This window comes from Streptomyces sp. NPDC052773, assembly GCF_044547145.1.
Lineage (GTDB): Bacteria > Actinomycetota > Actinomycetes > Streptomycetales > Streptomycetaceae > Streptomyces.
In genome coordinates, this window is record NZ_JBITZX010000017.1 from 1 (window position 1) to 55,649 (window position 55,649).

Annotated in this window: 50 protein-coding genes and 2 pseudogenes (1 of these 52 running past the window's edge); 20 read left to right on the plus strand and 32 right to left on the minus strand. The window is 73.0% G+C overall.

What is annotated here, in order from left to right:
- The first annotated feature begins 521 nt into the window (after positions 1-521).
- On the plus strand, positions 522-1,553 hold the full coding sequence (trpS, locus tag ACIG0D_RS29540; RefSeq protein ID WP_399806815.1) for a tryptophan--tRNA ligase: 1,032 nt from the start codon (positions 522-524) through the stop codon (positions 1,551-1,553).
- Here trpS and ACIG0D_RS29545 read toward each other — a convergent pair.
- Positions 1,487-2,482 carry a GlxA family transcriptional regulator gene (locus ACIG0D_RS29545; protein ID WP_399806818.1) on the minus strand — a complete coding sequence of 332 codons (996 nt, stop codon included), beginning with the start codon at positions 2,480-2,482 and terminating at the stop codon, positions 1,487-1,489. The two genes, trpS and ACIG0D_RS29545, sit on opposite strands and share 67 nt — an antisense overlap.
- Before the next feature lie 75 nt (positions 2,483-2,557).
- On the opposite strand from ACIG0D_RS29545, the gene ACIG0D_RS29550 reads away from it, so the two are divergent.
- Complete coding sequence (locus tag ACIG0D_RS29550) at positions 2,558-3,142, plus strand: cysteine hydrolase family protein (RefSeq protein ID WP_399806821.1); 585 nt, start codon at positions 2,558-2,560, stop codon at positions 3,140-3,142.
- A gap of 22 nt (positions 3,143-3,164) precedes the next feature.
- Here ACIG0D_RS29550 and proC read toward each other — a convergent pair whose 3' ends face one another.
- From proC to ACIG0D_RS29580, 6 genes are all read right to left on the minus strand, one after another.
- A complete protein-coding gene (proC, locus tag ACIG0D_RS29555) occupies positions 3,165-3,977 on the minus strand; it encodes a pyrroline-5-carboxylate reductase (protein ID WP_365766486.1) in 813 nt (270 codons plus the stop codon).
- A gap of 94 nt (positions 3,978-4,071) precedes the next feature.
- A complete protein-coding gene (locus ACIG0D_RS29560) occupies positions 4,072-4,842 on the minus strand; it encodes an ABC transporter permease (RefSeq protein ID WP_399806825.1) in 771 nt (256 codons plus the stop codon).
- The gene (locus ACIG0D_RS29565) at positions 4,839-5,684 is read right to left on the minus strand and encodes an ABC transporter ATP-binding protein (protein WP_399806827.1); all 846 of its coding nucleotides are present in this window, start codon (positions 5,682-5,684) and stop codon (positions 4,839-4,841) included. The genes ACIG0D_RS29560 and ACIG0D_RS29565 overlap by 4 nt, the downstream gene beginning before the upstream one ends.
- 62 nt (positions 5,685-5,746) lie before the next feature.
- Positions 5,747-6,550, minus strand: coding sequence for a class I SAM-dependent methyltransferase (locus ACIG0D_RS29570; protein WP_399806829.1), 804 nt, complete (start codon positions 6,548-6,550; stop codon positions 5,747-5,749).
- A gap of 256 nt (positions 6,551-6,806) precedes the next feature.
- On the minus strand, positions 6,807-7,322 hold the full coding sequence (locus tag ACIG0D_RS29575; RefSeq protein WP_399806831.1) for an EamA/RhaT family transporter: 516 nt from the start codon (positions 7,320-7,322) through the stop codon (positions 6,807-6,809).
- Positions 7,323-7,580: 258 nt separating this feature from the next.
- Positions 7,581-7,916 (minus strand): SH3 domain-containing protein, encoded by a 336-nt coding sequence (locus ACIG0D_RS29580; protein ID WP_399806834.1) that lies wholly within the window; start codon positions 7,914-7,916, stop codon positions 7,581-7,583.
- Positions 7,917-8,103: 187 nt separating this feature from the next.
- On the opposite strand from ACIG0D_RS29580, the gene ACIG0D_RS29585 reads away from it, so the two are divergent.
- A complete protein-coding gene (locus ACIG0D_RS29585) occupies positions 8,104-10,422 on the plus strand; it encodes a serine/threonine-protein kinase (protein WP_399806837.1) in 2,319 nt (772 codons plus the stop codon).
- 262 nt (positions 10,423-10,684) lie between these two features.
- Here the strand turns inward: ACIG0D_RS29585 and ilvD are convergent, their stop codons facing one another.
- The 4 genes from ilvD to ACIG0D_RS29605 all read right to left on the minus strand — a co-directional run bounded on the left by ilvD (position 10,685) and on the right by ACIG0D_RS29605 (position 15,331).
- Complete coding sequence (gene ilvD, locus ACIG0D_RS29590) at positions 10,685-12,538, minus strand: dihydroxy-acid dehydratase (RefSeq protein WP_399806840.1); 1,854 nt, start codon at positions 12,536-12,538, stop codon at positions 10,685-10,687.
- Positions 12,539-12,702: 164 nt separating this feature from the next.
- Entirely contained in the window at positions 12,703-13,317 is a 615-nt protein-coding gene (locus ACIG0D_RS29595; protein ID WP_365766494.1) for a TetR family transcriptional regulator, read from the minus strand.
- The gene (locus ACIG0D_RS29600) at positions 13,314-14,138 is read right to left on the minus strand and encodes a sugar phosphate isomerase/epimerase family protein (RefSeq protein WP_399806842.1); all 825 of its coding nucleotides are present in this window, start codon (positions 14,136-14,138) and stop codon (positions 13,314-13,316) included. The genes ACIG0D_RS29595 and ACIG0D_RS29600 overlap by 4 nt, the downstream gene beginning before the upstream one ends.
- 260 nt (positions 14,139-14,398) lie before the next feature.
- Complete coding sequence (locus ACIG0D_RS29605) at positions 14,399-15,331, minus strand: Ppx/GppA family phosphatase (RefSeq protein WP_399806845.1); 933 nt, start codon at positions 15,329-15,331, stop codon at positions 14,399-14,401.
- Between the two features lie 104 nt (positions 15,332-15,435).
- Here ACIG0D_RS29605 and ACIG0D_RS29610 point away from each other — a divergent pair, with 104 nt between their 5' ends.
- The gene (locus ACIG0D_RS29610; RefSeq protein ID WP_399806848.1) at positions 15,436-16,314 is read left to right on the plus strand and encodes a hypothetical protein; all 879 of its coding nucleotides are present in this window, start codon (positions 15,436-15,438) and stop codon (positions 16,312-16,314) included.
- Between the two features lie 15 nt (positions 16,315-16,329).
- On the opposite strand, the gene ACIG0D_RS29615 is transcribed toward ACIG0D_RS29610, so the two are convergent.
- A complete protein-coding gene (locus ACIG0D_RS29615) occupies positions 16,330-18,051 on the minus strand; it encodes a hypothetical protein (protein ID WP_399806850.1) in 1,722 nt (573 codons plus the stop codon).
- A 337-nt stretch (positions 18,052-18,388) separates the two neighbouring features.
- Here ACIG0D_RS29615 and radA point away from each other — a divergent pair, with 337 nt between their 5' ends.
- The gene (gene radA, locus ACIG0D_RS29620; RefSeq protein WP_365768271.1) at positions 18,389-19,798 is read left to right on the plus strand and encodes a DNA repair protein RadA; all 1,410 of its coding nucleotides are present in this window, start codon (positions 18,389-18,391) and stop codon (positions 19,796-19,798) included.
- 81 nt (positions 19,799-19,879) lie between these two features.
- Positions 19,880-21,004 (plus strand): DNA integrity scanning diadenylate cyclase DisA, encoded by a 1,125-nt coding sequence (gene disA, locus ACIG0D_RS29625; RefSeq protein WP_166001139.1) that lies wholly within the window; start codon positions 19,880-19,882, stop codon positions 21,002-21,004.
- 83 nt (positions 21,005-21,087) lie between these two features.
- On the opposite strand, the gene ACIG0D_RS29630 is transcribed toward disA, so the two are convergent.
- Positions 21,088-21,939 carry a hypothetical protein gene (locus ACIG0D_RS29630; RefSeq protein ID WP_399806854.1) on the minus strand — a complete coding sequence of 284 codons (852 nt, stop codon included), beginning with the start codon at positions 21,937-21,939 and terminating at the stop codon, positions 21,088-21,090.
- A gap of 405 nt (positions 21,940-22,344) precedes the next feature.
- Here ACIG0D_RS29630 and ACIG0D_RS29635 point away from each other — a divergent pair, with 405 nt between their 5' ends.
- The 5 genes from ACIG0D_RS29635 (at position 22,345) to cseC (ending at position 27,108) form a co-directional block, all read left to right on the plus strand.
- Positions 22,345-23,328, plus strand: coding sequence for an A/G-specific adenine glycosylase (locus ACIG0D_RS29635; RefSeq protein ID WP_399806857.1), 984 nt, complete (start codon positions 22,345-22,347; stop codon positions 23,326-23,328).
- A 251-nt stretch (positions 23,329-23,579) separates the two neighbouring features.
- Complete coding sequence (locus ACIG0D_RS29640) at positions 23,580-24,119, plus strand: SigE family RNA polymerase sigma factor (RefSeq protein WP_043502979.1); 540 nt, start codon at positions 23,580-23,582, stop codon at positions 24,117-24,119.
- On the plus strand, positions 24,107-24,778 hold the full coding sequence (locus ACIG0D_RS29645; protein ID WP_399806861.1) for a hypothetical protein: 672 nt from the start codon (positions 24,107-24,109) through the stop codon (positions 24,776-24,778). The genes ACIG0D_RS29640 and ACIG0D_RS29645 overlap by 13 nt, the downstream gene beginning before the upstream one ends.
- Before the next feature lie 101 nt (positions 24,779-24,879).
- Complete coding sequence (gene cseB, locus ACIG0D_RS29650) at positions 24,880-25,584, plus strand: two-component system response regulator CseB (protein WP_399806864.1); 705 nt, start codon at positions 24,880-24,882, stop codon at positions 25,582-25,584.
- Between the two features lie 18 nt (positions 25,585-25,602).
- Positions 25,603-27,108, plus strand: coding sequence for a two-component system sensor histidine kinase CseC (gene cseC / locus ACIG0D_RS29655; RefSeq protein WP_399806867.1), 1,506 nt, complete (start codon positions 25,603-25,605; stop codon positions 27,106-27,108).
- 112 nt (positions 27,109-27,220) lie between these two features.
- On the opposite strand, the gene ACIG0D_RS29660 is transcribed toward cseC, so the two are convergent.
- The 3 genes from ACIG0D_RS29660 to ACIG0D_RS29670 all read right to left on the minus strand — a co-directional run bounded on the left by ACIG0D_RS29660 (position 27,221) and on the right by ACIG0D_RS29670 (position 28,832).
- Positions 27,221-27,655, minus strand: a complete 435-nt coding sequence (locus tag ACIG0D_RS29660) for a VOC family protein (protein WP_365762589.1) — start codon at positions 27,653-27,655, stop codon at positions 27,221-27,223.
- Between the two features lie 62 nt (positions 27,656-27,717).
- The gene (locus ACIG0D_RS29665; RefSeq protein ID WP_365762591.1) at positions 27,718-28,149 is read right to left on the minus strand and encodes a helix-turn-helix transcriptional regulator; all 432 of its coding nucleotides are present in this window, start codon (positions 28,147-28,149) and stop codon (positions 27,718-27,720) included.
- 89 nt (positions 28,150-28,238) lie between these two features.
- Positions 28,239-28,832: a M23 family metallopeptidase gene (locus ACIG0D_RS29670; protein WP_399806871.1), complete on the minus strand. Its 594-nt coding sequence runs from the start codon at positions 28,830-28,832 to the stop codon at positions 28,239-28,241.
- Between the two features lie 451 nt (positions 28,833-29,283).
- Between ACIG0D_RS29670 and ACIG0D_RS29675 the strand changes: the two genes are divergently transcribed.
- On the plus strand, positions 29,284-32,373 hold the full coding sequence (locus ACIG0D_RS29675; RefSeq protein ID WP_399806873.1) for an NACHT domain-containing protein: 3,090 nt from the start codon (positions 29,284-29,286) through the stop codon (positions 32,371-32,373).
- A 111-nt stretch (positions 32,374-32,484) separates the two neighbouring features.
- Entirely contained in the window at positions 32,485-33,120 is a 636-nt protein-coding gene (locus tag ACIG0D_RS29680; RefSeq protein ID WP_399806876.1) for an HAD family acid phosphatase, read from the plus strand.
- 95 nt (positions 33,121-33,215) lie between these two features.
- Here ACIG0D_RS29680 and ACIG0D_RS29685 read toward each other — a convergent pair whose 3' ends face one another.
- Positions 33,216-35,738, minus strand: a complete 2,523-nt coding sequence (locus tag ACIG0D_RS29685; protein WP_399806879.1) for an ATP-dependent Clp protease ATP-binding subunit — start codon at positions 35,736-35,738, stop codon at positions 33,216-33,218.
- 454 nt (positions 35,739-36,192) lie between these two features.
- Here ACIG0D_RS29685 and ACIG0D_RS29690 point away from each other — a divergent pair.
- Together ACIG0D_RS29690 and ACIG0D_RS29695 are read left to right on the plus strand one after the other, a co-directional pair.
- Positions 36,193-36,711: pseudogene (locus ACIG0D_RS29690) on the plus strand (SCO3374 family protein); the annotation flags it as partial.
- Between the two features lie 495 nt (positions 36,712-37,206).
- Positions 37,207-37,398, plus strand: a pseudogene (locus tag ACIG0D_RS29695) (hypothetical protein); the annotation flags it as partial.
- Here ACIG0D_RS29695 and ACIG0D_RS29700 read toward each other — a convergent pair.
- The 10 genes from ACIG0D_RS29700 to ACIG0D_RS29745 form a co-directional block, all read right to left on the minus strand.
- Positions 37,377-37,709 carry an Lsr2 family protein gene (locus ACIG0D_RS29700; RefSeq protein ID WP_365762602.1) on the minus strand — a complete coding sequence of 111 codons (333 nt, stop codon included), beginning with the start codon at positions 37,707-37,709 and terminating at the stop codon, positions 37,377-37,379. The pseudogene ACIG0D_RS29695 and the gene ACIG0D_RS29700 sit on opposite strands and share 22 nt — an antisense overlap.
- Before the next feature lie 222 nt (positions 37,710-37,931).
- Positions 37,932-38,504, minus strand: a complete 573-nt coding sequence (locus ACIG0D_RS29705) for an amino-acid N-acetyltransferase (RefSeq protein WP_399806883.1) — start codon at positions 38,502-38,504, stop codon at positions 37,932-37,934.
- A gap of 9 nt (positions 38,505-38,513) precedes the next feature.
- A complete protein-coding gene (locus ACIG0D_RS29710; RefSeq protein ID WP_399807144.1) occupies positions 38,514-38,957 on the minus strand; it encodes a BlaI/MecI/CopY family transcriptional regulator in 444 nt (147 codons plus the stop codon).
- Between the two features lie 189 nt (positions 38,958-39,146).
- The gene (locus ACIG0D_RS29715; RefSeq protein WP_399806885.1) at positions 39,147-39,338 is read right to left on the minus strand and encodes a hypothetical protein; all 192 of its coding nucleotides are present in this window, start codon (positions 39,336-39,338) and stop codon (positions 39,147-39,149) included.
- Between the two features lie 73 nt (positions 39,339-39,411).
- A complete protein-coding gene (locus ACIG0D_RS29720) occupies positions 39,412-40,083 on the minus strand; it encodes a hypothetical protein (protein WP_399807147.1) in 672 nt (223 codons plus the stop codon).
- Positions 40,084-40,493: 410 nt separating this feature from the next.
- Positions 40,494-41,291: a type III pantothenate kinase gene (locus ACIG0D_RS29725; protein WP_086736398.1), complete on the minus strand. Its 798-nt coding sequence runs from the start codon at positions 41,289-41,291 to the stop codon at positions 40,494-40,496.
- 9 nt (positions 41,292-41,300) lie between these two features.
- Complete coding sequence (gene nadC, locus ACIG0D_RS29730; RefSeq protein ID WP_399806888.1) at positions 41,301-42,290, minus strand: carboxylating nicotinate-nucleotide diphosphorylase; 990 nt, start codon at positions 42,288-42,290, stop codon at positions 41,301-41,303.
- Entirely contained in the window at positions 42,287-44,017 is a 1,731-nt protein-coding gene (locus tag ACIG0D_RS29735; RefSeq protein ID WP_399806891.1) for an L-aspartate oxidase, read from the minus strand. The genes nadC and ACIG0D_RS29735 overlap by 4 nt, the downstream gene beginning before the upstream one ends.
- Complete coding sequence (gene panC / locus ACIG0D_RS29740) at positions 44,014-44,934, minus strand: pantoate--beta-alanine ligase (RefSeq protein ID WP_399807149.1); 921 nt, start codon at positions 44,932-44,934, stop codon at positions 44,014-44,016. Before panC ends, ACIG0D_RS29735 begins: the two co-directional genes overlap by 4 nt.
- Positions 44,935-45,020: 86 nt before the next feature.
- Positions 45,021-45,953 (minus strand): Rossmann-like and DUF2520 domain-containing protein, encoded by a 933-nt coding sequence (locus tag ACIG0D_RS29745; RefSeq protein ID WP_399806893.1) that lies wholly within the window; start codon positions 45,951-45,953, stop codon positions 45,021-45,023.
- Between the two features lie 181 nt (positions 45,954-46,134).
- Between ACIG0D_RS29745 and ACIG0D_RS29750 the strand changes: the two genes are divergently transcribed.
- The gene (locus tag ACIG0D_RS29750) at positions 46,135-47,349 is read left to right on the plus strand and encodes a threonine aldolase family protein (RefSeq protein WP_399806896.1); all 1,215 of its coding nucleotides are present in this window, start codon (positions 46,135-46,137) and stop codon (positions 47,347-47,349) included.
- Between the two features lie 41 nt (positions 47,350-47,390).
- On the opposite strand, the gene ACIG0D_RS29755 is transcribed toward ACIG0D_RS29750, so the two are convergent.
- Positions 47,391-47,600 carry a hypothetical protein gene (locus ACIG0D_RS29755; protein ID WP_399806899.1) on the minus strand — a complete coding sequence of 70 codons (210 nt, stop codon included), beginning with the start codon at positions 47,598-47,600 and terminating at the stop codon, positions 47,391-47,393.
- A gap of 172 nt (positions 47,601-47,772) precedes the next feature.
- On the opposite strand from ACIG0D_RS29755, the gene ACIG0D_RS29760 reads away from it, so the two are divergent.
- On the plus strand, positions 47,773-48,876 hold the full coding sequence (locus ACIG0D_RS29760) for a DUF5937 family protein (protein WP_399806900.1): 1,104 nt from the start codon (positions 47,773-47,775) through the stop codon (positions 48,874-48,876).
- A 145-nt stretch (positions 48,877-49,021) separates the two neighbouring features.
- Here the strand turns inward: ACIG0D_RS29760 and ACIG0D_RS29765 are convergent, their stop codons facing one another.
- From ACIG0D_RS29765 to ACIG0D_RS29775, 3 genes are all read right to left on the minus strand, one after another.
- Complete coding sequence (locus tag ACIG0D_RS29765; RefSeq protein WP_399806902.1) at positions 49,022-49,654, minus strand: AAA family ATPase; 633 nt, start codon at positions 49,652-49,654, stop codon at positions 49,022-49,024.
- An 83-nt stretch (positions 49,655-49,737) separates the two neighbouring features.
- Entirely contained in the window at positions 49,738-50,409 is a 672-nt protein-coding gene (locus tag ACIG0D_RS29770) for a response regulator (RefSeq protein ID WP_399807152.1), read from the minus strand.
- Between the two features lie 74 nt (positions 50,410-50,483).
- A complete protein-coding gene (locus ACIG0D_RS29775; protein ID WP_399806905.1) occupies positions 50,484-51,686 on the minus strand; it encodes a sensor histidine kinase in 1,203 nt (400 codons plus the stop codon).
- Positions 51,687-51,804: 118 nt separating this feature from the next.
- Between ACIG0D_RS29775 and ACIG0D_RS29780 the strand changes: the two genes are divergently transcribed.
- Positions 51,805-52,836 carry an SAM-dependent methyltransferase gene (locus tag ACIG0D_RS29780; RefSeq protein ID WP_399806908.1) on the plus strand — a complete coding sequence of 344 codons (1,032 nt, stop codon included), beginning with the start codon at positions 51,805-51,807 and terminating at the stop codon, positions 52,834-52,836.
- A 127-nt stretch (positions 52,837-52,963) separates the two neighbouring features.
- Here ACIG0D_RS29780 and ACIG0D_RS29785 read toward each other — a convergent pair whose 3' ends face one another.
- A complete protein-coding gene (locus tag ACIG0D_RS29785) occupies positions 52,964-54,115 on the minus strand; it encodes an NADH-quinone oxidoreductase subunit D (RefSeq protein WP_365762629.1) in 1,152 nt (383 codons plus the stop codon).
- Between the two features lie 31 nt (positions 54,116-54,146).
- Between ACIG0D_RS29785 and ACIG0D_RS29790 the strand changes: the two genes are divergently transcribed.
- Positions 54,147-54,650, plus strand: coding sequence for a PH domain-containing protein (locus tag ACIG0D_RS29790; RefSeq protein WP_399806911.1), 504 nt, complete (start codon positions 54,147-54,149; stop codon positions 54,648-54,650).
- 212 nt (positions 54,651-54,862) lie between these two features.
- On the plus strand, positions 54,863-55,649 hold the 5' portion of the coding sequence (locus tag ACIG0D_RS29795; protein ID WP_399807154.1) for a PH domain-containing protein. 509 nt of this gene lie beyond the right edge of the window; the window shows 787 of its 1,296 coding nt (coding positions 1-787); it begins with the start codon at positions 54,863-54,865; its stop codon lies beyond the right edge, outside the window.

Sequence of the window (55,649 nt, forward strand, 5' to 3'; positions counted from 1 at the left end):
TTCCCTTTCCGGCGGTTCCGACTCTATCAGATCCTTTCGGGCCTGACTCCCAGTCAGAGGGGGATTGCCTTCCCGGCTGTTGGGCCGTTCCGACGAGTGAGACTTTAGCGGATTCCTCGCTCCCGAGCTAATCGGGGGCTGCGTCCTTTCGAACGTGGATTCCTCATTCCGTAAATACGCATACCAATGGCACGACGACAGATCGACTGCACGTCGAGAGTGGTTTGGTACTTGCGGAATGGCTGTCCGGGGACCGACCGGAGTCGGCGCTCACGTCGGACAACTCGGAGTACCTTACGGATGGGTGTGGGGCGTGTCAACTCCGGGACGGGAGGCACCCCTGCGGCGTATCGTGGGCGTTGTGACTACGCGTACGTGTACCCAGCAGTGGTGGGCCGCCTGACGGCGGCCGTCCTCACGTATGCACTCAACGGCCGCCGCCTACGGCGGCCGTAGTCGTATCTCCCTCCGGGAGGGGCGGTCGTCGGTGACGGCGGCGGCCTTGACCAGGAGGTGGAGAGATGAAGCGGGTCTTCAGCGGGGTCAAGCCGACCGGGCATCTGACGCTGGGGAACTACCTGGGGGCCATGCGGCGGTGGGCCGCGGTGGACCAGTACCAGGCGGACGCGTTGTTCTGCGTCGTCGATCTGCACGCGCTGACCGTGGAGCACGATCCGGCGCGGGTGCGGCGGCTCAGCCGGCAGGCGGCCTCGCTGTTGCTCGCGTCGGGGCTGGATCCCGAGCGGTGCACCGTCTTCGTGCAGAGCCATGTGGACGAGCACGCGCGGCTGTCGTATCTGCTCGAGTGCGTGGCCACCGACGGGGAGATGCGGCGGATGATCCAGTACAAGGAGAAGGCCGTGCGGGAGCGGGGGCGCGGCGGGAGTGTGCGGCTGTCGCTGCTGACGTATCCGGTGCTGATGGCGGCGGACATCCTGGCGTACGGGACCGACGAGGTGCCGGTGGGGGACGATCAGACGCAGCATGTGGAGCTGGCGCGGGATCTGGCCGTGCGGTTCAACCAGCGGTACGGGCACACGTTCACGGTGCCGCGGGCCACGGCTCCGGGGGTGGCGGCGCGGGTGATGAACCTCCAGGAGCCGGCGTCGAAGATGGGGAAGAGCGACGACGTCGGGCCGGGGATCGTGTATCTGCTCGACGAGCCGGACGTGGTGCGCAAGAAGGTCATGCGGGCGGTGACGGACAGCGGGCAGGACGTCGTGTACGACCGGGAGGCTCGGCCGGGTGTCGCGAATCTGCTGGAGATTCTCGCCGCCTGTACGGGTGGGGACCCGGAGGCGCTGAGTGGTGGATACGGGTCGTACGGCGCGTTGAAGAGGGACACCGCGGAGGCGGTGGTCGAGCTGCTGAGGCCGGTGCAGGCGAGGCACAAGGAGTTGTGTGCGGATCCCGGTTATGTGGAGGGGGTGCTGCGGGAGGGTGCCGAGCGAGCCCGGGGGATGGCCCGGCCGACCGTGGACGCCGCTTATCGCGCGATCGGGTTGCTGCCTGCGCCGGCTGACGCGGGGGCGGTGCTGAACGCGGCGCGGTAGGCGCGGGGGCTGGTGGCGAGGCGCGATGCGAAGTGCTGGCGCATCGTGACCTCGCTGCCGAAGCCGGCGCGGCGGGCGACCTCGGGCATGGGGAGGTCGGTGCGTTCGAGGAGCTTCTGGGCCGCGGCGATGCGCTGGTCGAGGAGCCAGCGCAGGGGTGTGGTGCCGGTCTCGGCGGTGAAGCGGCGGGCGAAGGTGCGCGGTGACATGCCCGCGTGGGCGGCGAGGCCGGCGACCGTGAGCGGTTCGTGCAGATGGCGCAGGGCGTGTTCGCGTACGGCGGCGAGGGTGTCGGCGTCGCGGTCCGTGCGGGGGGTGGGCTGTTCGATGAACTGGGCCTGGGTGCCGGTGCGGAAGGGGGCCGTGACCATGGAGCGGGCGATGGTGGCGGCGGCCTCGGCGCCGTGGGCGCGGCGGACGAGGTGGAGGCAGAGGTCGATGCCGGCGGCGGTGCCGGCCGCGGTCCAGATGTCGTCGTCCTCGATGAACAGGGCGTCGGGGACGACCGTGACGCGTGGGTGCCGGGTGCGGAGGAGGTCGACGAGGGCCCAGTGGGTGATGGCGCGGCGGCCGTCGAGGAGACCGGCCTGGGCGAGCGTGAAGGCGCCGCCGCAGAGGGCGGCGAGGGTGGTGCCGCGGGCGTGGGCGCGGCGCAGGGCGTCGAGGACGGGGGTGGGTGCGGGGGTGAGGTGGTCGTCGAGGCCGGGGATCAGGATCAGGTCGGCTCGGGAGAGCCAGGTGAGGGTGCGGTCGGGGAGGAGGGAGAGGCCGCCGCGCATCGGGACGGGGGTGGTGGTGTCGGTGGCGACGCGGCGCAGGTCGAAGGCGGGGACGCCGCGGTCGGTGCGGTCGGTGCCCCAGACCTCGGTGATGACGGAGACGTCGAAGGCGCGGATGCCGGGGAAGGCGACCAGGGCCACGCGGTACATGGGTGGCAGTAAACCATCGATCGATGACTTTCGTGCCTCTGGGGCGGGCGGCGGGCGGGCGTCATGCTGCTGGGCATGGAGATCGTGAGGAACGCAGCGCTGCTGGTCGTGGATGTGCAGAAGGGCTTCGAGGAGTCCGGGTTCTGGGGGCCGCGGAACAATCCGGGGGCCGACGAGAACATCGGCGCGCTCATCGACGTATGGCAGGGGACGGGGCGGCCGGTGGTGTTCGTACGGCATGACTCGGTGCATCGGGAGTCGCCGTTGCGGCCGGGGCGGGAGGGCAACGACTTCAAGGAGTACGTGGCGCGGCGGCGTGGGAAGGGGGCCGGGGGTGAGCTGCTGGTGACGAAGACCGTGAACTCGGCTTTCTACGGCACGCCGGATCTGGATGCCTGGCTGAGGGCGGAGGGGGTCGGGCAGCTGGTGGTGGCCGGGATCCAGACGAACATGTGTGTGGAGACGACCGCGCGGATGGCCGGGAATCTGGGCTACGACGTGGTGGTGGCGTACGACGCGACGTACACGTTCGATCTGGCCGGGCCGTTCGGCTGGCGCATGCGTGCGGAGGACGTGGCGCGGGCGTCGGCGGTGTCGCTGCACGGGGGCGGGTTCGCGCGGGTGGTGCTCACGAAGGAGGTCGTGGACGCGGCGAGGTGACCCGCCCCTGGGCGGGCGGCCGTCAGCTGTTGTTGCCGGAGGCGAGTTCGCGGCTGCGGTCGCGGGCGGCTTCGAGGGCGGCGATGAGGGCGGCCCGTACGCCGTGGTTCTCCAGCTCGCGGATGGCGTTGATGGTGGTGCCGGCGGGGGAGGTGACGTTCTCGCGCAGCTTGACGGGGTGTTCGCCGCTGTCGCGGAGCATGGTGGCGGCGCCGATCGCGGACTGGACGATCAGGTCGTGGGCCTTGTCGCGGGGCAGGCCGAGGAGGATGCCGGCGTCGGTCATGGCTTCGACGAGGTAGAAGAAGTAGGCCGGGCCCGAGCCGGAGAGGGCGGTGCAGGCGTCCTGCTGGGACTCGGGGACGCGGAGGGTCTTGCCGACGGCGCCGAAGATCTCCTCGGTGTGGGCGAGGTGGTCGGCGGTGGCGTGGGTGCCGGCGGAGATGACGGACATGGCCTCGTCGACGAGGGCGGGGGTGTTCGTCATGACGCGGACGACCGGGGTGCCGGGGGCGAGGCGTTCCTCGAAGTACGCGGTGGGGATGCCGGCGGCGCCGCTGATGACCAGGCGGTCGGCGGGGACGTGGGGGGCGAGTTCGTCGAGGAGGGTGCCCATGTCCTGCGGCTTGACCGTGAGGATCAGGGTGTCGGCGGTCTTGGCGGCTTCCGCGTTGGTGACCGGGGTGACTCCGTAGCGGGTGCGGAGTTCTTCGGCTCGCTCGGGGCGGCGGGCGGTGACCAGGAGGTCGGCGGGGGTCCAGCCGGCGCGGATCATTCCGCTGAGCAGGGCTTCGCCGATCTTGCCGGTGCCGAGGACTGCGACTTTCTGGGTCATGGCTGGGGTGCCCTCCGGGGTGTGCGTCGTCCGGGGCCATCCTCGCACCCGGGGGTGCGCGGCGGGCCGGGTGTCCGGTGGGCGGACGGCCGGGTCAGGGGGTGCGGCGGCGCAGCGTCGCGGCGCCGAGGGCGAGGACGAGGAGGGCGGAGCCGGCGACGATCAGCGTGTCGCGGACGAAGTCGGCGGTCATGTCGGTGTGCCGGACGACCTCGTTCATGCCGTCGACGGCGTAGGACATGGGCAGCACGTCGGAGATGGCTTCGAGGACCGGGTGCATGGCGTCCCTCGGGGTGAACAGGCCGCAGAGGAGGAGCTGCGGGAAGATCACGGCGGGCATGAACTGGACGGCCTGGAACTCGGAGGCCGCGAAGGCGGAGACGAACAGGCCGAGGGCGGTGCCGAGCAGGGCGTCGAGGAGGGCGACCAGCAGGAGCAGCCAGGGCGAGCCGGTGACGTCGAGGCCGAGGGCCCACAGGGCGAGGGCGGTGGCGAGGGCGGACTGGATGATCGCCAGGGTGCCGAAGGCGAGGGCGTAGCCCGCGATGAGGTCGCCTTTGCCGAGGGGCATGGCGAGGAGGCGTTCGAGGGTGCCCGAGGTGCGTTCGCGCAGGGTGGCGATGGAGGTCACCAGGAACATGGTGACCAGGGGGAAGATCCCGAGGAGCGAGGCGCCGATGTTGTCGAAGGTGCGCGGGCTGCCGTCGAAGACGTAGCGCAGCAGGAGCAGCATCAGGCAGGGGATCAGGAGCAGCAGCGCGATCGTGCGCGGGTCGTGGGCGAGCTGGCGCAGGACGCGGGCGGCGGTGGCGGTGGTGCGGCTGGTGGGGGCGGGCCGTGGCCCCGGGGCGGTGGTGGTGCTCATCGGGTGGTCTCCTTCGCGCGGCCCGCGGCCTGGTCGACCAGGTGGAGGAAGGCCGCTTCGACGGTGTCGGCGCCGGTGCGGGAGCGCAGGGCGTCGGGGGTGTCCTCGGCGAGGATCTCTCCCTCGCGCATCAGCAGCAGGCGGTGGCAGCGCTCGGCCTCGTCCATGACGTGGGAGGAGATGAGGAGGGTGGCGCCGCGGGTGGCGGCGATGTCGTGGAAGAGGTTCCACAGGTCGCGGCGCAGGACGGGGTCGAGGCCGACGGTGGGCTCGTCGAGGACGAGGAGTTCGGGGGCGCCGAGCAGGGCGACGGCGAGGGAGACGCGGCTGCGCTGGCCGCCGGAGAGGTTGCCGGCGAGCGTGTCGGCGTGGCGGGTGAGGTCGACGTCGGCGATGGCCCGGTCGACGTCGTGCCGGCGGTGCTCGGCGGCGGCGCGGCCCGGGGTGAGGACGGCGGCGAAGTAGGCGAGGTTCTGGCGGACCGTGAGGTCGTCGTAGACGGACGGGGCTTGGGTGACGTAGCCGATACGGGTGCGCAGGGCGGGGTGGCCGGCGGGGCGGCCGAGGACGTCGAGGGTGCCGGTGACCTTGGCCTGGGTGCCGACGATCGCGCGTATGAGGGTGGATTTGCCGCAGCCGGAGGGGCCGAGGAGGCCGGTGATCCGGCCGCGGGGGACGGTGAAGCGGAGGTCGCGGAGGACGGTGCGGGAGCCGCGGACGACGGTGAGGCCGTCGGCGTGGAGGGCGGCGTGGTCGGTGGGTTCGGTGGTGTGGCCGGTCGGTTCGGTGGTTTGGTCGGTCGGTTCGGGGGTGTCGGGAGGCCTCGCCTGGTTATTCATCATGTGATGAATAATCCTCCTGGGGCTCGGCCTCGTCAAGCGGCGTGGAGGGGCGCCGGGGCCGGTCAGGACACCGTGGTGACCAGGAGTTCCACGTCGTAGACCTCCTCGACCGTGCCGTCCGGGAAGCGGCGCAGGAGGTGGTCCCGCTCCTCGGCGAGGAAGGCCGCGCCGCGTTCCGGGCCGTGCACCAGGAAGTAGGAGTGGCTGCCGAGGTTGGCGAGGTGGATGTCGAGCGGGACGCGGCGGCTCCAGCGGACGACCTCGCGGACGCAGCGCGGGGTCACGTCCGTGGCGGCCGTCTCCAGCGCGGCGGTGAACGCCGGGAGGGCGCTGGTGCCGGGGGCGCGGCTGCCCCAGGAGACGACCACGTCCTCGCCGTAGTGACGGCGGAGGCGGTCCGTCTGCTCCGCGATCCACGGGACGTCCTGCGCCTCCAGGTTCCACCAGAGCGCGAGCGCGCCGCCGCGCCGCAGTACGCGGAACGCCTCCGGCAGGGCGCGGGCGGGGTCGGTCCAGTGCCAGGCCTGGGCGTACGTGACGAAGTCGGCGCAGGAGTCGGCGAGCGGGAGGGCGTTGCCGTTGCCGCGGACGAGCGGGATGGCGGGGTGGGCGCGGCGGAACTCGGCGGCCATGCCGTCACCCGGCTCCACCGCGACGACGTGCGCGCCGCGCCGGTGCAGGAGGGCGGTCGCTATGCCGGTGCCGGCGCCGATGTCCGCGACCCGGGCGCCGGCGAAGGGGCGGCCGGCGAGCTCCTCGATCGCGTCGAACACGGCGGGCGGATAGGAAGGGCGGTTCGCGGCGTACTGGGCCGCGGCGGCGTTGAAGGAGTGGGCCCGGGCGGAGTGGGACGACGAAGTCGGCATGGGGCCATGGTGACCACCGGGGTGAGCGGGGGTGGGCCGTTTCGGGAAGTCCGGGGGTCGTCGGCCGGGCGGGGTGGGGCGGCTTCGGGACGTCCGGGAGTCGTCGGCCGGGCGGGGCGGGCCGTTTCGGGACGTCCGGGGGTCGTCGGCCGGGCGGGGTGGGGCGGCTTCGGGACGTCCGGGAGTCGTCGGCCGGGCGGGGCGGGCCGCTTCGGGACCTCCGGGAGCCGTCGGCCGGGCGGGGCGGGGCCGGGCGTCAGCGGCGGCGCTTCTTCGACGGGTTGCCGGTGCGGCGGGACGTGCGCTTCTCGTGCCGGGCGAGGGCGGCCTCGTACTCCCGGCGGTGGAGCTTCTCGCCGGGGGCCTCGGTGAGGGAGCGGAAGAAGTAGGCGAGGAGGGAGCCGGCGAAGCCGATGGAGAGCAGGCCGCGCAGGGAGGCCCGGCGCTCGGGGTCGGGGCGCTTGCCGAAGCTCTCCCAGGTGTGTCCGAAGGCGAGCGCGCTGCAGACCGCGAACATGCCCACGACCAGCAGCGAGACCAGGTTGCCGGTGTTGGCGATCAGCAGGCCCTCGTACGCGAAGCGCAGCACCAGGCAGGAGACGACGGCGGCGGCGAGTGAGCCGGCGGAGACGGCGACGCGGCGCAGGGCGTAGCCGTTGTCGTGGTGCAGCCAGGTCGTGCCGAAGAAGCGGATGGGCTCCGGGCGGGGGCCTGTGGTGCTGGGCTGGGAGCCCGCGGGGGTCGTCGTCGGGGTGCCGGTTTCGTCGCTCACGCGTCGATTATGGCTCCCGGGGGACGACGGGCCGGGTGCGGGCTCCCAGTGGTGTCAGGCGCCAGGCCTAGGGGGTGTCTCGTCGATCAGGCCGGATCAGCGAGCGGCGTCTGGTGCCGTGCATCGCAAGGCGGAGGAGGGAGTCAACGCGGAGCGTTGGCGACCGACGACAACGCGGCGAGGCGCGGCACCAGGCGTCGGGAGCCCGGCATGATCGACGAGACGCCCCCTAAGGCGTTTCGTGGTGTCAGGTGGACGTCAGAGGCAGCGCGAGGCGACGTAGCCGTCGGTGCCCGTGTTCACGTAGGCGTCCGAGACGTACTCGCCCTGGCTGATGTTGTCCCAGATGTTCGAGGTGCCGTAGGGGCCGGTGATCGTCTCGCCGGGGCGCTGGCAGAAGATCGGGACGCGGGCGCCCTCGTTCAGGACGCGGACGATCGGGTAGTTGGTGCCGGGGCCGCTTCGGACGTTGAGCCGGACGCCCGGGGCGACCGGGTAGTAGCGCAGGGCCGTCGTCGTGACGGCCTCGGCCGCCGTCTCGGCCGGTGCGGCCTCGGCGACGCCGACGGCCTCTGCCGTGTTGTCCACGGACATGGAAAACCTCCCCCGTTGACCCATGGCTCCGATCGGCCATGGGATCGCGTTGATTCCCTTCAGTCGCGCCTCGAAACATATGTACGCAACTCGCACACGGAGGCTAGCAAGCCGCCTCTGTCCCGTACGAGTCATCGACTAGGCTCCGTGCGTCGCGCTGCGCGGACGAAGAGCACGGGGGTGGTCCATGGCGCCACAGCGCAACACCGGGGCGGGCGCGGAAGCGGAACTTCCGGAGTACGCCGGTGACTACCGCCTGGAGTCCTGTCTGGGCTCGGGCGGCATGGGCGTCGTACACCTCGCGCGCAGCCCCTCCGGGATGAAGCTCGCGGTGAAGGTCGTGCACGCGGAGTTCGCCAGGGACCCCGAGTTCAGGGGGCGGTTCCGGCAGGAGGTGGCGGCGGCACGACGGGTCAGCGGCGCTTTCACGGCGCCGGTCGTCGACGCCGACCCGGAGGCCGAACGGCCCTGGATGGCCACGCTGTTCATCCCCGGCCCCACCCTCTCCGAGGAAGTGAAGCGGAACGGGCCCATGCCCGCGGCCCAGTTGCGCCGACTGATGGCGGGACTGGCGGAGGCGCTGCGCGACATCCACCGGGTGGGGGTCGTGCACCGGGACTTGAAGCCGAGCAACGTGCTACTCGCCGAGGACGGGCCGAAGGTCATCGACTTCGGCATCTCCCGGCCGAAGGACAGCGAACTGCGCACCGAGACCGGGAAGTTGATCGGTACGCCGCCGTTCATGGCGCCCGAGCAGTTCCGGCGTCCGCGCGAGGTGGGGCCCGCCGCCGACATCTTCGCGCTGGGCTCGGTCATGGTGCACGCGGCGACGGGGCGCGGGCCGTTCGACTCCGACAGTCCGTATGTCGTCGCCTACCAGGTCGTCCATGACGAGCCCGATCTGACCGGCGTACCGGAGGGACTTGCTCCGCTGGTGCTGCGGTGTCTGGCGAAGGAGCCGGAAGAGCGGCCCACCCCGGACGAGTTGATGCGCGAGCTGCGGTCGCTCGCGGCGTCGTACGACACGCAGGCGTTCATACCGGCGCAGCGGGTGGCCGAGAAGGCGGGGGGCGGGCCCGCGAGTGCGGGGCTTGCCGGTCTCGCCGCTGAGGAAGTGGCCGCGCGGGGCGGGGACTCGGGGGCGGGTGGCCGGGCGGGGGCCGATGCGGGTGCCGGCGCGGAGGCAGAGGTGGGCGCCGACGCCGAGGCCGGTGGGGATGCGGGTGCCGACGTGCGGGCGGGCGCGGGGGCCTGGGGACGCGTCCGCCGGGTTCCGGGAGCCGGTGCGGACGGTGGCGGCGGCGTCCCCGCGCGGACCGGGCGTCGGCGGTTCGTCCTCGCCGGGCTCGCCGCCGTCGTCCTCGTCGGCGGTGCGCTGGTGTCGGTGCGGGCGCTCGGCGGGGCGGGCGGGGCGGGCGGGGCGCCGGAGGACACCTCGCCCCGGACGGCGTTCAGCGCGTGGGCGGCGAAGCCCGTGGCGCGGGGCGGGGCGGTGCCGCAGTGCGCGTACGGCGCGGGGCTGCTGCTGTGCTCGCGGCCGGGGCAGGTCTTCGCGCTCGACCCGGCCGACGGCACGCGCGCGTGGACGCGGTCCGCCGCGACCGGCCCGACCAGCGGGCCGCCCGTCGTCTCGGGCGGCCTGGTGCAGCCCGACACGGACGGCGGCCGGCGGCTCGTCGCGCTCGACCCCGCCTCGGGCACGGAGGTCTGGCATCAGGACCTGCCGCGGCAGTCCGCGACGGGGTACGCCGGGAGCATGCTGCTGCTCACCCGCGCCGACGGGACGGTCACCGGGGTGGACAGCGCGACCGGCGAGAACCGGTGGAGCCGGCGGATCACGGGCCACGCCATGCCGTCCTTCGTGGCCTTCGCCGGGGACCCGCTGGCCTACGCGGCGACCCCGTCCGGCGACGGCACGGGCACGCGCGTCAGCGCGGTGGACCCGGCGACCGGGGAGGTGCGCTGGACGGCCGAGCTGGAGGGCACGGTGCGGCCGGTCGGCTCGGCGGAGACGGAGCCCGGTTCCCGCTTCCGGTCCGTGTACTTCACCGCCGTCGACTCCGTCTACGGCGACACGGACGCCGTCGTCCGCTACGACCCGCACTCCCGCGCGGCGGACCGGGTGGCGTTGCCGGTGCCGCGGCAGGACACGCAGGCGACCGTGCACGGTGACGTGGTGTACGTGCTCGGGGCGGGCGGTTCGCTGGAGGCGTTCGACCTGGCGCGCGGGAAGCGGCTGTGGCATCTGGAGACCTCGGTGAGCCGGGGTTCGGCGCCGGTCTCCGACGGGCGGCTGGTGTACTTCACGGCCGCCGACGGGCGGCTGATCGGCGTGGACGCCCGGACCGGGAAGCTGGTCGGGCAGACGCCCGCGCGGCTGGGCGCGGACTCCGACAAGGTCGCCGGTGAGGTGCCCGCGCCGGTGCTGGTGGGCACGCGGGTGTACGCGGCGGCGCCGGACGGCACGGTCTTCGGCGTGGACGGGCGGGACCCGGGCGGCTGGTGAGCCGCCGTACCGTGTGCCGCCGCTCCGTCGGACGGGTGCCGCCGCACCTCGAACCGGTGCCGCCGCACCGTCGGACGGGTGCCGCCGCACCTCGAACCGGTGCCCCCGCTCCGTCGGACGGGTGCCGCCGCACCTCGGACCGGTGCCCCCGCACCGCAGAACGCAGTGCCGCCCGTACGACCGAAGCGGCCACCTCGTGCGTGGAGGTGGCCGCTTCGGTGGCGTGAGGGGGCGGGGTCAGCCGAGCTTGCAGACGGCGGGGTCAGCCGAGCTTGCCGACGTCCCGGACGGCGCCCTTGTCCGCGCTGGTGGCCATCGCGGCGTAGGCGCGCAGCGCGGCCGAGACCTTGCGGTCGCGGTTCTTCGGGGCGTACACGCCGTTCAGGGCCTGCTCGCGGCGGGCCAGTTCGGCGTCGTCGACCAGCAGCTCGATCGAGCGGTTCGGGATGTCGATGCGGATGCGGTCGCCGTCCTCGACGAGGGCGATGGTGCCGCCGGACGCCGCCTCCGGGGAGGCGTGGCCGATGGAGAGGCCGGAGGTGCCGCCGGAGAAGCGGCCGTCGGTGATCAGCGCGCAGGTCTTGCCGAGGCCGCGGCCCTTGAGGAAGGACGTCGGGTAGAGCATCTCCTGCATGCCGGGGCCGCCCTTGGGGCCCTCGTAGCGGATGACGACCACGTCGCCGTCGGTGACCTGCTTGTTGAGGATCTTCTCGACGGCCTCCTCCTGCGACTCGCAGACGACGGCCGGGCCCTCGAAGGTCCAGATCGACTCGTCGACGCCGGCCGTCTTCACGACGCAGCCGTCGACGGCCAGGTTGCCCTTGAGGACGGCGAGGCCGCCGTCCTTGGAGTAGGCGTGCTCGGCGGAGCGGATGCAGCCGTTCTCGGCGTCGGTGTCGAGCGCCTCCCAGCGCTCGGACTGGGAGAAGGCCTCGGCGGAGCGGACGCAGCCGGGGGCGGCGTGCCACAGCTCGACGGCCTCGGGGGACGGGGAGCCGCCGCGCACGTCCCAGGTCTTGAGCCAGTCGGAGAGGGAGGGGCTGTGGACGGCGTGGACGTCCTCGTTGAGCAGGCCCGCGCGGTGCAGTTCGCCGAGGAGGGCGGGGATGCCGCCCGCGCGGTGCACGTCCTCCATGTAGTACGTGCGGTCCTTGGCGACGTTGGGCGCGACCTTCGCCAGGCAGGGGACGCGGCGGGAGACGGCGTCGATCTCCTCCAGGCCGAAGGGGACGCCGGCCTCCTGGGCGGCGGCCAGCAGGTGGAGGATCGTGTTGGTGGAGCCGCCCATCGCGATGTCCAGGGCCATCGCGTTCTCGAAGGCGGCGAAGGTGGCGATGTTGCGGGGCAGGACCGAGTCGTCGTCCTGCTCGTAGTAGCGCCGGGTCAGGTCCATGACCGTGCGGGCGGCGTTCTCGTAGAGCGCGCGGCGGGCGGTGTGGGTGGCGAGGACCGAGCCGTTGCCGGGGAGGGAGAGGCCGATGGCCTCGGTCAGGCAGTTCATCGAGTTGGCGGTGAACATGCCGGAACAGGAACCGCAGGTCGGACAGGCGTTCTCCTCGATACGGAGGATGTCCTCGTCCGAGATCTTGTCGTTCACCGCGTCGGAGATCGCGTCGACCAGGTCGAGCGTACGGACCGTGCCGTCGACCAGGGTGGCGCGGCCGGACTCCATGGGGCCGCCGGAGACGAAGACCGCGGGGATGTTGAGGCGCAGGGCGGCCATCAGCATGCCCGGGGTGATCTTGTCGCAGTTGGAGATGCAGACCAGGGCGTCGGCGCAGTGCGCCTCCACCATGTACTCCACGCTGTCGGCGATCAGGTCGCGGGACGGCAGGCTGTAGAGCATGCCGCCGTGGCCCATGGCGATGCCGTCGTCGACGGCGATGGTGTTGAACTCGCGCGGGATGCCGCCCGCCTCCTTGATCGCCTCGCTGACGATCCGGCCGACCGGCTGGAGGTGGGTGTGGCCCGGCACGAACTCGGTGAAGCTGTTGGCGACCGCGATGATGGGCTTCCGGCCGATGTCCGCACCCGGTACACCGGAGGCGCGCATCAGGGCGCGGGCGCCCGCCATGTTGCGGCCGTGGGTGACTGTGCGGGACCTCAGCTCGGGCATCGTCGCTCGCTCCTTCGGGATCTCTGCCAGAGACTTCTGGAAGAGTCAGAGAGTTCTGGATGAGTCGAGCGTACGCCGGGGGTACGACAGCCCGGGCGGGCTGTCCGGAATACGGACAGGCGTCTCAGGGATCAGCACCGCGGGAGGCCTGGCGACCTCGGCGTTCAGGGGGTGGTGAGATGCCCCTGCACCACCGGTGCGACCCGCTCGATGATCACTTCGATGTCGGTCGAGGCGATCGGCTCCAGCTTGATCACATAGCGCAGCATGGCGACGCCGACCAGCTGGGCGGCGGCCAGCTCCGCGCGCAGCTCGGCGTCGGGCAGGCCGAGCCGGGCGGCGACGCGGCGCAGCAGCTGGCCGGCGACCAGGCGGCGGAAGACGGCGGCGGCCACCTCGTTGGTGAGGGCGGACCGCAGGACGGCCAGCAAGGGCGCACGGGTCACCGGGTTCTCCCAGATCCCGAACAGGAACCGGGCGAACCGCTCGCCGACCTCCTCGTCCGGCCCCTCGAAGATGACGTCCGGTGCGCGGAGGGCGGGCGCGAAGACGGTCTCCACCGCGGCCTGGAAGACCTGCTCCTTGGTGCCGAAGTAGTGGTGCACCAGCGCGGAGTCGACACCGGCGGCCTTGGCGATGCCCCGTACGGAGGTCTTCTCGTAGCCGCGTTCGGAGAACTCCTCGCGGGCCGCCGTCAGGATGCGGTCGCGGGTGTCGCCCGCCGAACCGGACTCCGTACGGCGCGGGCGGCCCCGGCGGCGGGTGGTCGGGTCGGTCATCGCCGGGGGACCCGCGCCGCGGAGGCCAGGTGGAGGCGGGTGAAGGCCAGGGCCTCGGCGAGGTCGGCCTCGCGCTCGGCGCTGGACATGGCACGGCGGGTGTTGACCTCGATGACGACGTGGCCGTCGAAGCCGCTGAGGGCGAGGCGTTCCAGCACTTCGGCGCAGGGCTGGGTGCCGCGGCCGGGGACCAGGTGCTCGTCCTTGGCGGAGCCGTTGCCGTCGGCGAGGTGGATGTGGCCGAGCCGGTCGCCCATGCGGTCGATCATCTGGAGGGCGTCGGTGCGGGCGGTCGCCGTGTGGCTGAGGTCGATCGTGAAGTGGCGGTAGTCGTCCTTGGTGACGTCCCAGTCGGGGGCGTACGCCAGCATCTCGCGGTCGCGGTAGCGCCAGGGGTACATGTTCTCGACGGCGAACCGCACATCCGTCTCGTTCGCCATCCGCCAGATTCCGGCGACGAAGTCCCGCGCGTACTGGCGCTGCCAGCGGAACGGCGGGTGGACGACGACCGTGCTCGCGCCGAGCTTCTCGGCCGCCGCGCGGGCCCGCTGGAGTTTCACCCAGGGGTCGGTGGTCCACACGCGCTGGGTGATGAGCAGGCAGGGGGCGTGGACGGCGAGGATCGGGACGTGGTGGTAGTCGCTGAGCCGGCGCAGTGCCTCGATGTCCTGGCTGACCGGGTCGTTCCACACCATGACCTCGACGCCGTCGTACCCGAGGCGCGCGGCGATCTCGAAGGCCGTCGCCGTCGACTCCGGATAGACCGAGGCCGTCGACAGGGCGACCTTCGCATCCGGGATGCGCACCACTGGTTCTGCCACGAAGGACAGGGTACGGGGCGCCGCTGGGCACTGGGGGGCGGGTGGGCGGTGTGCTGCGGTCGGGACCGGTGGCAATCGGCCACGCGCGCGGGGGCGGTTCGCGCCCCCTGTGGCCCACCTGTTGGCTTACGCGCGCGGGGGGCCGGTTCGCCCTCGCGGGTCCACGCGCGCGTGCGCCCGCCGAGCGCCGCTCCCCCGCCGGCGACCCCTTCGACCGCGGGTCCACGCGCGCGTGGAGGCCGTTCGTCCCGTGACCGTCCTCACTCTCCCGGCATGTGGTCCAGGCGGCGCAGGATGATGCCCTCGCGCAGGGCCCAGGGGCAGATCTCCAGGGTCTCCACGCCGAAGAGGTCCATCGCGCCCTCGGCGACGAGCGCGCCGGCCAGGAGCTGGGCCGCGCGGCCCTCGGAGACGCCGGGGAGTTCGGCGCGTTCCGCGGTGGTCATGGCGGCGAGGCGGGGGACCCAGGACTCCAGGGAGGACCGCTTGAGCTCGCGCTGGACGTAGAGGCCCTCGGCGGAGCGGGCGGCGCCGCCGATGCGGGCGAGCTGCTTGAAGGTCTTGGAGGTGGCGACGACGTGGTCGGGGGCGCCGAAGCGGGCGAACTCCCCGACCGTGCGGGCGATCTGCGCGCGCACGTGGCGGCGCAGCGCGCGGACGTCGTCGGGGGCGGGCGGGTCGCCGGGGAGCCAGGCGGCGGTGAGACGGCCGGCGCCGAGCGGGAGGGAGACGGCCGCGTCGGGTTCCTCGTCGATGCCGTAGGCGATCTCCAGGGAGCCGCCGCCGATGTCCAGGACGAGCAGCTTCCCGGCGGACCAGCCGAACCAGCGGCGGGCGGCGAGGAAGGTCAGCCGGGCCTCCTCGGCGCCGCTGAGGACCTGGAGCTCGACGCCGGTCTCGTCCTTCACGCGCTTGAGGACGTCGTCGGCGTTGCCGGCCTCGCGGACGGCGGAGGTGGCGAACGGCAGCAGTTCCTCGACGCCCTTGTCCTCGGCGGCCTGGAGCGCGTCGTGGATCACGGCGATCAGCTTGTCGACCCCGTCGCGGCCGATGGCGCCGCTGTCGTCGAGCAGCTGGGCGAGGCGAAGCTCCACCTTGTGCGAGTGCGCGGGCAGCGGCCGCGCACCGGGGTGCGCGTCCACCACCAGCAGATGCACCGTGTTCGATCCCACGTCGAGGACACCGAGTCTCATGTACGGAACGCTACTGCGCGCCGGGCCGCCGGCCGCCGCCGGTACCGCGCGGGATCCGGCCGCGGAGGTCCCGGCGGCCCGTTCCGGCGACTTACCCTGGTCCCGTGCCAAAGACGAAAAAGGCGAAGGACGAAAAGACGACCAAGAAGTCCAAGAAGGACAAAAAGGTCCTGGGTTCTTCGCAGGCGACAGCCCCGAAGGACGCCCCGACGAGCCTGCCTCAGGCCCCGGCGGACGACGAGAAGGGCCTCGACTTCGCCCGCGCGTGGGTGGAGTTCCCCGATCCGGCCGACGACGAGCAGGTCTTCCGCTGTGATCTGACATGGCTGACCTCTCGCTGGAACTGCATCTTCGGGAGCGGCTGCCAGGGCATCCAGGCGGGCCGCGCGGACGACGGCTGCTGCACGCTGGGCGCGCACTTCTCCGACGAGGACGACGAGAAGCGGGTCGCCGAGCATGTGGCGAGGCTCACGCCGGAGATCTGGCAGCACCACGACGTCGGCATGGAGACGGGCTGGATCTCCGAGGACGACGAGGGTTCCCGGCAGACCCGCCCGTACCAGGGCTCGTGCATCTTCCAGAACCGCCCCGGCTTCGCGGGCGGCGCGGGCTGCTCGCTGCACATCCTCGCCCTGAAGGAGGGCCGCGAGCCGCTGGAGACCAAGCCGGACGTCTGCTGGCAGCTGCCGATCCGGCGGACGTACGACTGGATCGACCGGCCCGACGACACGCGGGTGCTCCAGGTGTCGATCGGCGAGTACGACCGCCGCGGCTGGGGTCCGGGCGGCCACGACCTGCACTGGTGGTGCACGTCGGCGACCTCGGCGCACGGCGCGGGCGAGCCGGTGTACGTGTCGTACCGCGCGGAGCTGACCGAGCTGATGGGCAAGGCGGGCTACGACCGGCTGGTCGAGCTGTGCGAGCAGCGGCTGGCCTCGCAGCTGCCGCTGGTGGCCCCGCATCCCGCGGACCCGGTCGACTGACGCGGGGCGAACCGGTCAGGACGTGACCGGGCTCGGGTCGCCGCTCCCGCCGGACGGCGGCGGCGAGCCCGCGGGGTCGGACGGGGTGGTCGCGCTGGGCGTGGGTTCCGGGTCGGGCGACGGGGGCGGGCTGCTGGACGGCGGGTCCGTGGGCACGGTCGGCGTGGGCGTCGGCTCGGGGCCGGACGACGGGGGCGGGCCGGCGGGCGTGCTCGGCGCGGGGGCCGGGCCGGGGTCGGACGGGGCGGGCGCCGTGCCGTAGCCCGCGATGGAGACGACGGCGCCGGCCGGTGAGATCGCCACCCGCGCGGTCCAGTGCCCGGACGGCTCGCGCAGCGGATCGACGTAGACCTTGATGGTGATCGACTCGCCGGGGCGCAGGGTGCCCGAGGACTGGCTGAAGTAGAGCCAGGAGGCGCTCGTGGACGCGGACCAGCGCACCGGTGCGTGGCCGGTGGCGGTGAGCGTGACGAGGGTCGTGTCGCCGCTGTGGCCGGCGGTGACCTCCAGCTGTCCGGCGCCCTTCTGCCCGGCTCCGGCGACGCTGACGACCTCGACGGAGACATCGGGGTCGCCGCCGGAGGGGCGTCCGCCGGGGTGGGTGCTGGCGTTGCCGGCGTTCTCGTAACCGCCGCCCGCCGCCTCGCCGGCGAGGCCGTCGTCGCGGCTGGCGGTGGCCCCGCGGCCGGCCTCGCCCTCGCCCGTGACGGGGGCGCCCCGGTAGGCGGACCACAGGGCGATCACCGGGGCGGCGACGACGGTGGCGACGACGGTCGTGGTGACGGCACGCGCGCGCAGGCGGTCCCGGCGGGCGGCGCGGTCCTTGGGGTCCATGGGGAAGCCGCGCCGGTCGAAGCGGGGCGCGGCGGCTCCCCGCGCGCGCGGGTGGTGCGCCATCGCCATGTGCAGGGCCGCGCGGGGCGCCTCCAGGACGGGCAGCGCGGCGGGCGTGACGGTCGCGCCGGGCCAGCGGCCGGGGACCGCGCGTTGGGCGCCGCGGCGGCAGCGCGGACAGTCGTCGACGTGCCGGACCAGCTCACGGCGCAGGGCCGGACTGAGGACGAGCCTGCGGTCCCCGGTGAGGTGGGCGACGCCGGGGCAGCTGCCGCTCTCCACGACGGCGAGCGCCGCGCGGGTGCGTTCCACCTCGCAGGCCGCCGCGGCCAGCAGGTCGCGGGCGGCGGCCGGCTCCATGCCGAGCACGGCGGCGACCTCGTGGGCGGCCAGGTGGTGGCGTACGGCCAGTTCCAGTGCCTCGCGCTGCTCCGGGGTGGTGCCGGCCGCCTCCGGCCAGGCGAGCAGGGCCAGTTCGCGCCGGCGCTGCTCCTGGACCTCCTCGGAGACCGAGGGCGCGGCGGGCGGCGCGGCGCGCCGGCGCGCGGGGCTGTGGCGGCCCGCCGCGTGGGTGGCCTGACGTTTCTGCTTGGCCTCGGCCAGCTTGCGCAGACAGGCCCAGCGGGCCAGCGCGTACAACCAGGCGCGGCGGTCCCCTGCCGCTTCGGGGGCGCGCTGGCCGCGCCGCTCGGCGACGGACAGCACCTCGCCGAGGGCGGCGGTGGCGGCGTCGTGGTCGCAGAGTACGGAGAGGCAGTAGGTGAACAGTCCGTCGAGGTAGGGCTCGTAACGGGCGGGCGGGCGGTGCGCGAGCGTGCGCGCCGCAGCGCGGTCACGCGCCTCGCGGTGCACCCGGTGCGCGGCGGGGCTGCGGGTCGAGGTCTCCGGGCTGCTGCTCATCACCCGGCGACCGTAGGGGGCCGGAGAAGGGCCCTTCTGCCCCCTTGAGCACTTTTAATCCGTACGGGTGAAACGATCCCTCATAAGGGGACAGGAAGATCTTGTCCCGTGCCGATTCCGGGTGAGTGGCGGGAGCGCGTGGCTCGGTGGGCGGTGAGGGCGGCTCGGTGGGCGGTGCTCGGTGCCCGCGGGGCCGGGTGGGCGGTGCTCGGTGCCCGCGGGACCGGGCGGGCGGCGCTCGGTGCCCGCGGGGCCGGGTGAGGGGTGCCCGCGGCCGGGCGGAGGGTGCGCGAGGCCCGGCGTGGCCGCGTTGTCAGTGGGGCCGGTTACGGTTTCGTGCATGGCTGCCCGTACGAAGACCACCAAGGACCGTCCGTCCTACCGCTGCACCGAGTGCGGCTGGCAGACGGCGAAGTGGCTCGGCCGCTGCCCCGAGTGCCAGGCGTGGGGGACGGTCGAGGAGTACGGCGCGCCCGCGGTGCGGACCACGACGCCGGGCCGGGTCACCACCTCCGCGCTGCCGATCGGCCAGGTCGACGGCCGCCAGGCCACCGCCCGCTCCACCGGCGTGCCCGAGCTGGACCGGGTGCTCGGCGGCGGCCTGGTGCCCGGCGCGGTCGTTCTGCTCGCGGGCGAGCCCGGCGTCGGCAAGTCGACCCTGCTGCTGGACGTGGCGGCCAAGTCGGCGAGCGAGGAGCACCGGACCCTGTACGTCACGGGCGAGGAGTCGGCCAGCCAGGTCAGGCTGCGCGCCGACCGGATCGGCGCGCTCGACGAACATCTGTATCTCGCCGCGGAGACCGACCTGTCCGCCGTCCTCGGCCACTTGGACGCGGTGAAGCCCTCGCTGCTGATCCTGGACTCGGTGCAGACGGTGGCCTCCCCGGAGATCGACGGCGCCCCCGGCGGCATGGCCCAGGTCCGCGAGGTGGCCGGCGCCCTGATCCGGGCCTCCAAGGAGCGCGGCATGTCCACCCTTCTGGTGGGTCATGTCACCAAGGACGGCGCGATCGCCGGCCCGCGCCTGCTGGAGCACCTGGTGGACGTCGTCCTGCACTTCGAGGGCGACCGGCACGCCCGCCTCCGCCTGGTCCGGGGCGTCAAGAACCGCTACGGCGCGACGGACGAGGTCGGCTGCTTCGAACTGCACGACGAGGGCATCGTGGGCCTCGCCGACCCGAGCGGACTTTTCCTGACACGTCGTGACGAACCGGTCCCGGGCACCTGTCTGACCGTCACCCTGGAGGGCCGCCGCCCCCTGGTCGCCGAGGTCCAGGCGCTCACCGTCGACTCCCAGATCCCCTCGCCCCGGCGCACCACCTCCGGTCTCGAGACCTCCCGGGTGTCGATGATGCTGGCCGTGCTGGAGCAGCGCGGCCGGATCAGCGCCCTGGGCAAAAGGGACATCTACTCCGCGACGGTCGGCGGTGTGAAGCTCTCCGAGCCGGCCGCCGACCTCGCGATCGCCCTCGCCCTCGCGTCGGCAGCGAGCGACACCCCGCTGCCGAAGAACCTCGTCGCGATCGGTGAGGTCGGGCTCGCGGGCGAGGTCAGACGGGTCACGGGGGTCCAGCGCCGGCTCGCCGAGGCGCACCGTCTGGGGTTCACGCACGCCCTCGTCCCGGGCGACCCGGGGAAGATCCCGGCCGGTATGAAGGTCCTGGAAGTCGCCGACATAGGGGACGCCCTGAGGGTCCTCCCCCGCTCCCGTCGCCGAGAGGCCCCCCGGGAGGCGGAGGACCGCCGGTAGACTTTGCCCTGGTCTCGCCCGTCCGTACGAACCGAGTGCGCGTTGCGGGAACGCCCCAGAACCTGCGACCGGAGGAGTGCAGTGGCAGCCAACGACCGGGCGGCAGCTCCCGGAAAGTCCGGTGGGAGTTCCGGTGCCGATGGCCTGATGCGCGCCTCACTGAGCGCCGTGGCACCCGGCACGGCCCTGCGCGACGGACTGGAGCGGGTGCTGCGCGGCAACACCGGCGGTCTGATCGTGCTCGGCTCCGACAAGACCGTCGAGGCGATGTGCACGGGCGGATTCGTCCTCGACGTCGAGTTCACCGCGACCCGGCTGCGCGAGCTGTGCAAGCTCGACGGCGGCATCGTGCTCTCCTCGGACCTGTCGAAGATCCTGCGCGCGGGTGTGCAGTTCGTGCCCGACGCGACGATCCCGACCGAGGAGACCGGCACCCGGCACCGCACCGCGGACCGGGTCAGCAAGCAGGTCGGCTTCCCCGTGGTCTCCGTCTCCCAGTCCATGCGCCTCATCGCGCTCTACGTCGACGGCCAGCGCCGCGTCCTGGAGGACTCGGCGGCGATCCTCTCCCGCGCCAACCAGGCGCTCGCCACCCTGGAGCGCTACAAGCTCCGTCTCGACGAGGTCGCGGGCACGCTGTCGGCGCTGGAGATCGAGGACCTGGTGACGGTCCGGGACGTGTCCGCGGTCGCCCAGCGGCTGGAGATGGTGCGCCGGATCGCCACCGAGATCGCCGAGTACGTGGTGGAGCTGGGCACCGACGGCCGTCTGCTGGCGCTCCAGCTGGACGAGTTGATCGCCGGTGTGGAGCCCGAGCGGGAGCTGGTCGTACGGGACTATGTGCCCGAGCCGACCGCCAAGCGCTCCCGCACGGTCGACGAGGCGCTGTCCGAGCTGGACGCGCTGACCCACGCGGAGCTGCTGGAACTGACGACGGTGGCCCGCGCGTTGGGGTACACCGGCTCGCCCGAGTCTCTCGACTCCGCGGTGTCGCCGCGCGGCTTCCGGCTGCTGGCGAAGGTGCCGCGGCTGCCGGGCGCCATCATCGACCGGCTGGTGGAGCACTTCGGCGGCCTGCAGAAGCTGCTCGCCGCGAGCGTGGACGACCTCCAGACCGTGGACGGCGTGGGCGAGGCCCGGGCGCGGAGCGTGCGGGAGGGGCTGTCGCGGCTGGCGGAGAGCTCGATCCTGGAGCGGTACGTCTGAGAGCGGCGGCCGCGCGGCCACCAAGACGAGGGAGAGGGCCGCACCCCGGCGGGGTGCGGCCCTCTTCTGTGTGTCTGTCCGGTTCAGTCCGCGTCCAGCACGAACGACGTCTGCACCTTCGCGAATCCCGCGGCCTTGGCCTCCAGCAGATACGTGCCCGCCTTGGCCGACCCCGCCGGAGGCGTCGCGCACTCGGGGGCGCTCGGCTTGCGGTCCCACTCCACGGTGTAGGTGATGCTGCTGCCGGCCGGAACCCGGTAACGGAGGTGGGCGGCGCCCTTGGGGCAGTGGGCGGACGACCAGTAGGCGTCGTCGGCGTCGGCCTGAGTGACCGTCAACACCGCGCCACGCGGCCCGAGATCGACCTTGCAGTCGCTGCCCGAGGTGTTCTTCGCGGTGATCCGGAACGCGGGCGTCTGGTCCGGTGAGTAGGAGTTGCGGACACTGCGGACGGTCAAGGTGACGGCCCCGGGCGTGCAGTTGGGCAGCGAGGAGCCCGCGGGCAGCGCGTCGCCCGCGCCCACGCCGCCGGCCGCGGCACCGGAGTCGCCCGGCTTGCCGTCCATGTCACCGGAACCGCCCGCACCCGTGCCGGTGCCCGACCCGTCGTCCGATCCGTCGCCGGAGCCGTCGCCCGTACCGTCACCGGAACCGGCGGAGTCCCCCGATCCGCCAGAGTCCTCGCCGCCCGACTCGTCGCGCCCGCCCGGGTGTTCGCTGATCGCCGGTCCGGAACCGGACGGTCCGGCGGTGATCGTGGGGAGCGGGTTTTTGCCGTTGGAACCACCGGCGTCGTTGGATCCGCCGCCGTCGCCCGAGGTGACGACCCAGGTGATCACCAGCGCCAACAGAACGATCACAGACAGCAGGACCACCCTCCGTCGCCAGTAGATGGAGGAGGGAAGCGGCCCGACCGGATTGCGCAGAGATCCCACGGCGCAAACTGTACGAGAGATCGGCGCGTTAGCTTGCCCCACCCGCCGCTCCAGGCCGCAACTTTTCCGGATCATCATTCCGGAATCAGAGGTTCCGCACCGGCCCCGCCAACCGGCCCCGCACCGACCCTGCCGACCGGGTCCCGCACCGGCCCCGCCGGCCGGCCCCGCGCCGCCCCCGCACCGACCTCGCCGACCGCCCCCGCGTTCGCGATCGCGCGCCTTGCACCTCTGGCCATAGCTCCCCGGACGCCCGGGCCCCACGCGAACACGCTCGCCCACGCCGACACGCTCGCCCGCCCGCGCTCACCGCTCCCCCACCCGCACCCACCCGGGCCGACCCCGACCCGCCCCACCCCGCCGTAACCCCGTCCGCCGCCCCCGGCATGGCAGGATCGGAAGGCCATGACTGCGCCCACGAAGCCCCCGCACCGCACGATCCCCGACTCTCCGCACGGCGCCCACGACAGCCTCGCCGACGCCGCGGCCGACGCGGCCGACGCGCCCGGCGTCCCCGGCAAGGAGCTGCACGCCCCCGTCATCGCCTGGTTCGACGAGCACGCCCGCGATCTGCCGTGGCGGCGCCCGGAGGCCGGGCCGTGGGGTGTGATGGTCAGCGAGTTCATGCTCCAGCAGACGCCGGTGAGCCGCGTCCTGCCCGTCTACGAGCAGTGGATGGCGCGCTGGCCGCGCCCCGCCGACCTCGCCCAGGAGCCGCCCGGCGAGGCGGTCCGCGCCTGGGGCCGGCTCGGCTACCCGCGCCGCGCCCTGCGCCTGCACGGCGCCGCGGTCGCGATAACGGAACGGCACGGCGGGGACGTACCGACCGACCACGCGCAGCTGCTCGCCCTGCCCGGCATCGGCGAGTACACGGCCGCCGCGGTCGCCTCGTTCGCGTACGGCCAGCGGCACGCGGTGCTGGACACCAATGTGCGCCGGGTCTTCGCCCGCGCGGTCACCGGAGTGCAGTACCCGCCGAACGCCACCACCGCCGCCGAACGGAGGCTGGCCCGCGCGCTGCTCCCCGAGGACGAGCGGACCGCCGCGCGCTGGGCCGCCGCGTCGATGGAGCTGGGCGCGCTGGTGTGCACCGCCAAGAACGAGAGCTGCCACCGCTGCCCGATCACCGCGCAGTGCGCCTGGCACCTCGCGGGCAAGCCGGAGCACGACGGTCCGCCGCGCCGCGGCCAGACGTACGCGGGCACCGACCGCCAGGTCCGCGGCAAGCTGCTCGCCGTACTGCGCGAGGCCCATGGCCCCGTCCCGCAGGCGGCGCTGGACCGGGTGTGGCACGAGCCGGTGCAGCGTGCCCGGGCGCTGGACGGTCTGGTCTCCGACGGGCTCGTCGAGCCGCTGCCGGGTGGGATGTACCGGCTGCCGCTGAGCTGACCGCCGTAACGGAAGCGACGCGGCACTGCGCCGTGTCGGCAGGGGCGCCGACGGGACGAATCGCCGCATCACCGGACCGAACGGCCCGCCCCTTTACCCCGCCCCTACTTTCGTTACACAACCGACGGACAGCCGATTGACAGTCGCAGGCTGCTTCGGACAGCCCCGTGACAACGCCTCCGTAGCTTCATTGCCGTGCCCGGCAGGGACGGGACTGAGCACGGACAACGGGGATTCGGAGGCGGTTGATCATGGCGCAGGGCGAGGTGCTCGAGTTCGAGGAGTACGTCCGCACCCGGCAGGACGCGCTGCTGCGCAGCGCCCGGCGCCTGGTACCGGACCCGGTCGACGCGCAGGATCTGCTCCAGACCGCGCTGGCGCGGACGTACGGCCGCTGGGACGGCATCGCGGACAAGCGGCTCGCGGACGCCTATCTGCGCCGGGTCATGATCAACACGCGGACCGAGTGGTGGCGGGCGCGGAAGCTGGAGGAGGTGCCGACCGAGCAGCTGCCGGACGCCTCGGTCGACGACTCCACCGAGCAGCACGCGGACCGCGCCCTGCTGATGGACGTCATGAAGGTGCTCGCCCCCAAGCAGCGCAGCGTGGTCGTGCTGCGACACTGGGAGCAGATGTCCACGGAGGAGACGGCCGCGGCCCTCGGCATGTCGGCCGGAACGGTCAAGAGCACGCTGCACCGGGCGCTCGCCCGGCTCCGCGAGGAGCTGGAGGCCCGCGATCTGGACGCACGCGCGCTGGAGCGTGAGGAGCGGGAGCGGTGCGCGGCCTGACCGGCACGGGAACGGCTGGGACAGCCTCCGGCGATCAAGGCGTCCGGGCGGCGGGCAAGGCGGTGGTCTTACTCGCCGCCCTCGCCCTGTGTCTGGCCGCGTGCGGCACCGGCGGGACCGGTGCGCGGGACGAGGGGCCGGCCCATGTCGGCACAGTGGCGGGCGCGGGCGCCGCGCCTTCCGACCAGCCGTCCCCGTCCGTCACACCGAGCCGCAGGGACGCCCTCCGGCTGGTGCGCAGCGACCCACGGGTCTCCGCGGCGGTCAAGCGGGAGCTGCGGCCGTGCGTGCCCGGCGACTACCCGGTCGACGTGTCGTACGGCGATCTGACCGGCGGGACCGTGGACGATCTCGTGGTCAACGTGCTGACCTGCGGGGACGCGGTCGGGGTCGGGTCGTATGTGTACCACCGGGTGAACGGCCGGTACGAGAATGTCTTCGGGGCCGAGGAGTCCCCGGTGTACGCGGAGATCGACCGCGGCGACCTGGTCGTGACCCGGCAGGTGTACGAGAAGGGTGATCCCGTCTCGAACCCCTCCGGCGAGGTGGTGATCACCTACCGCTGGACCGGGAACCGCTTCGCGGAGGAGTACCGCATGCACAACGAGTACGGCAACGCCGTCGGGGATGCGCCCGCCCCGGCGCCCGAGAGCAACTGACGCCCCTAACCGGCGACGCCGCGAACCGACGACGCCCCGAGCCACTGACGCCACGAACCGACGACGCCACGACAACAGACCAGCACCGACGGAGCATCCGGATGGCAGACCAGACCCACGTCCTGTTCGTCGAGGACGACGACGTCATCCGCGAGGCCACCCAGCTCGCCCTGGAGCGGGACGGCTTCGCGGTCACCGCCATGCCCGACGGGCTGTCGGGCCTGGAGTCGTTCCGCGCGAACCGCCCCGACATCGCCCTGCTGGACGTCATGGTGCCGGGGCTGGACGGGGTGAGTCTGTGCCGCCGGATCCGCGACGAGTCGACCGTGCCGGTGATCATGCTGTCCGCGCGCGCGGACAGCATCGACGTGGTGCTGGGCCTGGAGGCGGGCGCGGACGACTACGTCACCAAGCCGTTCGACGGTGCCGTGCTGGTCGCCCGGATCCGCGCGGTGCTGCGCCGCTTCGGCCACGCGAGCGGCGGCGACCGGGGCGACGACTCCGGTTCCGGGGCCTCCGGCGGGGTGCTCACCTTCGGCGATCTGGAGATCGACACCGAGGGCATGGAGGTACGCCGGGCCGGGCAGCCGGTGGCGCTGACGCCGACCGAGATGCGGCTGCTGCTGGAGTTCTCCGCGGCGCCGGGCACCGTGCTCTCCCGCGACAAGCTGCTGGAGCGGGTCTGGGACTACGGCTGGGGCGGGGACACCCGGGTCGTCGACGTCCATGTGCAGCGGCTGCGGCAGAAGATCGGCCAGGACCGGATCGAGACGGTCCGCGGCTTCGGCTACAAGCTGAAGGCCTGAGCGGGGGCCGTCGACCTCATGCGGGGGATCACACGCCTGACCACACGCCGCGCGGCCGGCCGCGCCCGCCGCGACACCCTCTCGGGTACGAGCGACGCCACCGGCCGCCGCGCGGCGGACCCCGTCAACGGACGCCCCGCCCGGCCGGCCGGGCTCGGCGGACGAGTGGGAAAGCAGCTCGGCTCGGGTCTGCGTACCGGGCTGCGCTGGAAGCTGAGCGCGGCGATCGCGCTCGTCGGCGCGCTGGTCGCGATCGCGCTCAGTCTGGTGGTGCACAACGCGGCCCGCGTCTCGATGCTGGACAACGCGCGCGATCTGGCGGACGAGCGCATCCAGATCGCCCAGCGCGACCTCGCGGACGTACAGATCGCCGAGCACACCTTCGACCTGTCCAACCGGGCCAACTTCGCCAACGTCAAGATCGACGACCCGAACCTGCCGGCCGAGCTGCGGGCGAAGGTGGAGGCCGGGCGGCGGGCGACGTACGTGGCCGACCCGCCGGGCGGCTCCCCGGACATCTGGGCCGCGGTCCCGATCGCCGACGGGCATGTGCTGTCCCTGCACACCGGGCTCACCGAGCGCAGCACCGACATCCTCAACGACCTCGACCAGGCCCTGATCATCGGCTCGATCGCGGTGGTCCTGGGCGGCAGCGCGCTGGGCGTGCTGATCGGCGGGCAGCTGTCGGGGCGGCTGCGCAAGGCGGCGGCAGCGGCGAACCAGGTCGCCAAGGGCGAGCCGGACGTCCGGGTGCGGGAGGCGATCGGCGGGGTCGTCCGGGACGAGACCGACGACCTGGCCCGCGCCGTCGACGCGATGGCCGACGCGCTCCAGCAGCGGCTGGAGGCCGAGCGCCGCGTCACCGCGGACATCGCGCACGAGCTGCGCACCCCGGTGACCGGCCTGCTCACCGCGGCCGAGCTGCTGCCGCCGGGCCGCCCGACCGAGCTGGTGCTGGACCGCGCCAAGGCCATGCGCACCCTGGTGGAGGACGTCCTGGAGGTCGCGCGGCTGGACGGAGCGTCGGAGCGGGCCGAGCTGCAGGACATCATGCTGGGCGAGTTCGTGGCCCGGCGGGTGGCCGCGAAGGACCCGGACATCCGGGTGCACGTGGTGCACGAGTCGGAGGTCACGACCGATCCGCGGCGCCTGGAGCGGGTGCTGTTCAACCTGCTCGCCAACGCCGCCCGGCACGGCCGCCCGCCCGTCGAGGTCACCGTCGAGGGCCGGGTGATCCGGGTCCGCGACCACGGGCCGGGCTTCCCCGAGGACCTGCTCGCCGAGGGCCCGAGCCGCTTCCGCACCGGCAGCAAGGACCGCGCCGGGCACGGCCACGGCCTGGGCCTGACCATCGCCGCGGGTCAGGCGCGGGTGCTCGGCGCCCGGCTGACCTTCCGCAACGTACGGCCCCCGGGCGCCCCGGAGCACATCCCGGCCGAGGGCGCGGTCGCCGTGCTGTGGCTGCCGGAGCACGCGCCGACGAACACGGGCAGCTATCCGATGCTGCCGCTCTCGGAGGGGTAGGGCCTGTCGTTCGGATCATCCCGGCGTCGCGGGCCGTGGCACGCGCGGCTGGATCGAGAGGCGCCCGGCCTTCAAGCCTGGCTGATCCGAACGAAAGGCCTTAGGGGCTGTCTCAGCCGAAGTCCTTCGAGAAGTCCAGCTCCTCGCTGCGCTCGGTCAGCGAGTACCAGTTGCCGTTGTCGTCGCGGAAGATCGCCTCGATGCCGTACGGCCGTTCCTGGGGCTCCTGGACGAACTCGACGCCGCGGGCCCGGAACGTCTCGTAGTCGCCCCGGCAGTCGTCGGTGCGGAATGCCCCCGCGCCGATGACGCCCTTGCCGACCAGTTTCTTCAGCGCCTGCGACGACTCGGCGTCGAGGCCGGGGCCGTCCAGGCTCATCAGGGCCAGCTCGACGTCCGGCTGCGCCTTGGCGCCGACGGTGAGCCAGCGCATGTCGCCGAGCGGGACCTCGCTGCGCACCTCGAAGCCGAGCTTCTCGGTGAAGAAGGCCTTCGTGCGGTCCTGGTCGAAGGTCCATACGGTGGTGATGCCCAGGCCGGTGATCATGGCTCCGCGCTCCCTGCGTCCGGTGTCGGTGTCTCTGCTCGTCACCGTAGGCAGCGCGGCCGTCAGGGCGCTTCTTCGGAATTGCGGTCCTCGGGCGCGGCGCGCCGGGGGAAGCCGCCGGCCCACAGCAGGGCGTAGCAGCCGGGTATGAGGGAGGCGCCGGCGCGGACGTACCGCGCCCGGTACTCGCTCGGGGTGAGGCCGGTGCGGGCCTTGAAGCGGGTGGAGAAGGTGCCGAGGCTGCTGAAGCCGACCAGGTGGCAGATCTCGGTGACCGACAGGTCGGCGGCGCGCAGCAGCTCCTCGGCCCGCTCGATGCGGCGGTGCGTCAGGTACTGCCCGGGTGTCTCGCCGTACGCCGCCTTGAAGGCCCGGACGAAGTGGAACCGGGAGTACCCGGCGTGGTCCGCGACCGCGGCCAGGTCCAGTGCGGGGTCGGCCCAGTCGCGGTCCATGGCGTCCTTGGCGAGGCGCAGCGGCCGCATCGTGTCCATACCGCCGATGGTGGCACGCGCCACTGACGACGACCCCGGGCGCGGCGGGCGCCCGGGGTCGTCGTGGCAGGTGAGCCGATACGGCGACGTCAGATCATCAGGCCCTTGGCGCGCAGGAAGGCGACCGGGTCGATGGCCGTGCCGTAGTTCGGGCTGGTGCGGATCTCGAAGTGCAGGTGCGGACCGCTGGAGTTGCCGGTGTTGCCGGACAGGGCGATCTGCTGGCCGGTCTTGACGATCTGGCCGGCGCGCACGTTGATCTTGGAGAGGTGGGCGTACTGCGAGTACGTGCCGTTGCCGTGCTTGATGACGACGGCGTAGCCGTACGCGGGGCCGTCGCCGGCGCCGTTGCCGCCGGCCTTGACGACGGTGCCGCCGTGGGCGGCGACGACCTTGGTGCCGGTCGGCACCGCGAAGTCCTGACCGCTGTGGGTGGACTGCCAGCGGGCGCCGTTCTGCGCGAAGCTGGCGGTCTTGGTGTAGCCCTTCACGGGGGCGACCCAGCCCGCGGCCTTCTTCGCCGCGGCGGCCTTGGCGGTGACGGCGGCCGGGGCGGAGGACGGTGCGGCGGCCGCGACCCCGGCCCCCAGAACGGCCGAGGCACCCAGGCCGGCGGCCATGACGGCCGCACGGGTACGAAGCTGGGCCGTACGGGAAGAACGGGACGTGACGCGCGGGAACATGCGGTACCTCGGAAGGTCGGGGACAGAGAGAACCACCCGGTCCGCGGACTGCGGCTCCGGATGGCCGTCCCTTGGTAACCCGGGCCTCCACAAAGGCACAAAACCCCGATCTACGGCCCAAGCTAGTAATTGACCCTGAAACATCCGGACTCTTGACAGAGCCCTCATTCGGGACGAACCACACCAAGACGGCGATTCCAGCCAAGGGGTTCCGGGAAGAACGTCCCTTTTGCCCGACTCGCCGTATCCACTATTCCGGCTAGTACCGGACAAAACGCCTGTGCGGCATGTCACCGGCAGACGAGATCACCGGGCCCGGGAATGTGACGGGCGCTACGCTGCTGGTCAGACGGGGTGTCGACGGATTTCGGGGGAGACCGGGGTGGAACCGAGCGCCATCGGGGTCAGGCTGGCGTCCGGCGTTGTGACGCCGCTCATACGAAGGCTCTTCGTGACCGAGGGACCGGGCGCCGGTCTGGTCGACCGGCCCGTGCGGATCTCCGGCCATGTGTCCTTCCGCGGCGAGAAGCGGCGGCTCGACCGGACCGACGTCCGCCGGCTGGCCTCCGAACTGGTCCGGCAGGCCCTCAAGGCCGCCGGGCGCGGGGAGCTCCCCATGGCCGCCGACGAGGAGGAGGCCGTCACCCACGCCCTCGCCGACACCCTCTACGCCCTCGGCGACCTCACCATGACCGACGTGCAGGCCGTGGAACTGGGGCCCGAGGCCCTGGCCGCCCGGCTGCGCGGCGCCGCCGGCGACCCGGCCCGCCATCTCTCCCGCGACGCGGACCTCTTCCTGGACCGGCTGCTCACCACCGCCTGCCTGCACATCCTGCACTTCTTCAGCCAGCGCTCCACCTTCGTCCCGCGCACCCTCGTCGAACAGACCCGCCGCCAGCGCGCGCTGCTGACCCGGGTCGACCAGCTGATCGCCCGCACCCCGCCGCCGGGCTCCACCGACCAGGCCTTCGAGCAGCGCTATCTCTCCTACGTCGCCACCCGCCACGCCCACCTCACGATCTACGGCATCGACCTGGCCGACTCCCCCGACCGCTGGCCCCTGGACGCCGCCTACCTCAGCCTCACCGCCCTGCACCCCGACGACGGCGAGGCACCGACCGGCGGCCCGCACGGCGCCCCCGCCGTCTCCGCCGCCACCGCCCTGCCCGCCGACCGGGCACTCGACGGACACGACCGGGTGCTGCTGCGCGGAGTCGCCGGTTCCGGCAAGACGACGCTGGTGCAGTGGCTCGCGGTCACCACGGCCCGGGGCGAGCGCGACGAGGCGGGCCGGGGCGTGCCCGGGGGCCGTATCCCGTTCGTGCTGCCGCTGCGCACCCTGGTCCGCCGCCCCGACGGCCTCCCCGCGCCGGACGCCTTCCTGTCCGCCGTACGCGTCCCCTTCCACGCCACGCAGCCCGACGGGTGGGCCGACCGGGTGCTCGGCGACCGCCGCGGGCTGCTCCTCGTCGACGGCATCGACGAGATCCCCGAGCGGGAACGCGAGCGGACCCGCCGCTGGCTGCGCGACCTGCTCGACGTCTATCCCGGCAACCAGTGGCTGGTCACCTCCCGCCCCTCCGCCGTCCGCGCGGACTGGCTCGCCGCCGACGGGTTCACCGAGCTCGCGCTCGCCCCGATGCGCCGGAAGGACGTCGCCGCCTTCATCACCCGCTGGCACGCCGCCGCCCGCGTCGACGCCCCCGACCCCGAGCGGCTCGACGCCTACGAGCGCTCCCTCCTCGACGCCGTCCGCACCAAGCCCGACCTCGGCCGGCTCGCCACCAACCCGCTGATGTGCGGCCTGATCTGCGCCCTGCACCGCGACCGGCGCGGCTACCTCCCGCACGGCCGGCAGGAGCTGTACGACGCCGCCCTGTCGATGCTGCTCACCCGCCGGGACGAGGAGCGCGACATGATCACCCCGGGCGACGGCATCCGGCTCTCCGAGCAGCCGCAGATCCAGCTGCTCCAGCGCCTCGCCTACTGGCTGATCCGCAACAACCAGTCCGAGCTGGACCGCGAACGCGCCGTCCGGATCATCGCCGACGTCCTGCCCGCCCTCCCCGCCGCGGCGGCCCAGGGCGACGCCGAAGCCATCCTCGGCCATCTGCTGCTGCGCAGCGGCCTGCTGCGCGAACCGGCCGACGGGACCGTGGAGTTCGTCCACCGCACCTTCCAGGACTACCTCGGCGCGCGGGCCGCCGTGGAGGACGGGGACTTCGGGCTGCTGGTGCGGGGCGCGGCGGACGAGCAGTGGGCGGACGTGATCCGCATGGCCGTCGCCCACGCCCGGCCCCGCGAACGCGCCGAGCTGCTGCGCGGCCTGACCGGGACGGCGGACCGGCTGGAGGGGGCCGCGAGCACCCGCGTACGGCTGCTGGCGCTCGCCTGCCTGGAACACGCCACCGAACTCGACCCCCGGGTCCGCGCGGAGGTCGAGCAGCGGGCCGCGGCGGTGATCCCGCCCCGCACCACCCAGGAGGCCCGCGCCCTGGCGGAGGCCGGGCCGCTCGCCCTGGAGCTGCTGCCGGGGCCGGAGGGCCTGAGCGAGCAGGAGGCGCGGGCGGTCGTCGTCACCGCGTCCCTGATCGGGACGGAGGCGGCGATTCCGGTGCTGGCCCGGTTCCGCGACCACCCCTCGCTGGAGGTACGGGCGCAGCTGACCTGGACCTGGCACCGGTTCCCGGAGCGGCCGTACGGGGAGGAGGTCATCGCGCATCTGCGGGAGGAGGGTCTTTTCTTCACCGCCCACTCCGCAGAGCAGCTGCGCTTCCTGCACGGACTCGGCGGGCGGAGCGGGCTCCAGCTGGTCGGGCCGATCGGTGCCGAGGAGATCGCCGCGGCGGTCCGGCCCGACCGGACGCGGGAGCTGGTCATCCGGGGCAACGACGAGCTGGGGGACCTCGACTGCCTGTCCGGCCTGTCGGGGCTCACCTACCTGGACATCAGCCGCTGCGCGCCCGTCCGGGACCTCACCCCGCTGGCGCGCCTGCCCCTGAGCTGGCTGTCCCTGGACCTCCTGCCCGGCCTGGAACGGCCCGGGGCGCTGGCACCGCTCGCCGGCTCCCGGACCCTGGACCAGCTCGACCTGGGCATCGCACTCATGGGCACCTCCCTCACCGACGCGCTGCCGGCCGGGCTGCCGCTGCGCTACCTGCGCTTCACCAAGTCCGCCCTGACCAGGACGGGCCTGCGCGGGCTGCACCGCTTCGGCACCCTGCGCCAGCTGAGCCTGGGCGCCCTCCAGTGGGAGCTGACGGCCGAGGACCGCGAGGAGATCACCCGCCTCCCCGCCCTGGAGGAACTGCGCGTCAACTGGGCGGCCGTCGGCTGGCCGGGCCCGCCGCTGCCCGGTGTCACCGGCCTGCGGCTGAACAACTTCACCGGCACCGAGGACCTCTCGGACGTCCCGGCCCTCTTCCCCGACCTGCGGGAGGTCACCGTCGTCCTGGCGCCGGACGTCACGGAGACACCCGAGGACGCCCTGGCCCCGCTGCCCGTCCGGCCCGCCATCCGGAGGATCCGCAGCGTCGTCTGAGGCACGCCTCTAGCCACCTACCGTTCAGTAACCCTACGGTTCTCCTCGCGTCACCCTCACCAACGAACATGCACACGACACGTGCTACCGACGTGAGAGGACCCCCACACCATGACGAGACCCGGGATGCGCCGCACGGCCACCCTCGCCGTCACCGCGGCCGCCCTCGTGGCCATCGCCGCCCCCGCCGAGGCCACGACCGGAACCCGTGGCGGCACGGTCACCACCGCGACCGCCACCGCCGCCGCGGCCGATGTCGACTACGGCACCTGGCAGAAGGACTGCCAGGCCGTGATGGACCAGGCGCTGCCCTACCTCAAGCAGCGGATCGCCCAGCACAAGCCCGGCGAGAAGCAGGCGATCGTCTTCGACATCGACAACACCACGCTGGAGACCGACTTCGGCTTCAGCTTCCCGCAGCCGGCCAACAAGCCGGTCCTGGAGGTCGCCGAGTACGCCCAGGAGCACGGCGTCGCCCTCTTCTTCGTCACCGCCCGCCCCGGCATCATCCACGCGCCCACCGAGTACAACCTGGAGAAGGTCGGCTACGAGGTCTCCGGGCTGTATGTCCGCGGCTTCCTCGACCTCTTCAAGAACGTCGCCGACTACAAGACGGCCCAGCGCGTCGACATCGAGTCGAAGGGCTACACGATCATCGCCAACATCGGCAACAACACCACCGACCTGTCGGGCGGCCACGCCGAGAAGACGTACAAGCTGCCGGACTACGGCGGGCAGCTGTCGTAAGCCGACGTCCCCCGCGGTCGTCGTACGCACGCGAAAGGGCCGGTGCCCGTCCAGGCACCGGCCCTCTCAGCTGCCGTGAAGCTCGGCCGTGAGGCCTACTCCTTGCTCAGGTTCGGACCGGCACCGCCGGCCGCCTGCTCGATCGGCGGGACGTCCGGCAGAGCCGACTTCTCCTCACCGCGGAAGGTGAAGGTCTGCGACTCGCCCTCGCCCTCGGTGTCCACGACCACGATGTGACCGGGGCGCAGCTCGCCGAAGAGGATCTTCTCCGACAGCGAGTCCTCGATCTCGCGCTGGATGGTCCGGCGCAGCGGCCGGGCGCCCAGCACGGGGTCGTACCCCTTCCTGGACAGCAGCTCCTTGGCGGACTGGGACAGCTCGATGCCCATGTCCCGGTCCTTCAGGCGCTCGTCCACCTTGCCGATCATCAGGTCGACGATCCGCAGGATGTCGTTCTGCGTCAGCTGCGGGAAGACGACCACGTCGTCGACGCGGTTGAGGAACTCGGGCCGGAAGTGCTGCTTCAGCTCGTCCGACACCTTGTTCTTCATGCGCTCGTAGTTGGTCTTCGTGTCGCCCTGGGCGGCGAAGCCCAGGTTGAAGCCCTTGGAGATGTCCCGGGTGCCGAGGTTGGTCGTCATGATGATGACCGTGTTCTTGAAGTCCACGACCCGGCCCTGGGAGTCGGTCAGGCGACCGTCCTCCAGGATCTGCAGCAGCGAGTTGAAGATGTCCGGGTGGGCCTTCTCGACCTCGTCGAAGAGGACGACGGAGAACGGCTTGCGGCGGACCTTCTCGGTCAGCTGGCCGCCCTCCTCGTAGCCCACGTAGCCGGGGGGCGAACCGAAGAGACGCGACACCGTGTGCTTCTCGCTGAACTCCGACATGTCGAGGGAGATCAGCGCGTCCTCGTCACCGAACAGGAACTCGGCGAGCGCCTTGGACAGCTCGGTCTTACCGACACCGGACGGACCGGCGAAGATGAACGAGCCACCCGGACGCTTCGGGTCCTTCAGGCCGGCACGGGTACGGCGGATCGCCTTGGACAGCGCCTTGACGGCGTCGTCCTGGCCGATGACCCGCTTGTGGAGCTCGTCCTCCATGCGGAGCAGGCGGGACGACTCCTCCTCGGTGAGCTTGAAGACCGGGATGCCCGTGGCGGTGGCCAGCACCTCGGCGATCAGCTCGCCGTCGACCTCGGCGACGACGTCCATGTCGCCGGCCTTCCACTCCTTCTCCCGCTTCGCCTTGGCGGCCAGGAGCTGCTTCTCCTTGTCGCGCAGGGAGGCGGCCTTCTCGAAGTCCTGCGAGTCGATCGCGGACTCCTTGTCCCGGCGGACGGCGGCGATCTTCTCGTCGAACTCGCGCAGGTCCGGCGGCGCGGTCATCCGGCGGATACGCATCCGGGAACCGGCCTCGTCGATCAGGTCGATCGCCTTGTCCGGCAGGAAGCGGTCCGAGATGTACCGGTCGGCCAGGGTGGCGGCCTGGACCAGCGCCTCGTCGGTGATCGAGACGCGGTGGTGCGCCTCGTACCGGTCGCGCAGGCCCTTCAGGATCTCGATCGTGTGCGGCAGGGAGGGCTCCGCGACCTGGATGGGCTGGAAGCGGCGCTCCAGGGCCGCGTCCTTCTCCAGGTGCTTGCGGTACTCGTCCAGCGTGGTCGCACCGATGGTCTGCAGCTCACCGCGGGCCAGCATCGGCTTCAGGATCGAAGCGGCGTCGATGGCGCCCTCGGCGGCACCCGCACCGACCAGCGTGTGCAGCTCGTCGATGAACAGGATGATGTCGCCGCGGGTGCGGATCTCCTTGAGCACCTTCTTCAGGCGCTCCTCGAAGTCACCGCGGTAGCGGGAGCCGGCGACCAGCGCGCCGAGGTCCAGCGTGTAGAGGTGCTTGTCCTTCAGCGTCTCGGGCACCTCGCCCTTGACGATGGCCTGGGCGAGGCCCTCGACGACGGCGGTCTTGCCGACGCCGGGCTCACCGATCAGGACCGGGTTGTTCTTCGTACGGCGGGACAGCACCTGCATGACCCGCTCGATCTCCTTCTCGCGCCCGATGACCGGGTCGAGCTTGGACTCACGAGCGGCCTGGGTGAGGTTCCGGCCGAACTGGTCGAGGACCAGGGACGTCGAGGGGGTGCCCTCCGCAGGGCCGCCGGCGGCGGCGGTCTCCTTGCCCTGGTAACCGGAGAGCAGCTGGATCACCTGCTGCCGCACGCGGTTCAGATCTGCGCCCAGCTTGACCAGGACCTGGGCGGCGACGCCCTCGCCCTCGCGGATCAGGCCGAGCAGGATGTGCTCCGTGCCGATGTAGTTGTGGCCCAGCTGAAGGGCCTCGCGGAGCGACAGCTCCAGGACCTTCTTGGCACGGGGGGTGAAGGGAATGTGGCCCGACGGCGCCTGCTGCCCCTGGCCGATGATCTCCTCCACCTGCTGGCGGACCGCCTCGAGCGAAATCCCGAGGCTCTCAAGGGCCTTGGCGGCGACACCCTCACCCTCGTGGATCAGGCCCAGGAGGATGTGCTCGGTGCCGATGTAGTTGTGGTTGAGCATCCGGGCTTCTTCCTGAGCCAGGACGACAACCCGCCGCGCGCGGTCGGTGAACCTCTCGAACATCGTTAATCGCTCCTCAGAGCGGTCAGGCAGTAAGGGGAACTTCCCCTCCCTGTCCTTCCGCAGCTTAGTCCCGCAAGCGGGGACCGCTCATTCCAACTGCCGACACCGTCCTTGGCCTCCTGACCCCGAACGCCGACATCTGCTCCAACCCGATGGTGCGAGACGATGTTCCCGCAGGCCAGGCAGTTACCCTCACCATCAGTACGCCGATGGCGAACGTGAGACGTCCTTTCCTGCGTGTCGCCCCCTCCCACTAGGGATGTCTTACCCGCCGGGACTGACAGTCCATGCCGCGCGCACCGTTTCCCTCCGCTACGGGCGAACAACCTTGCGCCTCCCCGCACCCCCGCACGCCCCCCGCTTCGGCACTGTGCGCATCTGTCGTGCCACCCAGCGTAACCCGGACGGTGTTTCGGCTGTTGCACTTGGCATGGTTGGCGCCGCCCCGCAGTCGATGCCCCCATCGGCCTCCGCTCCCTCCGCTGCCTCCGCTCCCCCACCGACGGTCCCGCTCCCCCGCCGGCCGCTGGACGCGGGCGACCCGGTGCGGGACTGGTACGAGAACGATCTGGGCTGGCCCACGGTGCCCGCGGCGGAGGCCGGCGCGACGCCCGGTTCGCCGGCCTGCGCGGATGCGGGTGCCGGTGGGCCGGTGCGGCTGCTGGTCGGCCCGCGCTTCGACGTCCTGGACGTCCCGGCCGCCGCCGGGGTCCACGCCCTGCGGCACCTGGCGCCCTGCTCCCCCGTCGCCTTGGAGGGCCCCCGGATGCGGCTGCTGGTGGCTCCCGGCAGCGCTCAGGAACTGCCCGGGCTGCTCGACTGGCTCGACTGGGGCTCACTGGACCTGGACCTGACGGCCCTCGGCGAGGGCGCGGTCATGACGGCTCCGGAACCGGTGCGGGGAGTGGGGGCGCGGTGGCCCGCGCGGGGCGCGGCGGTGACCGCGCCGTGGACGGCGGGTGAGCCGCCGGTTACCTCAGCGTGGGCGGAGGGTGGCCTGCCGGTTCCCGCGGGGGGCGCGGGGCGGGCGCCGGGGGCGTCCGACGGGTGCGTGGGGCCCTCCGGCGGGTGCCTGCGGCCGGCCGACGGATGCCTGGGGCCGGTCGGCGGGCGCGAGTGGCCGTCCGGTGGGTGCCTGCGGCAGACCGATGGATGCCTGGGGTCGTCCGGCGAGTGTGAGTGGCCGTCCGGCGGGTGCCTGCGGCAGCCATCGGGCGGGTGCCAGTGGCCCTCCGGCGGGTCCGTGGGGCCGTCCGCCGGATGCCTGGGGCCGACCGGCGGATGCCTGGGGCCGACCGGCGGGTGTCAGCGGCAGCCATCGGGCGGGTGCCAGTGGCCCTCCCGCGGGTCCATGGGGCCGTCCGACGGATGCCTGGAGCCGTCCGGCGGGTGCCTGCGGCCGTCCGATGGGCGGGCGCGCGGGCTGTCCGGCGGGTGCCTGCGCGGCTCCTCCCACCCCGGCCCTCGTGTGCAGGGGGCCGCCGTGTGGGTGCGGCCCCCCTGGCCGGGGTGCGAGGTCGAGGCCTCGCTGCCGACGCTGTCGGCCCTGGGGGGCGGTGGAGACGCCCCCGATCTCGTCCGCGTCGTGGACACGGTGGCGACCCACTGCCACCGGATCCGGCTGCGGCGCGGCTGTGCTCAGCCGTTCGCCTTCTCGTAGGCCTCGCGAATGGACGCCGGAACACGGCCGCGGTCGTTGACCTCGTAGCCGTTCTCCTTCGCCCAGGCGCGGATCGCGGCGGTGTCCTGGCTGCCGGTCGAGACCGACCGCGCCTTTCCACGCCCGCTCGAGCGACCTCCGGTACGACGGCCGCCCTTCACATAGGGCTCGAGAAGGCTGCGAAGCTTGTCCGCATTGGCGGTCGTGAGATCGATCTCGTACGTCTTACCGTCCAGCGCGAACGTCACCGTCTCGTCCGCCTCGCCGCCGTCGAGGTCGTCGACAAGAAGGACCTGAACCTTCTGTGCCACCGGATTTCCTTTCATCGATAACGTGAGGACCTGGGGTCCGCGGCGTCCGCCGTTTCGCCGCCCCCTGTTATATGCAGTACTGCAGTACGTCGGAAAGCAAACCGCTTTTGCTGGAAAAACACAAACCCCTGGGAGAGACCCACAGCCCGGCTGCGGCCCGGAAACGTGCGCGTTTCGGACATAGGGAACCCGGGCAGGGTCGCCGTGGAGGAATAGCGACGATCACAGATGCAGAAGCATCCGGCTGTTGCCCAAGGTGTTCGGTTTCACTCGTTCGAGACCGAGGAACTCCGCGACGCCCTCGTCATAGGAACGCAGCAGCTCCGCGTAGACATCGGTGTCGACGGGTGTCTCACCGATCTCGACGAAGCCGTGCCTGCCGAAGAACTCGACTTCGAAGGTCAGGCAGAAAACCCGGCGAACGCCGAGCCAGCGCGCGGTCTGCAGCAACTTCTCCAGCAACTGGTGACCGACGCCGGCGCCCTTCAGGCCGGGCTTCACCGCGAGAGTGCGCACTTCCGCGAGGTCTTCCCACATCACGTGCAGTGCGCCACAGCCGACGACCTCGGCGTTGTCGTCCCGTTCCGCGACCCAGAACTCCTGGATGTCCTCGTAAAGCGTCACCGTCGCTTTGTCGAGCAGGATGCCGTGCCGGACGTACGCGTCGAGGAGTCTGCGGACGGCGGGGACATCGCTGGTCCGGGCCCGTCGGACGGTGATGGCTTTAGCGGTGACTTCGGGGTTCTCGGCGGGGTTCTCGGCGCCGTTCTCGGCGGAGGGCCTCTCTGCTGACATGTGCGGACGCTATCGCCCGTCGCCCTCCGGCGCCGCGGCGGGGTTCTGCGCTTCCCGTTCCGGCGCGGGTCCGGGTTCCGGGCGGTGTTCTGGTTCGGGCCGGCGTTCCGGTTCCGGCTCGGCCGTTTCCGGGCCCTGGACGATGCGTACGGCGTCCCGGAGGGCCTTGCGCTGTTCGTCGCTCATCATGCCGAAGAACGCGACGAGTGCGGCGGCGGGGTTGTCGCTCTGCGACCAGGCGTCGTTCATCAGGGCCGCGGCGTAGGCGGCGCGGGTGGAGACCGCCTCATATCGATAGGCCCGGCCTTCCGCCTCGCGGCGGACCCAGCCCTTCTGATGGAGATTGTCCAAAACGGTCATCACCGTGGTGTAGGCGATGGTCCGTTCCTGCTGGAGGTCTTCCAGGACTTCTCGAACGGTCACCGGGCGGTTCCACTTCCATACCCGCGTCATGACCGCGTCTTCGAGTTCTCCCAATGGGCGAGGCACACCTTGAACAATAGTGGGAGATCCGGGTTATGGCGTGCCGGACGGGCCCTTTACCTGCAAACGGGAGCAAAAAGGACGCCCGTGGTGGTGCGGGCGTGGGATGGGTGTCCGGTGGGAGTGACCCCGGTGCGGATGGACCGTGCCGGTGGGCGGTCAGGCGTCTGTGGAGCCGGGCGTGGCCGGGGAGGACTGGCGGGCGCTCTCCGCGCGCGCGAGGGCGGCGTCCACGGCCGCGTCCTCCTTGGCCTTGTTGGCCCCGCCCTGGGACTTCACGATCACCCGGATCACGCTGATGAAGAAGACGGCCATGACGACCGGCGGCAGGAGCGCGGAGACGTAGTCCATGGCTCCAGGGTAGTCGCGCGTGCGGCCCCGCCCCGGGCGGGGGGCCGGGGCGGGGCCGGAGGGCGGTCGGTCGTCAGCCGACCGCGAGCTGCTGGGGCGGGTTCGCCGGAGGCTGGGGCGGCTTGCGGCGGGGGAAGACCTCGCCGGGGGTGGGGATGGGGCGGCGGGTCGGCGGCTGGGGTGCGCTCGGTGTGGGGGTGGGCGCGGCGGGTTTCTCCGCGGGCTTCTTCTCGGTCTCCCGGGCGGGGCGGTCGGTGGGGGCGTCGTCGGCGCAGCGGCCGCCCGGGAGGGCGAGGAGGCGGGTGCGGGAGGCCGGGAGCAGGGGGTTCGGGCGGGAGCTCTGCGCGGCGGCGGGCCCGGGGACCGGGGCGGCGCGGCGGGCGAGGCGGGCGCGTACGTCCTGCTCGGCGAGGGTCTGGCAGCGGCCCAGGAGCGCGGCGGCGGTGGGGTTGCCGCGCAGGGCGCGCAGGGCGGCGAGGTCGTCCGGGGTGGGGCGGTGGCCGGCGCCGAGGGTCTCCTCGAGGAGGGTGAGGTAGCCGGCCGCGGTGCCGGGGAGGGCGGCGCGATAGCGGGCCAGGTCGGCCACGAGGAAGGCCCGCAGGCGGGCGGCCTCGCGCATCGCCTCGTCGAGCGAGTCGGCGAGGCGGAGGCAGTCCTGGACGTCCTCGGGGGAGGCCTGGCCGGGGTGGAGGGCGAGGGCGAGGGCGCGGCGGAGCACACGCAGCTCCTCCACACCGAACGCCATGCCGCCGCGGGATCCGTAGGGCGTGGGCATGGCGGCGACGATACGCGCTAATCAGACAAACTTCGCATGGCTGCTTCGGTGTGGCGTGGGAGCCACCCGTATGCGGGTGGCTGTGGGTGGGAGCGATGCTTGCGGCGGCCTGCGCGGGTGGGGCGGTGGTTGCGGTGGCGCCGGCTGTCGGTTGTGGGGCGGGGACGTGCCGGGGGGTGTCCGTCCTCGGTCCGGGCGGCGCTGTCACTGTTCGACCCACCCGGTGCCGGACGCCCGGACGCTGCGGGCGGGCACCCCCGGCACGCACGTCCCCTTCTCGCCGTCGGCGGCCGTCCACCCTGGCTGGTCGACCGCCGGCCGTCGTCACATGCGGGACCGGCCGGCCGTCCACCCGTGGCTGGTCGACCGGCCGCTCGTCGTCACATGCGGGACACGTTCCGCTCGTAGACCATGCGCAGGCCGATCAGGGTCAGCCACGGTTCGTGTTCGTCGATGACCGAGGACTCGCCGAGGACCATGGGGGCGAGGCCGCCCGTGGCGATGACGGTGACGTCGTCGGGGTCGTCGGCGAGTTCGCGGGCCATGCGGTTGACGACGCCGTCGACCTGGCCGGCGAAGCCGTAGACGATGCCCGCCTGCATGGCCTCGACGGTGTTCTTGCCGATGACGCTGCGGGGGCGGGCGACCTCGATCTTGCGGAGCTGGGCGCCCTTGACGCCCAGGGCCTCGACGGAGATCTCGATGCCGGGGGCGATGACGCCGCCGACGTACTCGCCGCGCGCGGAGACCGCGTCGAAGGTCGTGGCCGTACCGAAGTCGACGACGATCGCGGGGCCGCCGTACAGCTCGACCGCGGCGACCGCGTTGATGATGCGGTCGGCACCGACCTCCTTGGGGTTGTCGGTGAGGATCGGTACGCCCGTCTTGACGCCCGGTTCGACGAGGACGGCGGGTACGTCGCCGTAGTAGCGGCGGGTGACCTCGCGCAGTTCGTGCAGGACCGAGGGGACCGTGGCGCAGATGGCGATGCCGTCGATGCCGTCGCCCAGTTCGTCGCCGAGCAGGGGGTGCATGCCCATCAGGCCCTGAAGGAGCACCGCCATCTCGTCCGCGGTGCGGCGGGCGTCGGTGGAGATGCGCCAGTGTTCGACGATGTCCTCACCGTCGAACAGGCCGAGGACGGTGTGCGTGTTGCCTACGTCGATCGTCAGCAGCATCCCCGTCTCCTACTCCGCCGCTCGCAGGTCCAGGCCGATGTCGAGGATCGGCGAGGAGTGGGTCAGGGAGCCCACGGCGAGGTAGTCGACGCCCGTGTCCGCGTACGCCCTGGCGTTGTCCAGGGTGAGGCGGCCGGAGGCCTCCAGGGCGGCGCGGCCGTGCACGATGGCCACCGCCTCCTCGCACTCGCCGGGTGTGAAGTTGTCCAGCAGGATCAGGTCGGCGCCCGCGTCGACGACCTCGCGCAGCTGGTGGAGGGTGTCGACCTCGACCTCGATGGGGACGTCGGGGAAGCGTTCGCGGACGGCCTTGAAGGCCTGGGCGACGCCGCCCGCGGCGATCACGTGGTTGTCCTTGACGAGGGCCGCGTCGGAGAGCGACATGCGGTGGTTGACGCCGCCGCCGCAGCGGACCGCGTACTTCTCCAGGGAGCGGAGGCCGGGGGTGGTCTTCCGGGTGTCGCGCACGCGTGCCTTCGTACCCTCCAGGACGTCCGCCCACGCGCGCGTGGCCGTGGCGATGCCGGAGAGGCGGCACAGGAGGTTGAGGGCGCTGCGCTCGGCGGTGAGGAGGTCGCGGGTGCGGGTGGTGACGGAGAGCAGCTTCCGGCCCTCCTCCACGCGGTCGCCGTCCTCGACGTGGCGTTCCACCTCGAACTCGTCCTCGCAGACGATCGAGAGGACGGCCTCGGCGATGTGGAGGCCGGCGACCACGCCCGCCTCGCGGGCGACGAAGTCGGCGGTGGCCACCGCGTCCTCGGGGATGGTGGCGACCGTGGTCACGTCCACGCCGCCCGCCAGGTCCTCCTGGATGGCGACGTTGGCGATGTCCTCGACCTCGACGGGGTCGAGGCCGGCGTCGGCCAGGAGCTGGGCGAGCGCGGGGTCGAGGCCGCACTCGAGGTATTCCTCGTCGGTGTCCGCGCCGCAGGCGCAGCCGTCGCCGCAGCCGCCGTTCTGGGCGAGGGGAAGGTCAGGGGTGCTGCTCACTGCTCTCACTGCTCCTGGGGACGGTGCGCCGGGGGGTTCGGCCGGGTCGGGGGGAAGTCTGCGGTGTCGGTGGTGTGTACGGCGAGGCTGCGGTCGGGATTCAGCCGTACGACGATGTGGCGGCGCCACGCGGTGTCGTCGCGGTCGGCGTGGTCCTCGCGCCAGTGGCAGCCGCGGGTCTCCTCGCGCAGCCGGGCGGCGGCGACCAGGACGCGGGCCACGCACAGCAGGTTGGTGGCCTCCCAGGTGTCGACACCGGGCTCGGCGGTCTTGCCGTTCTCGGCGAGGGCGTCGCGGGCCTCGGTGTGCAGCCGCTGGAGCCGGTCGGCGGCCTTGGTGAGGGAGTCGGCGGAGCGCAGGACGCCCGCGCCCTCGGTCATGATCCGCTGGATGGTGAAGCGGGCCTCGGCGGGCTGCAGGGGGTGCGCGGGGACCTCGGGGTACGGGACCGGTTCGGGCACGCGCGCGCGGAGGCCGCTGTCCGCGTGGGCCGCGGCGATGTCGGCGGCGATGCGCTCGGCGTAGACCAGGCCTTCGAGGAGGCTGTTGGAGGCGAGGCGGTTGGCGCCGTGGACGCCGGTGCAGGCGACCTCGCCGCACGCGTACAGACCGGGGACGGTCGTACGGCCGTGGGAGTCGGTGCGGACGCCGCCGGAGGCGTAGTGGGCGGCCGGGGCGACCGGGATCGGCTCGTGGACCGGGTCGATGCCGTTGTCGCGGCAGGCGGCGAGGATCGTCGGGAAGCGCTGCTCCCACATCTCGGCGCCGAAGTGCCGGGCGTCGAGGAACATGTGCTCGGCGTCCTGCTCCTGCATACGGCGCATGATGCCCTTGGCGACGATGTCGCGGGGGGCCAGTTCGCCGAGCTCGTGCTGCCCGGCCATGAAGCGCACCCCGTCGGCGTCGACCAGGTGGGCGCCCTCGCCGCGGACCGCCTCCGAGACCAGGGGCTGCTGGCCCTCGGCCTCGGGGCCGAGGAACAGCACGGTCGGGTGGAACTGGACGAACTCCAGGTCGCTGACCTCGGCGCCCGCGCGCAGGGCCAGGGCGACGCCGTCGCCGGTGGAGACCGAGGGGTTGGTGGTGGCGGAGAAGACCTGGCCCATGCCGCCGGTGGCGAGGACCACCGCGGGGGCGTGGACGGCGCCGACGCCGTCGTGCTGGCCCTCCCCCATGACGTGCAGGGTCACGCCCGCGGTACGGCCGTCCGCGTCCGTGAGGAGGTCGAGGACGAGGGCGTTCTCGATGGTGCGCACCCCGCGCGCGCGGACGGCCTCCACGAGGGCGCGGGAGATCTCCGCTCCGGTCGCGTCGCCGCCCGCGTGGGCGATACGGCGGCGGTGGTGGCCGCCCTCGCGGGTCAGCGCGAGGCCGCCCTCGGCGGACTCGTCGAACTGGGCGCCCGTCCGGATGAGCCGGCGTACGGCGTCGGGGCCCTCGGTGACGAGGATCCGCACCGCCTGCTCGTCGCACAGGCCCGCGCCCGCGACCAGGGTGTCGTCCAGGTGCTGTTCCGGGCTGTCGCCCTCGCCGAGGGCGGCGGCGATGCCGCCCTGGGCCCAGCGGGTGGAGCCGTCGTCGAGGCGGGCCTTGGTGACGACGACGGTGTTCAGGCCGGCGTCCTCGCAGCGCAGGGCCGCGGTCAGGCCGGCCACGCCGGAGCCGACGACGACCACGTCCGCGTCGATGGACCAGCCGGGAGCGGGCGCGTGCAGTCGTATGCCTGTGCTGGTCACGAGGCGGCTCCGAAGGTGAGGGTGATGTTGTCGATCAGTCGGGTCGTGCCGACCTTGGCCGCGACGGCGAGGACGGCCTCGCCGGTGTAGTCGTCGGGGACCTCCGAGAAGTCGGAGGGGTCCACGAGGGCCAGGTAGTCCAGGACGAGCGGCGGGTCGAGGCGGGCGGCCTCGTCGAGGACCAGCCGGGCCGCCGCGCGGACCTCGGCGGGGCCGCCGGGGGCGGCCTTGGCGACGGCGTGCGCGTCGGCGGCCGCGCGGGACTCGCCTATGGCGCTCAGCGCCTCGGCACGCGCGCGCGTGGAGGGCACTTCCCGGGCCCGCGCGCGCAGCGCCTCAAGTGCCGCGTGGCGGTCCTGCGCCGCGAACAGCGCGCGGGACAGTGCGAGGGCCGTGCGCCGCTCCTGGGGGGAGAGGTAGCGATTGCGGCTGGACAGGGCCAGGCCGTCCTCCTCGCGGACGGTCGGCACGCCGACGATCTCGACGGGGAAGTTCAAATCCCGCACCATGCGGCGGATCAGGGCGAGCTGCTGGGCGTCCTTCTGGCCGAAGAACGCGACGTCGGGGCGGGTGAGGTGGAGCAGTTTGGCGACGACGGTGAGCATGCCGTCGAAGTGGCCGGGGCGGGAGGCGCCCTCCAGGCGCTCGCCCATGGCTCCCGCGCGGAGGGTGATCTCGGGCCTGCCGTCCGGGTACATCTCGTCGACGGACGGGGCGAAGACGATGTCCGCGCCCGCCTGCTCGGCGGTCTTCAGGTCGGCTTCCAGGGTGCGCGGATAGCGGTCCAGGTCCTCGCCCGCGCCGAACTGGAGCGGGTTCACGAAGACCGTGACCACCACGTAGCCCTTGCGGCCGACGTGCTCCCGGGCGGTGCGGATCAGGGTGGCGTGGCCTTCGTGCAGCGCCCCCATGGTCATCACGACGGCGGTGCGGCCGGGCACCGAGAAGTGGTCCAGGACGTAGCCGAGGTCGTCCAGGGTGGGGACGAGTTCGAAGTCGCGGCTCATCGGTCTCCCCCGTTCTCGGTCGGCGCCGCCCCGTCGGCGAGCACCCCCAGCAGGTCTTCGGCGAGTTCCGGCTTCAGCAGGCCGGAGGCGAGCGCCCGGTCGGCGGTCGCGCGGGCCATCGCCAGGTAGCCGGCGACGGTCTGCGGGGCGTGCGCGCGCAGTTCGGCGATGTGCGCGGCGACGGTGCCCGCGTCGCCGCGCGCGACGGGGCCGGTGAGGGCGGCGTCGCCGGAGCGCAGGGCGTTGTCGAGGGCGGCGCCGAGCAGCGGGCCGAGCATCCGGTCGGGGGCGCCGACGCCCGCGGCGCGCAGCAGTTCCATGGACTGGGCGACCAGGGTGACCAGGTGGTTGGCGCCGAGCGCGAGGGCCGCGTGGTAGAGCGGCCGGTGTTCCTCGGCGATCCACTCGGGCTCGCCGCCCATCTCGATGACCAGGGCCTCCGCGGCCAGGCGCAGCTCCTCGGGGGCGGTGACGCCGAACGAGCAGCCGGCGAGGCGCTGGACGTCCACGGGGGTGCCCGTGAAGGTCATCGCCGGGTGCAGGGCCAACGGCAGGGCGCCCGCGCGCAGGGCGGGGTCGAGGACCTTCGCGCCGTAGCGTCCGGAGGTGTGCACGAGCAGCTGGCCGGGGCGGACGGCGCCGGTCTCGGCGAGGCCGGACACCAGACCCGGCAGGGTGTCGTCCGGGACGGTCAGCAGCACCAGTTCCGCGCGGGCCAGCACCTCGGCGGGCGGGACCACCGGCACGTCGGGCAGCAGCTGGGCGGCGCGGCGCCGGGAGGCATCGGAGACCGCCGAGACGGCCACCGGGCGGTGCCCGGCGAGCTGGAGGGACGCGGCGAGTGCGGGGCCCACGCGGCCGGCGCCGACGACGCCGACGGTGAGCCGCGCGGGGCGGTCCCGGGGATCTGGCTGTTGGCTTGTACTCACGCGACGGCGGCCTTCCCGTTCCAGTCCGCTCTGGGTACCGGACGATTTCTCGTCATGTTAACGCGATTGGTTCGAGGGGCGTTCGGTTGTCCACAGGCTGTGGGTTTCTGTCCGAGGTTCCCCGTCGGGCTGTGGGGAAAAGCGGTGTCCCCGCGGGACGTCGCCCGCGATGATCGCGGACATGAGCGATTCGGCCCAACAGCCGGCCCAGCAGCCGGACCTCCAGAGCACACCGGAATTGTTGTCCGACGACGAGCAGCGCAAGCGACGCAGAGAACGGCGCATCAGCGCCTCCCGGAGCGCACAGCGCATTCTCTGGCGCCCCGGTTTCCTGTCCACGCTGCGCGAGCGCCTGGCGGTGCTGGACGTGGCGTCCGAGCTGTACGACCTGGACGAGCGGGCGGACATCTACGGCGACGGTGTCGTCGAGGTGCTGGAGGAGAAGGTCGCCGGGCTGCTCGGCACCGAGGCCGCCGCCTTCTTCCCGACCGGCACGATGGCCCAGCAGGTGGCCTTGCGCTGCTGGGCGGGCCGTACCGGGAACCCGGTCGTGGCCCTGCACGCGCTCGCCCACCCGGAGGTGCACGAGCGGCATGCGTTCAGCCAGGTCAGCGGATTGCGGCCGGTCCGGGTGACGAGCGAGCCCCGGCTGCCGACCGCCGAGGAGGTGCGGGACCTCCCGGAGCCGTTCGGCGCGCTGATGCTGGAGCTGCCCCTCAGGGACGCCGGTTTCGTGCTGCCGTCCTGGGAGGAGCTGACCGAGGTGGTGGAGGCGGCGCGCGAGCGTGAGGCGGTGGTGCACTTCGACGGCGCGCGCCTGTGGGAGTCGACGGTCCACTTCGGCCGCCCGCTGGAGGAGATCGCGGGCCTCGCGGACAGCGTCTACGTGTCGTTCTACAAGTCCCTCGGCGGCTTCGGCGGGGCCGCGCTGGCCGGGCCGAGGGCGCTGGTGGAGGAGGCGAAGATCTGGCGCCACCGGTACGGCGGCACGGTGTTCCAGCAGTTCCCCACGGTGCTGTCGGCGCTCGTCGGGCTGGAGCGGGAGCTGCCCCGGCTGCCGGAATACGTGCGGCACGCGCGCGTGGTGGCCGCCGCGCTCCGGGAGGGGTGCGCGGCGGCCGGGCTGCCGTGGGCGCGCGTGCACCCGGAGGTGCCGCACACCCACGAGTTCCAGTTCTGGCTGCCGTACGACGCCGACGTCGTCGCCGAGGCCGCGGTCCGCACGGCAGAGGAGACCGGGACGGTCCTCTTCGCCAACGGCTGGGACGGCAAGGGCCCCGGCATCGCCGTGACGGAGCTGGGCGTCCGCGCGGCGGGGCTGGAGTGGACGGCCGAGGACGTGCGGGTGGCGGTGGCGGAGTTCGCGGCGCGGCTGGCGGAGGAGAGCGGTCGGTAGCGGCCGACGAGCCGGGGCCGGGGGCCGGATCCGGCTTGCCGTCAGAAGCGCGGGCGCAGGCGGGTCCAGCGGCCCAGGGTGTGCCGTAGCCGCCCGCGGGCCGGGCGGCCGGTGAGGACCGCCTCGAACTCCCGGCGGTCGCGCCACTCGCGCACGACCTGCCAGTCGTGGGCGCCGGGCTGCGGCGGGACGGCCTCACCGAGCTGCCGGGCGCGGTAGGCGTCGAGGAGGTACTGCTGGGTGATGCTCATGGCGGATCGCCTCTTCAGGAGGTCGGGGACACAGGGATGGGGGAATTCCGGAAGGCTCCGCGGCGGCCCCGGTGACCTCAGCCTGCGCCCGGTCACCGCGCCCGGTCGCGCCAGTTGACGGCAGCCGTCAATCGTCGGGGGCGCTGTCGGTGGCCGGGTGCACCATGGGGTCATGAGCGTGAGCATCGACATCACCGGGCTGCCGCAGGAGCGGATCTTCTTCGTGCCGTCGCCGCTGGCCGAGCTCGGTATGGCCCTGCACGCGCTCAGCGAGCCCGGACACCACCCGGGGCTCCAGGGCTGGGCGACGGCGGTGTCCTCTCAGCTGGACCCCGGTCTCGCGGACCGCCTGTGCGAGGCGGACTTCCTGTGGCGGACGACCTTCTCCGACGTCTTCGCCCCGTTCGCCGGCGTCCCGGGCACCCGCACCCTGCCGGGCGCCACCCTCACCGAGGAACTGGACCTGCTGGACAAGCTGACGGACGAGCAGTTCGTGCACGCGGCGCTCGAGTTCACCTGCCAGATCAGCTACGCCACCGAGAGCGCCGGCCCACTGGAGGACGAGACCGTGCGGCGGCGCGCGCTGGAGATGGCCGCCGCGCGGGGCTGTGTGCAGGAGCGGTTCACCCGGCGGCTGCTGGACGACCCGCCTGCCGTGCGCGGCTGGTTCCGGCAGCTGATGCAGGACTGCGAGGAGGCCTTCTTCGCGGACGTCTGGGCCCGGGTCCAGCCGCAGCTGGCCGCCGACGCGCGCCACAAGACGGAGCTGCTGCGGCACAAGGGGGTCGCCGCCGCCCTCTCGGCGGTGTCCTCGGCGGTGTCGCTGGACGCGGAGGCCGGGCTGATCACGGTCGACAAGCTGATCGAGGGCCGCACCGCGACCGGCGACGGCAATCTGGTGCTGGTCCCGACGAGCCTGGGCTGGCCGCATGTGATGGTGCTGCACCGGTACGGCTGGCAGCCGGCGATCACCTACCCGGTCAGCGGCCCGGCACCGCAGGCGCCGTCCGTCGAGCAGCTCACCCGCCGCCTGGAGGCGCTGGCGCACCCGGTGCGGATGCGGCTGTGCCGCCACCTCGCGCGCGCACCGCACACCACCGGCGAGCTGGCCGACGCGCACGGCATGTCGGCGCCGGAGATATCCCGGCACCTCGGCGTCCTGAAGAAGGCCGGCCTGATCAGCACCCGCCGCCGCGGCCGGTACGCCCAGCACCAGCTGAACCTGTCGGCGGTGGCCCGCCTGGGCAGCGACTTCATCGAGGGCGTGCTGCGCTGACGGCGGAGGTGGGGAACCTCACCCAGGCGCGCCGGGCCGCCGGGCCCGTCGCGTGGTCAAAGTCGCAGGAGTCGTAGCAGTTGTAGCAGTCGTTAGGGGCGTGCCCCGCGCGGGCGCCGCGCAGGCGCAGGCAGCGCGCCCCGGATCAGTCGAACCGGATGTGGCGGATGCCCACCCTGGCCTGCCGCAGCCGGGTGCGGACAGGGCCCTCGTGGTGGGGGCGGAGGGTCAGACCGGCCAGGACGGCGATGCGGTCGGCCGTCTTCGGGACGGTGGTGTGGTCGGTCCACAGGTGCTCGGCGAACTCGGGTTCGCGCAGCCGATCCAGGCAGTGGTCGAGCCGCTGGACGGCCCAGCTCTCGCGGCGCGGCCCGGCGCCCTTCCCGGCGACGAAGCGCAGCAGGTGCCCGAGGCCCCGCTCGCGCAGCCGGGCGAGGACGGTCTCGCGTTCCGCGAGGAGGGTGAAGTGCCGTACGTCGTGGCCCAGTTCCCGCAGCCGTCCGACGGTCTCGGCGAAATAGCCGGAGTCGGTGACGGTCATGGGCGCGATGACCACGCCGTCGTGCTTGGTCAGGGCGAGGTCGAGGACTTCGACGACACCCTGGCGCCAGGACACCAGGTCCTGGAAGTCGCCGCGCAGTTCGGGCGGCAGCATCCGGCGCAGGCCGAAGCCGGCGTGCTCGGGGTCGCAGATGACGCTGCCGGGCAGGCGGCGCTGTATCTCGTGTGCGGTCTGTGTCTTTCCGCCCCCGAAGGGGCCGTTGATCCACAGGAGCATGCGCAGGACCCTACCGGCGGCCCTCGGGGAGCGTCAGCGGTTCCGCCGCCCTCACCGCCCTCACCGCCCTCCCCCTCGCGCCCTCAGCCGTGTCCGCCCGCCCGCACCAGTCCCGTCTCGTACGCCAGGACGACCACCTGTACCCGGTCCCGCAGCCCGAGCTTGGTCAGGATGCGGCCCACGTGCGTCTTCACGGTGGCCTCGGACAGCACCAGCCGGGCGGCGATCTCGCCGTTGGACAGGCCCTGCGCGACCAGCACCATCACCTCGCGCTCCCGCTCGGTCAGCCGCTCCAGCTCCTTGTGCCGCGGCTCCTTGCCGGTGCTGGGCAGCATCGGCGCGAACCGGTCGAGGAGCCGTCGCGTGGTCGACGGGGCCACCACCGCGTCGCCGCTGTGCACCGCGCGGATCGCGGCCAGCAGCTCGCCGGGCGGCACGTCCTTGAGCATGAACCCGGAGGCGCCCGCCTTCAGCCCGGAGAACGCGTACTCGTCGAGGTCGAAGGTGGTCAGGATCAGCACCTTCGGCGGGTTCGCCTCCGCGCAGATGCGACGAGTGGCCTCCACACCGTCGAGCTTGGGCATGCGTACGTCCATCAGGACCACGTCGACGTCCGTCGAGCGCACCACCTGCAGGGCCTCGACGCCGTCGCCCGCCTCCGCGACGACCTCCATGTCCGGCTGGGCGGCCAGCACCATCCGGAAACCGGTGCGCAGCAGCACCTGGTCGTCGACGAGCATCACGCGGATCGTCATCGGGGCCTCTTCCATGTCCATGGTCGTGAGCGGGTGGGGGCGTGACAGGTGTCAACGGGGGGCGTGCGAATACGTCAATGCGCCGGTTTGAGCGGCAGCAGCGCACTGATGCGGAATCCTCCGCCGGGGCGGGGGCCCGCGTCCAGGGTGCCGCCGACCATCCCGACCCGCTCCCGCATGCCGATCAGGCCGTGGCCCTGTCCGTCGGCGCCGCCCTCCTCGTACAGCTCGTGCGGGGCGCCCTTGCCGTCGTCCTCGACGAGCAGGCCGAGGCCGTCGTCGAAGTAGACCAGCCGCACGCTGGCGCCCGCGTTGGGGCCGCCGTGCTTGCGGGTGTTGGTCAGCGCCTCCTGCACGATGCGGTAGGCGGTCAGCTCCACGCCACTGGGCAGCGGGCGCGGGGTGCCCTCGATCTTGAAGTCCACGGGCAGTCCGGAGCCCCGGCACTGCTCGACCAGCTCCTCGATCTGCTGGACGTCGGGCTGCGGGACGTACTCCCCGCCCTCCTGGTGCTCGCCGGTGCGCAGTACGCCGAGCAGCCGGCGCATCTCGGCGAGCGCCTGGCGGCCGGTGGAGGAGATGGTCTCCAGCGCCTTCTTCGCCTGGTCGGGGGCGGCGTCGAGGACGTAGGCGGCGCCGTCGGCCTGCACCACCATCACCGACACGTTGTGCGCGACGACGTCGTGCAGCTCGCGGGCGATCCGGGCGCGCTCGGCGGCGACCGCGACCTTGGCCTGCGCCTCGCGCTCCTTCTCCAGGCGCGCGGCGCGTTCCTCCAGCTGCGCGAAGTAGGCGCGGCGGGTGCGCATCGAGTCGCCGAGCACCCAGGCCAGGGCGAACGGCACGGTCTGGAAGACGGCGACCGCGATGTCGCCGAGCAGCCCGGACTCGGTGGCCGGCCAGCGGATCTGGGCCAGCGGCGCCGCGCACAGCCCGCCGATCAGCGCCAGCCGGGAGGCCCAGCGCGCCCCGACCGCGGCCACGGTGTAGACGATCAGCAGCATGGCGAAGTTCGCGGGCGTCGTGTAGACGTTCAGCACGAGCTGGGCGACGCCGACCACCGCCGCCAGGACCAGCATCTTCTCCGGCATCCGGCGGCGCAGCGCGACCACGAGGCACAGCAGCAGGACGACAGGGAGGATGAGCAGCGGCCGGTCGGTGCCCATGCCCTCCTGGTCGACCTGTCCGCTCGCCAGCGAGAGCCCGAGCAGGACGGTGGCCCAGGAGCCGTCGACCCATGTCGGGTGCCGGCGGAGGAAGTCATAGAGGCGCTGCACGTAACCCAGCGTAGGTACAGCCGATGCGTGCAGGGGTCAACCGGAGGATCGATCCGGACCGGACACACGTACTCCGCAAGGTGGAGGAGCCGTTCGCCTGTACGCCTAGCCTTGCGGTGTGACCGAGGAGACGGCGGGGACCGGGTGGCAGAGCCGGCAGGGCTGGCGGGGCTGGCGTGCGGCGACGGAGGCCGCGCTGTACGGGCCGGGCGGCTTCTACCGCAGGCCCGAGGGGCCCGCCGGGCACTTCCGTACGTCCGTGCACGCGTCGCCGCTGTTCGCGCGGGCCGTGGCGGAGCTGCTGTGCCGGGTCGACGAGGCGCTGGGCCGCCCGGACCCGCTGGACTTCGTGGACATGGCCGCGGGCCGCGGCGAACTCGCCGGCGGGGTCCTCGCCGCGCTGCCCGCCGGGGTGGCCGCCCGCACGCGCGCGTACGCCGTCGAGATCGCCGACCGCCCGGCCGGGCTCGATCACGGTATCGAGTGGCGCGCCGAGCTGCCGGAGACCGTCACCGGGCTGCTGTTCGCCAACGAGTGGCTGGACAACGTGCCCGTGGACGTCGTGGAGACCGACGCGGCGGGCGTGGCGCGGCGGGTGCTGGTGCGGGCGGACGGGACGGAGCGGCTCGGGGAGCCGGTCGCCGGGGCGGACGCGGAGTGGCTGGCGCGGTGGTGGCCGCCGGCGGCCGAGGAGGGGCTGCGGGCGGAGATCGGGCTGCCGCGGGACACCGCGTGGGCGTCGGCGGTGTCCTGTGTGGAGCGGGGGCTCGCGGTGGCGGTGGACTACGCGCACACGGTGGACACGCGCCCCCCGTTCGGGACCCTCACCGGCTTCCGGGAGGGGCGGGAGACGGCACCGGTGCCGGACGGGTCGTGCGACATCACGGCGCACGTGGCGCTGGACGCGTGCGCGCTCCCCGGGGGGCGCGTACTGACGCAGCGCGCTGCCCTGCGCGCCTTGGGGGTCGCGGGCGCACGCCCCCCGCTCTCGCTCGCGTCCACGGACCCCGCGGCCTACGTGCGCGCCCTCGCTGGCGCCGGCGAGGCCGCCGAGCTGACCGCTGTGGGCGGACTCGGCGACTTCGGCTGGCTGGTGCAGCCGGTCGGCATCCCGGACCCGCTGGCCCAGGCATCGCCCGAGGACCACTGAGCCCTGCTTCCGGCCGCTGAACCCGGCGTCCGACCGCTGACCCCGGCGTCCGGCCTCTGAACCCGGCGTCCGGCCTCTGAACCCGGCGTCCGACCACCGAACACTGCCGGTCGACGTCCCCGACGCCCTACTTGTCGATGTCCCCGACCACGAAGAACATCGACCCCAGGATCGCCACCATGTCCGCCACCAGCGTGCCCGGCAGCAGCTCGGTCAGCGCCTGGATGTTGTTGTAGGAGGCCGAGCGCAGCTTCAGCCGGTACGGCGTCTTCTCGCCCTTGCTGACGAGGTAGTAGCCGTTGATGCCGAGCGGGTTCTCGGTCCAGGCGTACGTGTGTCCCTCGGGCGCCTTGAGGACCTTGGGCAGCCGCTGGTTGATCGGCCCGGGGGGCAGCTCGGCGAGCCGGTCGAGGCAGGCGTCGGCGAGGTCGAGCGCGTTGTGCGTCTGCTCCAGCAGGCACTCGAAGCGGGCGAGGCAGTCGCCCTCCCGCCGGGTCACGACCTTCAGGGTGTCCTGGAGCTCGCCGTAGCCGAGGTACGGCTCGTCGCGGCGCAGGTCGAAGTCGACGCCCGAGGCGCGCGCGATGGGACCGCTCACGCCGTAGGCGTGCACCGCCTCCGGGGAGAGGACACCCACGCCCCGGGTGCGCCCCCGGAAGATCTCGTTCCCGAGCACCAGGTCGTCGTAGACGTCCATGCGGGAGCGCACGGCGGCGACGGCGGCACGCGCGCGGGCGGTCCACCCGGCCGGCAGGTCCTCCTTGAGGCCGCCGACGCGGTTGAACATGTAGTGCATACGCCCGCCGGAGACCTCCTCCATGACGTTCTGGAGCACCTCGCGCTCCCGGAACGCGTAGAAGACCGGCGTGATGCCGCCCAGCTCCAGGGGGTACGACCCGAGGAACATCAGGTGGTTGAGCACCCGGTTCAGCTCGGCGAGGAGGGTGCGGGTCCACACCGCGCGCGGGGGCACCTCCATGCCGAGCATCCGCTCCACGGCCAGGACCACGCCCAGCTCGTTGGAGAACGCCGACAGCCAGTCGTGGCGGTTGGCGAGCATGATGATCTGGCGGTAGTCGCGCGCCTCGAACAGCTTCTCCGCGCCGCGGTGCATGTAGCCGATCACCGGCTCCGCGCGCGTGATGCGCTCGCCGTCCAGGAGCAGCTTCAGCCGCAGCACGCCGTGCGTGGACGGGTGCTGAGGCCCGATGTTGAGCACCATGTCGGTGCTCTCCGCGGCGCCGCCGATGCCGACCATGGTCTCCGTCGTAGGAGTCATGGACCCAGTCTCTCCTACGTACGCTGGCCTCATGGAAACGGGGAGCCCGCGGGGCGCGGAGGTGGCGGGGGACGAACCGGTGTGGACCGGGCTCCCGCCGGGGCTGCTGCGGATGCGGCGGCTGTTGCTGGTGGTGTGGCTGGGGGCGCTGGCGGTGGCCGTGGGGCTGCTGCTCGGGCTGCTGGTGGGCCCCGCGTGGGCGGCGTTCGCGCTGCTGCCACTGGCGCTGATGGCGTGGGGCTGGGACCTGGTCGCGCGCAACTGGCGGTCCTGGCGGTACGCCGAGCGCGCCGACGACCTGCTGATCAGCCGGGGTGTGCTGTGGCACGAGGAGACGGTCGTGCCGTACGGCCGCATGCAGCTGGTGGAGGTCACCTCCGGCCCGCTGGAACGGCACTTCGGGCTGGCCAGCGTGCAGCTGCACACCGCTGCCGCCGCAACCGACGCGACGATCCCGGGCCTGGACCCGGCCGAGGCGGAGCGGCTGCGCGACCGGCTCACCGAGCTGGGCGAGGCCCGATCGGCGGGGCTGTGAACGCGCCGGGCACCGAGGGCAGCGAGGGCGTCCAGGGCACCGAGGGTGTCCAGGGCACCCATGGCACCAGGAGCGCCGAGGACGTCCCTCGCACCGATGGCACCAAGAGCACCGAGCGCGTCCACGGCACCGATGGCACCAACAGCACCGAGGACGTCCACAGCACCGATGGCACCGATGGCACCGACGACCGGGTACGCCGGGCCGGCGCCGTGACCGAGCGGCGGCTGCACCCCGTGACGCCGCTGCGGCGGGCCTGGGCGCCGGTCGCCGTCCTCATCGGCTGGGCGCTGCACGACCCGGACCAGGCGCAGCGCCAGCTGGACCGGCTGACGACGACCACGCTGGTGATCGCGCTCGGCGTGCTGATCCCGGCCGCCGCGCTGTACGGCTTCCTCAGCTGGTGGTTCACGCACTTCGCGGTGACCGAGACGGAACTGCGCATCCGCACCGGTCTGCTGTTCCGGCGCACGGCGCACATCCGGCTGGAGCGCATCCAGGCCGTCGACGTCACCCAGCCGCTCCTCGCGCGCGTGGCGGGCGTCGCGAAGCTGAAACTCGACGTCATAGGGACCGACAAGAAGGACGAACTCGCCTTCCTCGGCGAGGGCGAGGCCCGCGCGCTGCGCGCGGAGCTGCTCGCGCGGGCGGCCGGTTTCGCGCCCGAGACGGCGCACGAGGTGGGCGAGGCACCGGCGCACCGGCTGCTGCGCGTGCCCCCCAAGGTCCTCGCGCTCTCCCTGGTACTGACGGGCGCCACCTGGGGCTCGCTGGCCGCCGCGCTCGTCGTACCGCCGCTGCTGTGGTTCGCCACCCACAGCCTGTGGACGGTCCTCGCGACCGGCCTGCCGCTGCTCGGCGCGGCGGGCGCGAGCAGCGTGGGACGGTTCGTCGCGGAGTACGACTGGACGGTGGCCGAGTCCCCCGACGGCCTGCGGATCGACCGCGGGCTGCTCGACCGGGTGCACGAGACGGTCCCGCCGGGGCGGGTGCAGACCG

What these genes read in the sequence shown, in the direction of transcription:
- trpS (WP_399806815.1), top strand. Translation starts at nt 522, where the DNA reads ATGAAGCGGGTCTTCAGCGGGGTCAAGCCGACCGGGCATCTGACGCTG.
- ACIG0D_RS29545 (WP_399806818.1), bottom strand. Translation starts at nt 2,482, where the DNA reads ATGTACCGCGTGGCCCTGGTCGCCTTCCCCGGCATCCGCGCCTTCGAC.
- ACIG0D_RS29550 (WP_399806821.1), top strand. Translation starts at nt 2,558, where the DNA reads ATGGAGATCGTGAGGAACGCAGCGCTGCTGGTCGTGGATGTGCAGAAG.
- proC (WP_365766486.1), bottom strand. Translation starts at nt 3,977, where the DNA reads ATGACCCAGAAAGTCGCAGTCCTCGGCACCGGCAAGATCGGCGAAGCC.
- ACIG0D_RS29560 (WP_399806825.1), bottom strand. Translation starts at nt 4,842, where the DNA reads ATGAGCACCACCACCGCCCCGGGGCCACGGCCCGCCCCCACCAGCCGC.
- ACIG0D_RS29565 (WP_399806827.1), bottom strand. Translation starts at nt 5,684, where the DNA reads ATGATGAATAACCAGGCGAGGCCTCCCGACACCCCCGAACCGACCGAC.
- ACIG0D_RS29570 (WP_399806829.1), bottom strand. Translation starts at nt 6,550, where the DNA reads ATGCCGACTTCGTCGTCCCACTCCGCCCGGGCCCACTCCTTCAACGCC.
- ACIG0D_RS29580 (WP_399806834.1), bottom strand. Translation starts at nt 7,916, where the DNA reads ATGTCCGTGGACAACACGGCAGAGGCCGTCGGCGTCGCCGAGGCCGCA.
- ACIG0D_RS29585 (WP_399806837.1), top strand. Translation starts at nt 8,104, where the DNA reads ATGGCGCCACAGCGCAACACCGGGGCGGGCGCGGAAGCGGAACTTCCG.
- ilvD (WP_399806840.1), bottom strand. Translation starts at nt 12,538, where the DNA reads ATGCCCGAGCTGAGGTCCCGCACAGTCACCCACGGCCGCAACATGGCG.
- ACIG0D_RS29595 (WP_365766494.1), bottom strand. Translation starts at nt 13,317, where the DNA reads ATGACCGACCCGACCACCCGCCGCCGGGGCCGCCCGCGCCGTACGGAG.
- ACIG0D_RS29605 (WP_399806845.1), bottom strand. Translation starts at nt 15,331, where the DNA reads ATGAGACTCGGTGTCCTCGACGTGGGATCGAACACGGTGCATCTGCTG.
- radA (WP_365768271.1), top strand. Translation starts at nt 18,389, where the DNA reads ATGGCTGCCCGTACGAAGACCACCAAGGACCGTCCGTCCTACCGCTGC.
- ACIG0D_RS29635 (WP_399806857.1), top strand. Translation starts at nt 22,345, where the DNA reads ATGACTGCGCCCACGAAGCCCCCGCACCGCACGATCCCCGACTCTCCG.
- ACIG0D_RS29640 (WP_043502979.1), top strand. Translation starts at nt 23,580, where the DNA reads ATGGCGCAGGGCGAGGTGCTCGAGTTCGAGGAGTACGTCCGCACCCGG.
- cseB (WP_399806864.1), top strand. Translation starts at nt 24,880, where the DNA reads ATGGCAGACCAGACCCACGTCCTGTTCGTCGAGGACGACGACGTCATC.
- cseC (WP_399806867.1), top strand. Translation starts at nt 25,603, where the DNA reads ATGCGGGGGATCACACGCCTGACCACACGCCGCGCGGCCGGCCGCGCC.
- ACIG0D_RS29660 (WP_365762589.1), bottom strand. Translation starts at nt 27,655, where the DNA reads ATGATCACCGGCCTGGGCATCACCACCGTATGGACCTTCGACCAGGAC.
- ACIG0D_RS29665 (WP_365762591.1), bottom strand. Translation starts at nt 28,149, where the DNA reads ATGGACACGATGCGGCCGCTGCGCCTCGCCAAGGACGCCATGGACCGC.
- ACIG0D_RS29670 (WP_399806871.1), bottom strand. Translation starts at nt 28,832, where the DNA reads ATGTTCCCGCGCGTCACGTCCCGTTCTTCCCGTACGGCCCAGCTTCGT.
- ACIG0D_RS29680 (WP_399806876.1), top strand. Translation starts at nt 32,485, where the DNA reads ATGACGAGACCCGGGATGCGCCGCACGGCCACCCTCGCCGTCACCGCG.
- ACIG0D_RS29685 (WP_399806879.1), bottom strand. Translation starts at nt 35,738, where the DNA reads ATGTTCGAGAGGTTCACCGACCGCGCGCGGCGGGTTGTCGTCCTGGCT.
- ACIG0D_RS29705 (WP_399806883.1), bottom strand. Translation starts at nt 38,504, where the DNA reads ATGTCAGCAGAGAGGCCCTCCGCCGAGAACGGCGCCGAGAACCCCGCC.
- ACIG0D_RS29710 (WP_399807144.1), bottom strand. Translation starts at nt 38,957, where the DNA reads ATGACGCGGGTATGGAAGTGGAACCGCCCGGTGACCGTTCGAGAAGTC.
- ACIG0D_RS29715 (WP_399806885.1), bottom strand. Translation starts at nt 39,338, where the DNA reads ATGGACTACGTCTCCGCGCTCCTGCCGCCGGTCGTCATGGCCGTCTTC.
- ACIG0D_RS29720 (WP_399807147.1), bottom strand. Translation starts at nt 40,083, where the DNA reads ATGGCGTTCGGTGTGGAGGAGCTGCGTGTGCTCCGCCGCGCCCTCGCC.
- ACIG0D_RS29725 (WP_086736398.1), bottom strand. Translation starts at nt 41,291, where the DNA reads ATGCTGCTGACGATCGACGTAGGCAACACGCACACCGTCCTCGGCCTG.
- panC (WP_399807149.1), bottom strand. Translation starts at nt 44,934, where the DNA reads ATGACCATGGGGGCGCTGCACGAAGGCCACGCCACCCTGATCCGCACC.
- ACIG0D_RS29750 (WP_399806896.1), top strand. Translation starts at nt 46,135, where the DNA reads ATGAGCGATTCGGCCCAACAGCCGGCCCAGCAGCCGGACCTCCAGAGC.
- ACIG0D_RS29755 (WP_399806899.1), bottom strand. Translation starts at nt 47,600, where the DNA reads ATGAGCATCACCCAGCAGTACCTCCTCGACGCCTACCGCGCCCGGCAG.
- ACIG0D_RS29760 (WP_399806900.1), top strand. Translation starts at nt 47,773, where the DNA reads ATGAGCGTGAGCATCGACATCACCGGGCTGCCGCAGGAGCGGATCTTC.
- ACIG0D_RS29765 (WP_399806902.1), bottom strand. Translation starts at nt 49,654, where the DNA reads ATGCTCCTGTGGATCAACGGCCCCTTCGGGGGCGGAAAGACACAGACC.
- ACIG0D_RS29770 (WP_399807152.1), bottom strand. Translation starts at nt 50,409, where the DNA reads ATGACGATCCGCGTGATGCTCGTCGACGACCAGGTGCTGCTGCGCACC.
- ACIG0D_RS29785 (WP_365762629.1), bottom strand. Translation starts at nt 54,115, where the DNA reads ATGACTCCTACGACGGAGACCATGGTCGGCATCGGCGGCGCCGCGGAG.
- ACIG0D_RS29790 (WP_399806911.1), top strand. Translation starts at nt 54,147, where the DNA reads ATGGAAACGGGGAGCCCGCGGGGCGCGGAGGTGGCGGGGGACGAACCG.